The sequence below is a fragment of the Spirillospora sp. NPDC048823 genome (assembly GCF_043198445.1).
GTDB lineage: Bacteria > Actinomycetota > Actinomycetes > Streptosporangiales > Streptosporangiaceae > Spirillospora.
Window position 1 is genome coordinate 55,865 of record NZ_JBICUT010000008.1, and the last position, 55,601, is coordinate 111,465.

General features: G+C 74.4%; 54 protein-coding genes and 1 riboswitch (2 of these 55 running past the window's edge). Of the genes, 28 read left to right on the forward strand and 26 right to left on the reverse strand.

Features of this window, described 5'->3' with window-relative positions; genetic code table 11:
* Window positions 1-89: the start of a LysE family translocator gene (locus tag ACGFK0_RS19810; protein ID WP_392906611.1), read on the reverse strand. It extends 550 nt beyond the left edge of the window; the window shows 89 of its 639 coding nt (coding positions 1-89); it begins with the start codon at window positions 87-89; the stop codon falls past the left edge of the window.
* Window positions 90-188: 99 nt separating this feature from the next.
* Here ACGFK0_RS19810 and ACGFK0_RS19815 point away from each other — a divergent pair, with 99 nt between their 5' ends.
* Window positions 189-1,526, forward strand: coding sequence for a PLP-dependent aminotransferase family protein (locus tag ACGFK0_RS19815; protein WP_392906952.1), 1,338 nt, complete (start codon window positions 189-191; stop codon window positions 1,524-1,526).
* A 12-nt stretch (window positions 1,527-1,538) separates the two neighbouring features.
* Here the strand turns inward: ACGFK0_RS19815 and ACGFK0_RS19820 are convergent, their stop codons facing one another.
* The 4 genes from ACGFK0_RS19820 to tsaA form a co-directional block, all read right to left on the reverse strand.
* A complete protein-coding gene (locus tag ACGFK0_RS19820) occupies window positions 1,539-4,037 on the reverse strand; it encodes a sugar phosphate nucleotidyltransferase (protein WP_392906612.1) in 2,499 nt (832 codons plus the stop codon).
* Window positions 4,034-4,723, reverse strand: coding sequence for a CDP-alcohol phosphatidyltransferase family protein (locus ACGFK0_RS19825; RefSeq protein WP_392906614.1), 690 nt, complete (start codon window positions 4,721-4,723; stop codon window positions 4,034-4,036). The genes ACGFK0_RS19820 and ACGFK0_RS19825 overlap by 4 nt, the downstream gene beginning before the upstream one ends.
* A gap of 159 nt (window positions 4,724-4,882) precedes the next feature.
* Window positions 4,883-6,067: a sensor histidine kinase gene (locus tag ACGFK0_RS19830; RefSeq protein WP_392906615.1), complete on the reverse strand. Its 1,185-nt coding sequence runs from the start codon at window positions 6,065-6,067 to the stop codon at window positions 4,883-4,885.
* A 121-nt stretch (window positions 6,068-6,188) separates the two neighbouring features.
* A complete protein-coding gene (tsaA, locus tag ACGFK0_RS19835) occupies window positions 6,189-6,602 on the reverse strand; it encodes a tRNA (N6-threonylcarbamoyladenosine(37)-N6)-methyltransferase TrmO (protein ID WP_392906617.1) in 414 nt (137 codons plus the stop codon).
* Window positions 6,603-6,680: 78 nt separating this feature from the next.
* Window positions 6,681-6,794: riboswitch (TPP riboswitch) on the forward strand.
* On the opposite strand from tsaA, the gene thiC reads away from it, so the two are divergent.
* Complete coding sequence (gene thiC, locus ACGFK0_RS19840; RefSeq protein ID WP_392906619.1) at window positions 6,790-8,415, forward strand: phosphomethylpyrimidine synthase ThiC; 1,626 nt, start codon at window positions 6,790-6,792, stop codon at window positions 8,413-8,415. Its footprint overlaps the riboswitch before it by 5 nt.
* Before the next feature lie 194 nt (window positions 8,416-8,609).
* Window positions 8,610-9,197 (forward strand): TetR/AcrR family transcriptional regulator, encoded by a 588-nt coding sequence (locus ACGFK0_RS19845; RefSeq protein WP_392906621.1) that lies wholly within the window; start codon window positions 8,610-8,612, stop codon window positions 9,195-9,197.
* Here the strand turns inward: ACGFK0_RS19845 and ACGFK0_RS19850 are convergent.
* The 3 genes from ACGFK0_RS19850 to ACGFK0_RS19860 are packed head-to-tail and all read right to left on the reverse strand — an operon-like array spanning window position 9,194 to window position 11,284.
* Window positions 9,194-9,838: a 4'-phosphopantetheinyl transferase gene (locus ACGFK0_RS19850; RefSeq protein ID WP_392906623.1), complete on the reverse strand. Its 645-nt coding sequence runs from the start codon at window positions 9,836-9,838 to the stop codon at window positions 9,194-9,196. The two genes, ACGFK0_RS19845 and ACGFK0_RS19850, sit on opposite strands and share 4 nt — an antisense overlap.
* The gene (locus tag ACGFK0_RS19855; protein WP_392906625.1) at window positions 9,835-10,671 is read right to left on the reverse strand and encodes a metallophosphoesterase family protein; all 837 of its coding nucleotides are present in this window, start codon (window positions 10,669-10,671) and stop codon (window positions 9,835-9,837) included. Before ACGFK0_RS19855 ends, ACGFK0_RS19850 begins: the two co-directional genes overlap by 4 nt.
* Before the next feature lie 46 nt (window positions 10,672-10,717).
* Window positions 10,718-11,284, reverse strand: a complete 567-nt coding sequence (locus tag ACGFK0_RS19860; RefSeq protein ID WP_392906627.1) for a helix-turn-helix domain-containing protein — start codon at window positions 11,282-11,284, stop codon at window positions 10,718-10,720.
* Between the two features lie 79 nt (window positions 11,285-11,363).
* Here ACGFK0_RS19860 and ACGFK0_RS19865 point away from each other — a divergent pair, with 79 nt between their 5' ends.
* Window positions 11,364-12,794, forward strand: a complete 1,431-nt coding sequence (locus ACGFK0_RS19865) for an alpha/beta hydrolase family protein (RefSeq protein WP_392906629.1) — start codon at window positions 11,364-11,366, stop codon at window positions 12,792-12,794.
* Between the two features lie 71 nt (window positions 12,795-12,865).
* On the opposite strand, the gene ACGFK0_RS19870 is transcribed toward ACGFK0_RS19865, so the two are convergent.
* Together ACGFK0_RS19870 and ACGFK0_RS19875 are read right to left on the reverse strand one after the other, a co-directional pair.
* Complete coding sequence (locus ACGFK0_RS19870; protein WP_392906631.1) at window positions 12,866-13,360, reverse strand: DUF1772 domain-containing protein; 495 nt, start codon at window positions 13,358-13,360, stop codon at window positions 12,866-12,868.
* 39 nt (window positions 13,361-13,399) lie between these two features.
* A complete protein-coding gene (locus ACGFK0_RS19875) occupies window positions 13,400-14,248 on the reverse strand; it encodes an NAD(P)H-binding protein (RefSeq protein WP_392906633.1) in 849 nt (282 codons plus the stop codon).
* Between the two features lie 81 nt (window positions 14,249-14,329).
* On the opposite strand from ACGFK0_RS19875, the gene ACGFK0_RS19880 reads away from it, so the two are divergent.
* Window positions 14,330-15,283 (forward strand): cupin domain-containing protein, encoded by a 954-nt coding sequence (locus tag ACGFK0_RS19880; protein ID WP_392906635.1) that lies wholly within the window; start codon window positions 14,330-14,332, stop codon window positions 15,281-15,283.
* Window positions 15,284-15,287: 4 nt separating this feature from the next.
* Here the strand turns inward: ACGFK0_RS19880 and ACGFK0_RS19885 are convergent, their stop codons facing one another.
* Complete coding sequence (locus ACGFK0_RS19885) at window positions 15,288-16,424, reverse strand: carbohydrate kinase family protein (RefSeq protein ID WP_392906637.1); 1,137 nt, start codon at window positions 16,422-16,424, stop codon at window positions 15,288-15,290.
* Between the two features lie 66 nt (window positions 16,425-16,490).
* Window positions 16,491-17,822: a hypothetical protein gene (locus ACGFK0_RS19890; protein WP_392906638.1), complete on the reverse strand. Its 1,332-nt coding sequence runs from the start codon at window positions 17,820-17,822 to the stop codon at window positions 16,491-16,493.
* A gap of 172 nt (window positions 17,823-17,994) precedes the next feature.
* On the opposite strand from ACGFK0_RS19890, the gene ACGFK0_RS19895 reads away from it, so the two are divergent.
* The 6 genes from ACGFK0_RS19895 to ACGFK0_RS19920 all read left to right on the forward strand — a co-directional run bounded on the left by ACGFK0_RS19895 (window position 17,995) and on the right by ACGFK0_RS19920 (window position 22,167).
* Window positions 17,995-18,735 (forward strand): GntR family transcriptional regulator, encoded by a 741-nt coding sequence (locus ACGFK0_RS19895; protein ID WP_392906640.1) that lies wholly within the window; start codon window positions 17,995-17,997, stop codon window positions 18,733-18,735.
* A 101-nt stretch (window positions 18,736-18,836) separates the two neighbouring features.
* Entirely contained in the window at window positions 18,837-20,276 is a 1,440-nt protein-coding gene (locus ACGFK0_RS19900) for a PTS ascorbate transporter subunit IIC (RefSeq protein ID WP_392906642.1), read from the forward strand.
* 41 nt (window positions 20,277-20,317) lie between these two features.
* A complete protein-coding gene (locus ACGFK0_RS19905; RefSeq protein WP_392906644.1) occupies window positions 20,318-20,620 on the forward strand; it encodes a PTS sugar transporter subunit IIB in 303 nt (100 codons plus the stop codon).
* A gap of 5 nt (window positions 20,621-20,625) precedes the next feature.
* Complete coding sequence (locus ACGFK0_RS19910) at window positions 20,626-21,054, forward strand: PTS sugar transporter subunit IIA (RefSeq protein ID WP_392906646.1); 429 nt, start codon at window positions 20,626-20,628, stop codon at window positions 21,052-21,054.
* On the forward strand, window positions 21,047-21,817 hold the full coding sequence (locus tag ACGFK0_RS19915; protein ID WP_392906648.1) for a sugar isomerase domain-containing protein: 771 nt from the start codon (window positions 21,047-21,049) through the stop codon (window positions 21,815-21,817). The genes ACGFK0_RS19910 and ACGFK0_RS19915 overlap by 8 nt, the downstream gene beginning before the upstream one ends.
* Window positions 21,818-21,909: 92 nt before the next feature.
* Complete coding sequence (locus tag ACGFK0_RS19920; protein WP_392906650.1) at window positions 21,910-22,167, forward strand: EF-hand domain-containing protein; 258 nt, start codon at window positions 21,910-21,912, stop codon at window positions 22,165-22,167.
* A 66-nt stretch (window positions 22,168-22,233) separates the two neighbouring features.
* Here ACGFK0_RS19920 and pgi read toward each other — a convergent pair whose 3' ends face one another.
* On the reverse strand, window positions 22,234-23,880 hold the full coding sequence (gene pgi / locus ACGFK0_RS19925; RefSeq protein ID WP_392906652.1) for a glucose-6-phosphate isomerase: 1,647 nt from the start codon (window positions 23,878-23,880) through the stop codon (window positions 22,234-22,236).
* A 256-nt stretch (window positions 23,881-24,136) separates the two neighbouring features.
* Between pgi and ACGFK0_RS19930 the strand changes: the two genes are divergently transcribed.
* Window positions 24,137-24,940, forward strand: coding sequence for an acyl-CoA thioesterase (locus ACGFK0_RS19930; RefSeq protein WP_392906653.1), 804 nt, complete (start codon window positions 24,137-24,139; stop codon window positions 24,938-24,940).
* 7 nt (window positions 24,941-24,947) lie between these two features.
* Here ACGFK0_RS19930 and ACGFK0_RS19935 read toward each other — a convergent pair whose 3' ends face one another.
* On the reverse strand, window positions 24,948-25,406 hold the full coding sequence (locus tag ACGFK0_RS19935; protein WP_392906655.1) for a hypothetical protein: 459 nt from the start codon (window positions 25,404-25,406) through the stop codon (window positions 24,948-24,950).
* Window positions 25,407-25,501: 95 nt separating this feature from the next.
* Between ACGFK0_RS19935 and ACGFK0_RS19940 the strand changes: the two genes are divergently transcribed.
* Complete coding sequence (locus tag ACGFK0_RS19940) at window positions 25,502-26,521, forward strand: lactonase family protein (protein ID WP_392906657.1); 1,020 nt, start codon at window positions 25,502-25,504, stop codon at window positions 26,519-26,521.
* 62 nt (window positions 26,522-26,583) lie between these two features.
* Here ACGFK0_RS19940 and paaZ read toward each other — a convergent pair whose 3' ends face one another.
* Window positions 26,584-28,623 (reverse strand): phenylacetic acid degradation bifunctional protein PaaZ, encoded by a 2,040-nt coding sequence (gene paaZ / locus ACGFK0_RS19945; protein ID WP_392906659.1) that lies wholly within the window; start codon window positions 28,621-28,623, stop codon window positions 26,584-26,586.
* Between the two features lie 167 nt (window positions 28,624-28,790).
* On the opposite strand from paaZ, the gene ACGFK0_RS19950 reads away from it, so the two are divergent.
* Window positions 28,791-30,371 (forward strand): AMP-binding protein, encoded by a 1,581-nt coding sequence (locus ACGFK0_RS19950; protein ID WP_392906661.1) that lies wholly within the window; start codon window positions 28,791-28,793, stop codon window positions 30,369-30,371.
* A 144-nt stretch (window positions 30,372-30,515) separates the two neighbouring features.
* On the opposite strand, the gene ACGFK0_RS19955 is transcribed toward ACGFK0_RS19950, so the two are convergent.
* Window positions 30,516-33,833: a hypothetical protein gene (locus ACGFK0_RS19955; RefSeq protein WP_392906663.1), complete on the reverse strand. Its 3,318-nt coding sequence runs from the start codon at window positions 33,831-33,833 to the stop codon at window positions 30,516-30,518.
* 100 nt (window positions 33,834-33,933) lie between these two features.
* Here ACGFK0_RS19955 and mgrA point away from each other — a divergent pair, with 100 nt between their 5' ends.
* The 3 genes from mgrA to ACGFK0_RS19970 all read left to right on the forward strand — a co-directional run bounded on the left by mgrA (window position 33,934) and on the right by ACGFK0_RS19970 (window position 35,874).
* Window positions 33,934-34,959: an L-glyceraldehyde 3-phosphate reductase gene (gene mgrA, locus ACGFK0_RS19960; protein ID WP_392906665.1), complete on the forward strand. Its 1,026-nt coding sequence runs from the start codon at window positions 33,934-33,936 to the stop codon at window positions 34,957-34,959.
* Between the two features lie 67 nt (window positions 34,960-35,026).
* A complete protein-coding gene (locus tag ACGFK0_RS19965; protein WP_392906667.1) occupies window positions 35,027-35,479 on the forward strand; it encodes a YbhB/YbcL family Raf kinase inhibitor-like protein in 453 nt (150 codons plus the stop codon).
* Window positions 35,476-35,874, forward strand: a complete 399-nt coding sequence (locus tag ACGFK0_RS19970; RefSeq protein WP_392906669.1) for a DUF6343 family protein — start codon at window positions 35,476-35,478, stop codon at window positions 35,872-35,874. The genes ACGFK0_RS19965 and ACGFK0_RS19970 overlap by 4 nt, the downstream gene beginning before the upstream one ends.
* Here ACGFK0_RS19970 and ACGFK0_RS19975 read toward each other — a convergent pair whose 3' ends face one another.
* Window positions 35,875-36,702 carry a glycosyltransferase family 2 protein gene (locus ACGFK0_RS19975; RefSeq protein ID WP_392906671.1) on the reverse strand — a complete coding sequence of 276 codons (828 nt, stop codon included), beginning with the start codon at window positions 36,700-36,702 and terminating at the stop codon, window positions 35,875-35,877.
* 11 nt (window positions 36,703-36,713) lie between these two features.
* Window positions 36,714-37,601, reverse strand: coding sequence for a glycosyltransferase family 2 protein (locus ACGFK0_RS19980; protein ID WP_392906674.1), 888 nt, complete (start codon window positions 37,599-37,601; stop codon window positions 36,714-36,716).
* Window positions 37,602-37,823: 222 nt separating this feature from the next.
* Between ACGFK0_RS19980 and ACGFK0_RS19985 the strand changes: the two genes are divergently transcribed.
* Genes ACGFK0_RS19985 through ACGFK0_RS20030 form a run of 10 tightly spaced genes read left to right on the forward strand, consistent with a single transcriptional unit; the run spans window position 37,824 to window position 48,824 of the window.
* Window positions 37,824-39,464, forward strand: a complete 1,641-nt coding sequence (locus ACGFK0_RS19985) for a carbamoyltransferase (RefSeq protein WP_392906676.1) — start codon at window positions 37,824-37,826, stop codon at window positions 39,462-39,464.
* Complete coding sequence (locus ACGFK0_RS19990; RefSeq protein ID WP_392906677.1) at window positions 39,461-41,017, forward strand: HAD-IIIA family hydrolase; 1,557 nt, start codon at window positions 39,461-39,463, stop codon at window positions 41,015-41,017. Before ACGFK0_RS19985 ends, ACGFK0_RS19990 begins: the two co-directional genes overlap by 4 nt.
* Window positions 41,014-42,024, forward strand: a complete 1,011-nt coding sequence (locus ACGFK0_RS19995) for a glycosyltransferase family 9 protein (protein WP_392906679.1) — start codon at window positions 41,014-41,016, stop codon at window positions 42,022-42,024. Before ACGFK0_RS19990 ends, ACGFK0_RS19995 begins: the two co-directional genes overlap by 4 nt.
* The gene (locus ACGFK0_RS20000) at window positions 42,021-43,016 is read left to right on the forward strand and encodes a glycosyltransferase family 4 protein (protein ID WP_392906681.1); all 996 of its coding nucleotides are present in this window, start codon (window positions 42,021-42,023) and stop codon (window positions 43,014-43,016) included. The genes ACGFK0_RS19995 and ACGFK0_RS20000 overlap by 4 nt, the downstream gene beginning before the upstream one ends.
* Window positions 43,013-44,239, forward strand: coding sequence for a glycosyltransferase (locus tag ACGFK0_RS20005; protein ID WP_392906682.1), 1,227 nt, complete (start codon window positions 43,013-43,015; stop codon window positions 44,237-44,239). Before ACGFK0_RS20000 ends, ACGFK0_RS20005 begins: the two co-directional genes overlap by 4 nt.
* Window positions 44,236-44,847: an SIS domain-containing protein gene (locus ACGFK0_RS20010; protein WP_392906683.1), complete on the forward strand. Its 612-nt coding sequence runs from the start codon at window positions 44,236-44,238 to the stop codon at window positions 44,845-44,847. The genes ACGFK0_RS20005 and ACGFK0_RS20010 overlap by 4 nt, the downstream gene beginning before the upstream one ends.
* Window positions 44,844-46,241 carry a PfkB family carbohydrate kinase gene (locus ACGFK0_RS20015; RefSeq protein ID WP_392906685.1) on the forward strand — a complete coding sequence of 466 codons (1,398 nt, stop codon included), beginning with the start codon at window positions 44,844-44,846 and terminating at the stop codon, window positions 46,239-46,241. Before ACGFK0_RS20010 ends, ACGFK0_RS20015 begins: the two co-directional genes overlap by 4 nt.
* Window positions 46,238-46,915, forward strand: a complete 678-nt coding sequence (locus ACGFK0_RS20020; RefSeq protein ID WP_392906686.1) for an SDR family oxidoreductase — start codon at window positions 46,238-46,240, stop codon at window positions 46,913-46,915. The genes ACGFK0_RS20015 and ACGFK0_RS20020 overlap by 4 nt, the downstream gene beginning before the upstream one ends.
* Window positions 46,912-47,856 (forward strand): glycosyltransferase family 9 protein, encoded by a 945-nt coding sequence (locus ACGFK0_RS20025; RefSeq protein WP_392906687.1) that lies wholly within the window; start codon window positions 46,912-46,914, stop codon window positions 47,854-47,856. The genes ACGFK0_RS20020 and ACGFK0_RS20025 overlap by 4 nt, the downstream gene beginning before the upstream one ends.
* 11 nt (window positions 47,857-47,867) lie before the next feature.
* A complete protein-coding gene (locus ACGFK0_RS20030) occupies window positions 47,868-48,824 on the forward strand; it encodes an NAD-dependent epimerase/dehydratase family protein (protein WP_392906953.1) in 957 nt (318 codons plus the stop codon).
* A 152-nt stretch (window positions 48,825-48,976) separates the two neighbouring features.
* Here ACGFK0_RS20030 and ACGFK0_RS20035 read toward each other — a convergent pair whose 3' ends face one another.
* The 5 genes from ACGFK0_RS20035 to ACGFK0_RS20055 form a co-directional block, all read right to left on the reverse strand.
* Window positions 48,977-49,378: a DUF2267 domain-containing protein gene (locus ACGFK0_RS20035; protein WP_392906689.1), complete on the reverse strand. Its 402-nt coding sequence runs from the start codon at window positions 49,376-49,378 to the stop codon at window positions 48,977-48,979.
* A gap of 54 nt (window positions 49,379-49,432) precedes the next feature.
* Entirely contained in the window at window positions 49,433-50,350 is a 918-nt protein-coding gene (locus tag ACGFK0_RS20040; RefSeq protein WP_392906691.1) for a polysaccharide pyruvyl transferase family protein, read from the reverse strand.
* Window positions 50,351-50,581: 231 nt separating this feature from the next.
* On the reverse strand, window positions 50,582-50,944 hold the full coding sequence (locus ACGFK0_RS20045) for a fluoride efflux transporter FluC (protein WP_392906693.1): 363 nt from the start codon (window positions 50,942-50,944) through the stop codon (window positions 50,582-50,584).
* Complete coding sequence (locus tag ACGFK0_RS20050; protein ID WP_392906694.1) at window positions 50,941-51,417, reverse strand: fluoride efflux transporter FluC; 477 nt, start codon at window positions 51,415-51,417, stop codon at window positions 50,941-50,943. The genes ACGFK0_RS20045 and ACGFK0_RS20050 overlap by 4 nt, the downstream gene beginning before the upstream one ends.
* Before the next feature lie 25 nt (window positions 51,418-51,442).
* Window positions 51,443-51,904, reverse strand: coding sequence for an SRPBCC family protein (locus ACGFK0_RS20055; RefSeq protein WP_392906695.1), 462 nt, complete (start codon window positions 51,902-51,904; stop codon window positions 51,443-51,445).
* 203 nt (window positions 51,905-52,107) lie between these two features.
* Between ACGFK0_RS20055 and ACGFK0_RS20060 the strand changes: the two genes are divergently transcribed.
* Window positions 52,108-52,899: a SigB/SigF/SigG family RNA polymerase sigma factor gene (locus ACGFK0_RS20060; RefSeq protein ID WP_392906696.1), complete on the forward strand. Its 792-nt coding sequence runs from the start codon at window positions 52,108-52,110 to the stop codon at window positions 52,897-52,899.
* Between the two features lie 24 nt (window positions 52,900-52,923).
* On the opposite strand, the gene ACGFK0_RS20065 is transcribed toward ACGFK0_RS20060, so the two are convergent.
* The 3 genes from ACGFK0_RS20065 to ACGFK0_RS20075 form a co-directional block, all read right to left on the reverse strand.
* Window positions 52,924-53,790 (reverse strand): trypsin-like serine peptidase, encoded by an 867-nt coding sequence (locus tag ACGFK0_RS20065; RefSeq protein WP_392906697.1) that lies wholly within the window; start codon window positions 53,788-53,790, stop codon window positions 52,924-52,926.
* 114 nt (window positions 53,791-53,904) lie between these two features.
* Window positions 53,905-55,422 (reverse strand): glycerol kinase GlpK, encoded by a 1,518-nt coding sequence (gene glpK, locus ACGFK0_RS20070; RefSeq protein WP_392906698.1) that lies wholly within the window; start codon window positions 55,420-55,422, stop codon window positions 53,905-53,907.
* Between the two features lie 36 nt (window positions 55,423-55,458).
* A protein-coding gene (locus ACGFK0_RS20075) for an MIP/aquaporin family protein (RefSeq protein WP_392906699.1) crosses the window boundary here: on the reverse strand, window positions 55,459-55,601 show its 3' portion. It continues 703 nt past the right edge of the window; the window shows 143 of its 846 coding nt (coding positions 704-846); its start codon lies off the right edge, out of view; it ends in the stop codon at window positions 55,459-55,461.

Here is a 55,601-nt window from a genome sequence, read left to right on the forward strand (position 1 = left end):
GACACCAGGTAGATCATGTTGGGGCCCGGGGTGAGGACGAGGCCGAGGGCGATGAGGGCGATGGCCGCCATGGCGGTGAACGAGATCATTATGCTCCTGGTGCATTGAATGACCCGAGCCTAGATCTCGTAACTTTCTCAGTGCAATAATTAAATTGATCTCGGTGCAATCAAACTTGGGGGGTGGCGATGGAGGACTACCGGAAAGTCGCGGACGCGGTGGCCGCCGAGATCCGGGCGGGCCGGCTGCGGCCGGGCGACCGGCTGCCCCCGCAGCGCACGTTCGCACGGGAGCGCGGCATCGCGAACTCGACGGCGAGCCGCGTCTACCGGGAACTCGCCCGGCGCGGACTCGCGGTGGGCGAGGTGGGGCGGGGCACGTTCGTCCGCGCGGCCGGGCGCCCGTCCGGCCCGGCGCTGTCGGAGCCGGCGGACGCGCGCGTCGACCTGGAGCTCAGCTACCCCGAGGTGCCGGAGCAGAGCGGGCTGATGGCCGCCGGAATGGAGCGGCTGCTGCGCCCGGACGTCCTCGGCGCGGCGCTCGGTCCCGCCGGCGTCACCGGGACGCCCGCCGCCCGCGAGGCGGCGGCCGCGCTGCTGGCCGCGCCGGGCTGGCGGCCCGAACCGTCCGGCGTCCTGTTCGCCGGGAACGGGCGGCAGGCGATCGCGGGCGCCGTGGCCGCCCTCGTGCCGCCCGGCGGGAGGCTCGCGGTCGAGGCGGTCACCTACCCGGTGATCAAGGGCATCGCGGCGCGGCTCGGCGTCACGCTCGTCCCGGTCGAGGCCGACGAGCACGGCCTGTGCCCGGACGCCCTGGCCCGCGCCCACCGCGGCACCCCGCTCGGCGCCGTGTACGTCCAGCCGACGCTGCACAATCCGTACGGGACGACCATGCCGCAGGAGCGCCGCGCCGACCTGGCCGCCGCCCTGGAACGGCTCGGCCTGCACGCGATCGAGGATCGCATCTGGGCGTTCCTCCGGGAGGGCGGCCCGGCGCCGCTGGCGGCGGCGGCCGCGGATCGCACCGTGCTCGTCGACAGCCTGTCCAAGCGTCTCTCCCCCGGCCTGAGCATCGGGTTCGCCGTCCCGCCCGCCGCGCTGGCCGGGCGCGTCGCCGCCGCCCTGCGCTCCGGTGCGTGGGCGCCGCCGGGGTTCGCGCTGGAGGCGGCGTCCGGCTGGATCGCCGACGGCACCGTCGAGTCGGTGACCCGCGCCAAGCGCGTGGACGCCGCGTCCCGCCTGCGGCTCGCCGGCGAGCTGCTCCCGGGCGCCGCCGCCCCGTCCGGCCCGTCCTACTTCTGCTGGTGGGACCTGCCGCCGCGGTGGCGGGCGGAGACCTTCGTGGCGGCGGCGGCGCGGCGCGGGATCGCCGTGACGCCCGGCGCCGCCTTCGTCGCCGGAACCGGGTCCGCTCCCCGCGCCGTCCGCGTCGGGCTCGCCTCCCCGCCCCCGCGGGCCCTCGCCGCCGCCCTCGGCGTCCTCGCCGAGATCGCCGCCGGGTCCCCCGAGGACGTTCCCGTCGACTGACGTCCCGCCGGGTCAGGAGCCCGCGCGTTCGACGACGACGGCCCACTCCTCCAGGAGCGCCTGCGCCGCGTCGGCGTCCGGCCCCTCGGCCCAGAGGTGCGTGACGGGCTCGGCGGGGTCGGGCAGGACGAGGACCCAGCGGCCGTCGTCCTCGACCACGCGGACACCGTCGGTGGTGTCGACCGTGCGGTCGCCGGCGGCCTCCACCACATGCCGCATCACGCTGCCCTTGGCCGCCCACGGCGTCGGGACGGAGCGGCGCAGCAGGTGCGCGTCCGGGATGCGGCGGTCGATCTGCGACAGCGTCAGCCGCGTCCGGGCGACCAGGCCGACGAGTCGGACGAACGCCGCGATCCCGTCGACCGTGCCGCTGAACTCCGGCATCAGGAACCCGCCCCGCCCGTCCCCCGCGAAGACCACGCTGGGCTGCGCGGCGGCCTTGGTGAGGACGTCCTGGGACGTGGACGTCCACTCGACCTGGACGCCGTGGAACCGGCACACCTGCTCGGCGACCCGCGTCGTCGTCACCGGCAGCGCGACCTTGCCGCCGCGCCGCTCCGCCGCGACGAGGTCCAGCATGACGAGGAGGGCCCGGTCGTCGCCGACCAGCTCGCCGTTCTCGTCCACCAGGGAGATCCGCTCCCCCACCGGGTCGAACCGGACGCCGAACGCGGCCCGCGACGACGACACCAGCTCACCGAGCCGCTCCAGGTCGCGCATGCGCTCGGCGAGCGTCTCGGTCGGGTTGGCCTCGTCCAGGCCGGCATTGCGGGTGAGGACCTCCACCCCGACCTTGCCGAGCAGGTTCGGCAGGACGAGCGAGGCGACGCCGCCCGCGCAGTCCAGGACGATCTTGAGCTCGGCCTCGCGGACCCCGCGGATGTCGACGCGCCGCAGCAGGTCGCGGGTGTAGGTCTCCACGACGCGCGGCGGGTAGGCGAGTTCGGCGATCTCGCCGGGGAACGCGCGGCGGTACTCCTGCCGGCCGAAGACGCGTTCCAGCTTGCGCTGCGCGGCCTGGGACAGGTCGGCCCCGTCGGGGTCGAGGAAGATGATGTCGACGCCCTGCGGGTCGCCGAGCGTGGTGCGGATGTAGATGCCGCCGACGCTGTCCTCGCGCCCGGTCTCGAACCGGGCGACGGTCAGCGGCGTCGCCTCCAGGTCGTGGACGTTGATCGCGCTGGCGGTCAGGGCGCTGTTCACCGCGCGTTTCAGCGTGCGGGCCGCGCGGGAGACGTCGCGTCCGGTGACGACCGTGGTGCCCTTCTTCAGCGTCGTCGCGTACGCGCTGGCGAGCCGCACCGCCAGCTCCGGCGTGATCTCCACGTTGACCAGGCCGGACACGCCGCGCGGCCCGAACAGGTTGCGCTGACCGCGCGACTCCCAGATCACGCTGGTGTTGACGACCGCGCCGGCCTCGATGGTCTTGAACGGGTAGACCTTCACGCCGCTGGAGACGTACGCCTCCGCCTCGATGACGCACTCGTCCCCGATGACCGCGCCCTCCTCGACGCGGGCGCCGGCCATGATGTCGGTGTTCTTGCCGACCACGCAGCCGCGCAGGTTCGTCGACGGCGCGACGAACACGTTGTCGTGGACGATGGCGCGGTGCAGGAACGCGCCCTCCTTCACCACCACGTTGCTGCCGAGGACTGTGTACTCCCGCAGTTCGACGCCCGCCTCGACCTTGGCGTAGTCGCCGATGTAGAGCGGGCCCTTCAGGACGGCCTCGGAGTCGACCTCGGCGCCTTCGGCGACCCAGACGCCGGGTGACACCTCGAACCCGTCCAGGTCGATGCCGACCGCCCCCGACAGCATGTCGGCCTGCGCCTTGAGGTAGCTCTCGTGGGTGCCGACGTCCTCCCAGTAGCAGTCGGCGATGTACCCGAACAGCGGTGCGCCTTCGGCCAGCAGCTTGGGGAACACGTCCCCGGACCAGTCGACCGGCTCCCCCGGCGCGACGTGCTCCAGGACCTCCGGCTCCATCACGTAGATGCCGGTGTTGACGGTGTCGGAGAACACCTGGCCCCACGTGGGCTTCTCCAGGAACCGCTGCACGCGGCCCTCGTCGTCCACGATGATGATGCCGAACTCCAGCGGGTTCGGGACGCGTTTGAGCCCGATCGTGACGAGGGCGCCGTTCTCCTCGTGGAACCGCACCATGTCGGTCAGATCGATGTCGGTGAGCGCGTCACCGGAGATCACCAGGAACCGGTCGTCGCGCAGCGCCTCCTCGGCATTCTTGACGCTGCCGGCGGTGCCGAGCGGGATCTCCTCCGTCGCGTAGCTCAGCGACATGCCGAGTTCCTCGCCGTCGCCGAAGTAGTTGCGGATCAGCGCGGCCAGGAACTGGACGGTGACGACGGTCTCGCTGAACCCGTGCTTCTTCAGCAGCCGCAGCACATGCTCCATGATCGGCCGGTTGACGAGCGGAAGCAGGGGCTTGGGCTGGTTGGCGGTCATCGGACGCAGCCGCGTCCCCTCGCCTCCCGCCATCACGACGGCCTTCATCGGGGGGTCTCAGCTCCCTTCTGGTCGCCGGCCGACGGATCCGCGCCCGGTCCCCCCGGCTCATCCGGTTCCGGCGCGGGGCCCGGCCCGGAGGCCGGGGACGAGCTGCGGCCGGCCAGCACAAGTTGCCGCGTCTGCGTCCAGTAGAGGACGGCCGCCCACCAGTACAGGCCCGTTCCCCAGATGGCGAACGACCATCCGGTGACCTTCGCCGCGGTCGCAGCGCCGCCGTCGTGGTCGCCCAGCAGCAGCAGCGGGAACGCGTACAGCAGGCACATCGTCCCGGCCTTGCCGATGAAGTGCACCGGAAGCGTCCCGCTGTACCCGAGCCGCCGGACGATCGGCGCGATCGGCAGGATCGCGAACTCGCGGGCCACCAGCACCAGCACCAGCCACAGCGGGATGATGTCGCGGATCGTGAGCCCGATGAGCGTCGCCAGGATGTAGAGGCGGTCGGCCGCCGGGTCGAGGACCGTCCCGAGCCTGCTCATCTGGTTCAGTGCGCGCGCCAGCTTGCCGTCCAGCCAGTCGGACAGTCCCGCGAAGACGAGCACGCCGAGGGCCCACCAGTCCGCCTCGACGAGCACGAGCCACAGGAACAGCGGGACGCCCACGAGCCGGGCCAGGCTCAGGCTGTTCGGCACCGTGAAGATCCGGTCCTGCGGGGCTCCCTGCTGTGTGCTCACCGACGCGTTCGCCTCCCCTGGTCCCTTGATCCTGACCCTACCGGTAAGGGTTGTGAAAGCCCCCGATGACGTCGCCCGCAGCGGCCGCCGGCGCCCGGGGCGGCCTGGACCGGATCCTCTCCCCGGCCCGCACGCCCTGAGCGCCGCGGGACCGGCAGGTCACCGCGGGCTGACGGCGTCCGCGAGCGGGAGGACGGCCGTGACGACGAAACCGCCGCCGTCTCCCGGGCCGGCGTCGAGCGTCCCGCCGACGCTGCGCGCCCGCTCGATCATCCCGAGGATCCCGAAACCCTCGGGAGCCGCGCCGGACGGTCCCGTCCCGTCGTCGGCGACCCGGACGACGAGGCCTCCCGCGTCGCGGGTCAGGCGCACCTCCACGCGCCGCGCCGCCGCGTGCTTGACGACGTTGGTCAGGGCCTCCTGCACGATCCGGTACGCCGCGACGCCGATCTCCGGCGGCAGCGGCCCGGCACCGGCGCCGCCGGGCCCCTCCCGCAGGGAATCGGCGTCGAACCCGACCTCGATCCCGGTGGCGCGCGCCGCCCGCACCAGGTCGGCGATCCCGTCCGGGCCGGGCAGCGTCGCGGAGGTCTCGACGTCGGTGCCGCGCAGGACCTGCAGGGTGCCGCGCAGTTCCGTGCGGGCGTCGCGGCACGTCTGCGCGATCGCCCCGAACACGTCCGCCAGCTCCGCCCGGTCGAGCGGCCGGTCGGCGTGCAGCAGGTGGGAGGCGGCCCCGGCCTGGACGCCGATGACCGTGATGCTGTGGGCGAGGAGGTCGTGCAGGTCCCGGGCGATCCGCAGCCGCTCCTCGGCGACCCGGCGCCGGGCCTCCTCCTCCCGCGTCCGCTCGGCCCGCTCGGCCCGCTCGGTGATCGTCGCCAACCGGGCCCGGTGCACCCGCCATACCTGGACGGCGATCACGACGGCCACGACGGCCTCGATGACCGCGATCTGCTCCCGCAGCGAACCGCCGCCGGCCCGCATCGCCATCCCGAACACGCACACGGCCAGCAGGAACGCCACCACGGTGACGACGGCCCGCACCCGGCGCCCGAGCACCGCGTAGGCGAACAGCGCGATCACCTCGGCGGGCACCAGCGCGTGGTGCTGGAACTGCGCCAGGTGATAGGGCAGCACCAGGATCACCAGGGCGACCAGACCCGGGGCGGGCCACCTCCTGATCAGCGCGAGCGGGACGTGCGCGGCGATCAGCAGCAGAGCGCCGGGCACGTCCAGCGCCCGCACACCGGGCCACATGACCGCCACCACGGCCGCGACGGCCGCCAGCAGCGTCGTGAGCAGGGCGTCTCTCGCCGTCACACCGATCCGGGGCACCACCACGCGCCCATCTTCCCCGACGCCCGCGCCCCGCGCGAACCGCCTCGGCCCTGGTTCTGCGGACCCGTCACGAAGGGCCGGCGGTCTCCGCCCCCCGCCGCGCCCGAGATCCGCGAGGTGGCGGTCAGGTGTCCGGGGTGCAGGTGAGGACGGGTTTCACGTCCAGGATCGGGGTGCCGTCCAGGGCCTCCAGGTCCCGGACGCGCAGGCGGTTCCCCGCGGCCTCGAGGATCTCGACCGGGTGCAGGCCGATCGGGTTCGGGCGGTCCGGTGAGCGGGTCGCGAAGACGCCGCGCATCGGGGCGGCGAGGTCGTCGCGCGGATGGACCCGCAGGACGTCGCGCGGTGACAGGTGCAGCCAGGTCAGGACGAAGACCCGGTCGCCCGGCCGCAGGCCGTCGAGGGCGTCGAGGACGGACGGCTCGAAGACCAGCCACGCCTCGGGTGAGCCCTCCGGCCCCTGTTTGGGCGCGGCGGCGCGGTCGGTCAGCGTGGACTCGACGTGGCCGACCGCGGTCACGGTGAAATCGTCGGGCATGCGTCCGATTCTCTCAGGCCGCCTCTATCCCATGGACGCCGGTTGCGGCAACCGGGGTACGCCGGGTTAGCGTCGGGGGCGACAGATCGCGGGGGTCCGGCGAACCGGGCTGAGATAGCGGCTGGGACGGCCGCTGACCGCATGAACCTGACCGGGTAATGCCGGCGTAGGGAGAGATCGAGTCGTCATGACCGAACCTGTGGTTCCAGCCGCCCGAAAGATCTACCTCCAGGGCTCGCGCCCGGAGATCCGCGTCCCGATGCGGGAGGTGCCGCTCACCGGCGGCGACGCCGTCGTCCTGTACGACACGTCCGGGCCGTACACCGATCCCGGACACGAGACCGACCTCCGCAAGGGGCTGCCGCCCCTGCGGGAACCATGGATCGCCGAGCGCCGCACGGCCGGCGGCGCGGTGACGCAGCGGGCCTGCGCGCGGCGCGGGGAGATCACGCCGGAGATGGAGTTCGCGGCGCTGCGGGAGGGCGTGGCGCCGGAGTTCGTCCGGGACGAGCTCGCGGCCGGACGCGCCGTCCTGCCCGCCAACGTCAACCATCCCGAGATCGAGCCGATGGTCATCGGCCGGAACTTCCTCGTCAAGGTGAACGCGAACATCGGCAACTCGGCGGTCGTGTCGTCGATCGAGGACGAGGTCGAGAAGATGACGTGGGCGACCCGCTGGGGCGCCGACACGATCATGGACCTGTCGACGGGCCGCGACATCCACACGACGCGCGAGTGGATCCTGCGCAACTCGCCGGTGCCGGTCGGGACGGTCCCGCTGTACCAGGCCGTGGAGAAGGTGGGCGGCGACCCGGCCGAGCTGACCTACGAGATCTTCCGCGACACGGTGATCGAGCAGGCCGAGCAGGGCGTCGACTACATGACCGTCCACGCGGGGGTGCTGCTCCGGTACGTGCCGCTGACGGCGCGCCGCAAGACCGGCATCGTGTCGCGCGGCGGGTCGATCATGGCGGCGTGGTGCCTGGCGCATCACGAGGAGAACTTCCTCTACACCCGCTTCCGGGAGCTCTGCGAGATCTTCGCGGCCTACGACGTCACCTGGTCGCTCGGGGACGGGCTGCGTCCCGGCTCGATCGCCGATGCCAACGACGAGGCGCAGTTCGCCGAGCTGCGCACCCAGGGCGAGCTGACGCGGATCGCGGCGGAGTACGGCAACCAGGTGATGAACGAGGGGCCCGGGCACGTCCCGATGCACAAGATCAAAGAGAACGTCGACCTGCAGCAGGAGTGGTGCGACGGCGCGCCGTTCTACACGCTCGGGCCGCTGACCACCGACATCGCACCCGGCTACGACCACATCACCTCGGCGATCGGCGCCGCGATGATCGGCTGGCACGGCACCGCGATGCTCTGCTATGTCACGCCGAAGGAGCATCTCGGCCTGCCGGACCGCGACGACGTCAAGGCCGGCGTCATCGCCTACAAGATCGCCGCGCACGCCGCGGACCTGGCGAAGGGGCATCCGGGCGCGCAGGCGTGGGACGACGCGCTGTCGGAGGCGCGGTTCGACTTCCGGTGGGAGGACCAGTTCAACCTGTCCCTCGACCCGGACACCGCCCGCGCGTTCCATGACGCGACGCTCCCGGCCGCCCCGGCGAAGACCGCGCACTTCTGCTCGATGTGCGGGCCGCACTTCTGCTCGATGAAGATCACCCGGGACGTCCGGCGGTACGCCGGCGAGCGCGGCCTGGCCGAGGACGAGGCCCTCGGCGCGGGGATGCGGGAGAAGGCCGAGGAGTTCAACGCCGCGGGCGGGCGCGTCTACCTGCCGCTCTCCCCCGGCGGTTCCTGACCCGGCGGCGCGGGCCCGGCACGGGCCGGAGCGGGAACGGCAGGCCCGCCGCGGAACCGTCCGCGGCGGGCCTCCGCATCCCCCGGAAGGGTCATCGGTCCGCCGCGGCTAGTATCAAGGGACCGTTCCAAAGCCGCGGATCCCCCCGAACCGCCGCCGGCCCGTTGACCCGCCGGGAAGGACCCACGACCGAGGTGACCAGCGACGACACGCCGAAGGCCCCCGCCCGGGCGGTGCGCGCCGACGTGCGCCGCAACCGCGCGCGGCTGCTCGCCGCGGCCGGGGAGATGTTCCAGCGCGACGGGGCGGGCGCGTCCCTGGAGGGCGTCGCGCGGCTGGCGGGCGTCGGCATCGGGACGCTCTACCGCCACTTCCCGACGAGGCAGGACCTCCTGGAGGCCCTGCTCGCCGACGCCTACGCCCGGCTGGCGGCGCACGCGCGGGAACTGATGGCCTCCCCCGCGCCCGGGGACGCCCTGGCGGACTGGCTGCACGCGTTCATCACGCAGGTGACCGCGTTCCGCGGGATGGCGGCCGCGGCCGTGACATCGCTGCGGGACGAGCGGCCGGCGGCGTCCCGCGCGATGCGCGAGGCCGGCGAGGCGCTGTTCGCCCGCGCCCAGGAGGCCGGCGACGTCCCCCCGGACGCCGTGTTCATCGACGCGCTGCGGCTCGCGGGCGCGATCGCGACGGTCACCGAGCACGATCCGGGCGCGGCCGGAAGGCTGCTGTCGCTCGCCGCCGCCGGGGTGATCCCGGGCAAGGCGGGCCGGCCCGGCTAGGCCCGCGGGGACACGGCGATCGCGGTGGCGATCAGCCCGTTTCCCGCCGTCCAGCGGCCCTTGAAGCCGGCGAACGGGGAGTCCGGGACGAGCAGCCGGGCCGTGAACGTCCCGCCGGGATCGAGGGCGAGGGCGGCGTCCTCGAAGCCGAGCCACCGGCCCGTGACCGGGAACCACGCCTTGTAGACGGCCTCCTTGGCGCAGAACAGCAGGCGGTCCCAGTGGACGTCCGGGGACGTGCGGCGCAGCTCGTCCAGGAGCGGCAGCTCCTCCTCCCGGGCGATCGTGCGCAGGACGCCGCCGGGCAGCGGCCCATGGGGTTCGGCGTCGATGCCGAGCGCCGTCATCTCACCGGCCCTCGCGACGGCGGCCGCCCGGTAGCCGTCGCAGTGCGTCATGCTGCCAACGACGCCGTCCGGCCAGCGCGGCGCGCCCCGCTCCCCCCGCGTGATCGGTCCGTGCGGCACGCCGAGCTCCGCCAGCGCGCGGCGGGCGCACCATCGGACGGTCGTGAACTCCAGCCGCCGCTTCTCGACGGCCCGCTCCACCGCGGCCTCCTCCTCGGGGAGCAGAACGGCCTCGGGCGGGTCGTCGTAGGCGGCGGCGGTGGCGACGCCGGGCGGCAGGATGCGCTCGATCATTCCGTCTCCGGGACGGGGAGGATGCGGCGGGGACCGCGCGGCGCCTCGCCCCGTTTGCGCCATTCGCGGGGGTAGCCGACCGACACCTCGATGTGCGGGACGCCGCCGGTCCAGATCGTGCGGGGGATGTGGAGGTGCCCGTACACGACGGACACCGCGCCGAACCTGCTGTGCCAGTCGGCGGTGCGCTCGGTGCCGCACCACTGGGCGAACTCCGGGTACCACAGGACGCGGGTGGGTTCGCGGACGAGCGGCCAGTGGTTGACGAGGACGGTCCGCGTTCCCGGCTCCAGGGCGGCGAGGCGCTCCTCGGTGTAGGAGATCCGGGCGTCGCACCAGGCGTCCCGGGTGGGGTGCGGGTCGGGGTGGAGGTACACCTCGTCGGTGCACACGACGCCGGACTCGTGCGCGATCGCGAGGGCCTCCTCCTTGGTGGACGCCCCGTCCGGCCGGAACGTGTAGTCGTAGAGGAGGAACAGCGGCGCGATCGTCACCGGGCCGCCGTCGCCGTCCCACACGGGGTACGGGTCCTCGGGCGTGAGCACGTCGAGGGCCCGGCACATGTCGACGAGCCTCCGGTAGCGCGCCTCCCCCCGCAGCCGCACCGGGTCGTCCTTGATCGTCCACAGCTCGTGGTTGCCGGGCGTCCAGATCACGGTGGCGAAGCGTCCGCGCAGCGTGCGCAGGGTCCATTCGACGTCGGCGAGGCGCTCGGCGACGTCGCCCGCCACGATGAGCCAGTCGTCCCCGGACGCGGGCCTCAGCTCCTCGACGAACGCGCGGTTCTCGGGGAACCCGACGTGCAGGTCGCTGATCGCGTGAACACCGCTCATCCGGCGATCGTAGGCCCCGCCCGATCGCGGATCCCTCGAAGGGGGCTCAGTCGCCGTCGGCGGGAAGGGTGAAGAGCCGGATGTGGACCGGACGCGCGCCGGGGGGCGCGTCCTCCCGGCGGTGGGCGTGCTCGTTGAGGAGCCGGATGTAGGCCTCGAAGAACTCGGCCAGCCCCTCGTCGGTCATGTGCGCGAAACCCCGCGAGAGCAGCGCCCAGGCCCGGTCCCGCCGGTACTCCTCGGGAAGCCTGCGGAACAGTTCCATGTCCTCGGCGTGCCCGACGCGTATCAGCTCGTCGAGGACGGCCCGGTCCTCGGGGGCGACGGTCTCGGGGTGGGGCAGCCGCATGTCGCGCGGGGTGTCGGCGGGGCGCCACCAGCGTTCCCGGCCGGCGGACCGCTCGGGGATCTCCTCGATGAACCCGTACCTCTCCAGCTGGCGCAGGTGGTAGCTGGTCGTCCCGGTGTTGGCGCCGAGCACCTCGCCGATCGTCGTGGACGTCGCGGGGCCGTGCGCGCGGAGCCGGTGCAGGATCCGGCGGCGCAGCGGGTGGCTCAGGGCCTTGATCCTCCCCGGGTCGTCCAGGATGACGGGCTCCGCATCGTCCTTCATGCGGAGCAGTCTAGTACTACGGAAGTATCTTTGCAGAGAACTCTTTGCAGAGCTTTCTCTGCAGTTTACGGTCTCCACCATGAAGACATCGATGACCGTCGCGCTGACGCTCCTCGCCGGCGCGCTGCTGAGCGTCCTGTGCCTGCCGCCCGCGAGGGCCTCGGCGTCCCCCTCGATCCCGGCGCCCGCCGGGCTGACCGCCACCGACGTGAGCTTCAAGGGATTCGGCGGGCTCACCCTGCACGGCACGGTCCTGGCGCCGCAGAAGGCCCGCGGTCCCCTGCCGGGCGTCGTGCTCGTGACGGGATCGGGCTCCGGCGTGCCGCGCGAGGCCAAGCTCACCGAGGCCACGGAGTTCGCGCGGCGGGGCATCGCCGTCCTGATCTACGACAAGAGGTCGGCCGGCTACACGGACTTCCGCCGCTCCTACTCCGAACTCGCGGACGACGCCCTCGGGGCCGTCGGGGCGCTGCGCTCCCGGCCCGGTGTCGATCCGGCGAAGGTGGGGCTGTGGGGGCTCAGCGAGGGCGGCTGGGTCGTGCCGCTCGCCGCGTCCCGGTCGGCGGACGTGGCGTTCGTGATCGTGGTCGGCGCAAACGCCATGCCCCCGATCCGCCAGCAGGTCTGGAACGAGACCTCCGGGCTGCGCCGGGCGGGCGTGTCGGGTTCGCTGCTCGACCACGGCAAGCGCAACTTCGCCCGGATGGGAGCGGACGCGGGCCTGTTCGCCGAGGCGTTCTTCGACGCCCGGGGCGTCCTGGAGAAGGTCCGGCAGCCGCTCCTCGGCGTCTGGGGAGGACGCGATCTGCAGACCCCGCCCGCGGACAATCCGCCGCTGTTCGCGCAGGCCCTCCGGCGGGGCGGCAACGACCATTACACGTTCCGCTTCTTCCCCGAGGCCGACCACGGCGCGCACGTGACCCCCGACGGCGGCCTCACCCGCGGGGACGCGCTGGCACCCGGATACGCCGACCTGGTCGGCACGTGGGTCCATGACGTGACGAGCGGGCGCCTGCCCGAGGCCGACACCGCGCCGCTCCCGGAGCAGGACCACCCGAGCATCGCGATCTCGCCATCGCCGTGGTGGGCGTCGGCCTGGATGCAGCTTGCGGCGTTCGCGCTGTTCGTCGTCGCGTTCACCGGCTACCCGCTCGCCGCGCTGGTGCGGCGGCTGCGCGGCCGGACGGCGCGTCCGGTGAGCCGCTGGGCCCGGCTGCTCGCCGGGGCGGGTCTCGCCGCCACCGCCGGGCTGTTCTTCTACATCTTCTACCTGATGGCCGCCGGGAGGTATCCGGACCCGGGTCCCGTCCTGGCGGGCAGGCCGCTGCCGTGGCTCGCGCTGCAGGCGCTCGCCGTCGCCGCCGTCGGCGCCGGAGTCGCGACCGCGGTGGCGTGGCGGCGGGCCGCCGGCACCGTCCCGGCGGGCGAGCGCGTCCGGCTCGGGCTGCTGCTCACCGCGGGCGCCGTGTTCGTTCCCTGGGCCTTCTACTGGGGGCTGCTCCTGCCCTGACGGCGGACGACGCGGCCCGGCTCCCGATGGAGCGCGGGCCGCGTCGTCCCGATGCGGTGTTCCCCGCCGTGTCAGTCGCTCTTGCCCCAGTAGTAGACGCCGAGGCTCATCGCGAGGAGGCTCGCCCAGCTGAACAGGGCCCGCACGGTGTTCCAGGCCGTCCAGCGCCCGGAGTGGTCCGACCAGACCTTCGCCGCCTCCGCCGCGTCCGCGGGGATCGCCACGGCGTCCAGGGCGTTGTTCATCGGGATGCTCACCGCGAAGCTCGGGACGAGCGCCCCGACGAAGTACACGCCGGCCGCGACGAAGAACAGGAGGGCCGCGGACTTCTCGTCCAAGGTCAGCAGCAGCACCCCCGCCGCGGCCGCCAGGACCGGCACGAGCAGGAAGCAGGCGATGAAGACCGGGTTCTGGATCTTCTGGTTGATGCCCTGCATGGCGTCGATCGCCGACGCCGGTCTCACCGCGTTCAGGCCCGGCATCACACCGGTGGAGAAGCCGAAGAACGTCCCGGCCATGCCGGCCGCCATGATGATCGAAAGGGTCACCGAAGTACCCGCGAGCATGGTTCTCATCGAAATTCCGATCTTCCGGGGGTGGTCGCGTCAGGTGTTCCAGATGCCGCTGGCCGCGGTGCGCCGCGCGTACCCGGCGAAGTCTCCCGGCTCGCGGCCGAGCGCGCGGCGCACGCCGTCGGCGGGCCGGGTGTTGCGGCCGTCCAGGATGGTGCCGAACAGGTACGTCAGGAACTCGATGAGCTCGCCGGGGAGCCCGTGCTCCCGGAGGACGGCCGCGTACTCGTCCACGCCGCAGGAGACGAACGCGATGTCGCGTCCCGCCGCGCGGCCGATCTCGGCGACGGCCTCGGCGAAGGTGAGCGCGCGGGGCCCGGTCACCTCGTAGACCTCGCCGGCGTGCCCGTCGCGGGTGAGGGCCGCGACCGCCACGTCCGCGATGTCGTCGGCGTCCACGAACGGCTCGGGCACGTCGCCGGCCGGCAGGACGACCTCGCCCGCCAGGACGGGGTCGAGGAGGTAGTCCTCGCTGAAGTTCTGCGCGAACCAGCTCGACCGCACGACCGTCCAGGCCGGGCCCGAGTTCCGGACGATCCGCTCGCACTCCAGTGCCTCGTCCTCGCCGCGCCCGGACAGCAGCACCACGTGCCGCACCCCGGCGTCCGCCGCCTTCGCCGTGAAGCCGGCGACGGCCTCGGCCGAGCCGGGGGCGGCCAGGTCCGGGTAGTACGACAGGTAGACCTTCTCGACGCCGCGCAGGACGGGCGCCCAGGTCGTCTCGTCCTCCCAGTCGAAGGCCGGGGACGCCGACCGCGACCCCATCCGGACCGGGACGTCCAGGGCCTCCAGCCGCTCGACGACGCGGCGGCCGGTCTTGCCGGTCCCGCCGAGGACGAGGGTGAGGCCGTTCTCGATGATCTCCTGTGCCGTGTTCGTCATGCCCTTGAGTCAACCGGCGGACGATCCCGGCCACCATCGTTGAGAAACTCGCCCGCATACGCGAGCGTCTACCCTTACCCCATGGACGCCCTCACCGACCTCCTCGACGGGCCCCGGGCACGGGGGGCGTTCCTGCTGCGCGCGTCGCTCACCCCGCCCTGGTCGATGCGGATCCAGGACGAGGCGCCGCTGACGCTGCTGTCGATGGTCAGCGACGAGGCGTGGCTGACCCCGGACGCCGGCGAGCCGCGGCGCGTCTCCCCCGGCGACATGGTGATCTTCCGGGGACCCGACCCGTACACGGTCGGCGACGACCCGGCGACCGAGCCCCAGATCGTCATCCACCCGGGGCAGCGCTGCACCACCCCGGACGGGACGAGCCTGTCGGGGGTGCTGGACCTCGGCGTCCGCGCCTGGGGCGACGACCCGGACGGGCCGGCGGTCATGCTGGTCGGCACCTACCAGATGCGCGGCGCCGTCACCCAGCGGCTGCTCGCCGCGCTGCCCCCGATCGCGATCGTGCGCGGCGACACCTGGCGTTCACCGCTGGTGGACGTGCTCGGCGAGGAGATCGGCAGGGACGACCCCGGCCAGGAGATCGTCCTCGACCGGCTGCTCGACCTGCTGCTCATCGGGACGCTCCGCGCCTGGTTCTCCCGGCCGGAGGCCGAGGCCCCCGGCTGGTACCGCGCCCACGGCGACGCGATCGTCGGCCCGGCGCTGCGGCTCTTGCACGACGACCTGTCGCACCCCTGGACGGTCGCCGGCCTCGCGTCCAGGGTCGGCGTCTCCCGCGCGGCGCTCGCACAGCGGTTCGCGAAGCTGATCGGCGAGCCGCCCATGGCGTACCTGACCGGCATCCGCCTCGCCCAGGCCGCCGACCTGCTGCGGGAGAGCGACGCGACGCTGGAGGCGGTGGCGCGCCAGGTCGGCTACGGCAACGCGTTCGCCCTCAGCACGGCGTTCAAGCGCGAGCACGGCCTCAGCCCGCAGGAGTACCGCACCGGCCCGGGCACGGGCCGCGCCGCCGGCTGACGCGCTACCGCTCCTTGCGCAGGGTGGGCTCGGCGCGGACGACCGGGTCGCCCGCTCCGTCCGGGATGAACGGGACCACGAACGCGTACTCCGCGAGGACCGGCTCGGGGATCTCGCCCGACTCGCCGAAGGCGGCGATCTCGCCCCAGCACGGCGAGCCGAGGGAGCCGCTGCGGTGCCGCACCGACAGCCCGGCGCACAGGTTGGCGAACCGGAGCCGCTCGGCCAGGGAGAGGCCGGCGAGGGTGGCGAACACGAACCCGGCGGCGAACACGTCGCCCGCGCCGGTCGGGTCGAGCGCGGCGACCGGCAGCGCGCCGACCTCGGCCCGCTCCCCCGTCGCCGAGTCGATCGCGATGGCGCCGTCGCCGCCGCACTTCACCACGACCACCGGCACGCCGCGCCCGGCCAGCGCGTCCGCGGCCTCCCACGGGGTGCTCGTGCGCGTGTACGCCATCGCCTCGGCGGCGTTCGGCAGGAACACGTCCACGTGCCGGAGCCGGTCGAGGACCTCGGCCGCCCAGGCGCCGGTCTGGTCCCAGCCGAGGTCGGCGAACACCAGCGCGCCGCGGCCGCGCATCGCCGCGGCCCACGCCGGCACCGGCCGGTCGACGTCGACGAAGCACGCCCGCGCGGACGGCGGGGGCGCGTCCGCCAGGTCGTCCGCCGGCTCCTCCTCCGAGACCGGGACGGGACGCGCGTAGGTCACCATGCTGCGGTCGGAGTCGTAGGCCATGGACACCGTCACCGGCGTGGACCAGCCGCGCACCCGACGGGACAGCCCGAGGTCGACGCCCTCCTGCTCGGCGAGGGTCCGCCACAGGTAGGCGCCGAACATGTCGTCGCCGAACGGCGCCGCCAGCCCGACCCGCAGGCCGAGCCGGCTCATCGCAACGGCGATGTTGGCGGCGCCGCCGGGCGCCGAGCCCAGCCCGTCGGTGACGATCTCGGTGCCCGGCGGCGGCAGCCCCGGCAGCCCGGTGAAGATCATGTCCATGAAGACCCGGCCGGACAGGAACACGTCCAGCGCGGGCGCCGGGCCCGCCCCGCCGCGCAGCCGGCCGCCCGCCGGCTCCCGCTCCGCGCAGGGGTCGGCGAGGGACGGCTCGGGCGGCCGGCCCGGCGCGGTCTGCTGAGTCACGAGGCCCCCCAGTGCGAGGCTTGGGCACGTTCTCCGGACCCTAGCCCCCGCCGCCGACATCGACGCCTACCTCGGAACGTACAGCCGGATGTCGTCGACCTGCGCACTCCCCTCGTAGAAATTCATGTGCGGGTCACCGATCATGAACCGGTCCGGGTAGGCGGATCCGGCGGGCCAGGTGTCGCGGTCGGTGAGCGTGCCGCCCGGTCCCTGCCAGGTCCAGTCGGCGTTGAAGCGGCCGTCGTACTCGTCCGGCCGCCGGTTGTAGTGCCAGATCGGCTCGCCGTCCTGAACGAAGGAGCGCGTGTAGCGGAAGGTCGCCTGCCCGGTGTGCGCGAAGACGCCGGACATCTCCATCGTGTAGGCGCCGCCGCGCCGCTCGATCGCGAACGTGTAGGGCTCGTCCGGCAGCAGTTGCGGTTTCATGTCGACGGCCGAGACGATCGCGCCGCCCTTCTTGAACCCGCACTCGCTCTCCATCAGGTACTCGGTGCCGGGCATGGTCGCGTACCGGCGGTCGTCGGTCATGAAGAGCGCGTTGACGCCGTTGCCCGTTCCGGCGGAGTACGGCTCGTACTCCCCGGTCACCGGGTTGCAGTACAGCAGGCCGGAGCCGGTGTACTTGTAGCGGTTGTAGCCGTCCATCGCGACCTTGCGGTGGGCGTGGATGAAGATGTTGTTGTGCGGCGCGACCCGCCGGTAGTCCATGATCGACATGTAGTAGAAGCCGTTGGAGTCGGTGCGGACGTCCGCCCATTCGCACTCCGGCCTGGTGAAGTCCCCGCCCGAGGCCCACGGGAAGTTGGTCTTGCAGCCCTCCGGGGAGTAGCCGTTGATCCGGCCGTCCGGGTAGTCCCACGACCCGTCGCGCCGCCCGCCGAACTCGAGGCCGCGCAGCGTCATCTCCACCCGGTACTCGGCGGGCAGATCGCGGGTCGAGCGGATGACGACGCCCGCCTGGTGGCCCGGCTCCTCCAGGTGCGCGACGCCCTTGCCGGACGTGAGCGACGGCGGCTCGTCCGGCCTGCCGTCGCCGTCGGCGTCGCGGGCGGCCAGCTCGGCGGTGAGCCAGCGGCGCTCACCGAACTCGAAGGACTTGCGGTAGGTCTTCATCTCGGCGAGCCGCTCGCGGAACGCCGGGCCGCCCACGGTGTCGAAGTAGGCGCCGTCGTTGTCGTACATGTCGACGTCGTAGGGGCTGGACGGGCCGTCGCCGTCCCGCTTCCAGGGCGCCTCCGCGCTGTCCAGGTGGCGGTCGAACGGCTCGGCGGCGACCAGCCGCCACCCCTCGCGGGCGCCGGGCGGACCCGCGCCCGCATGGGCCGGGCCCGCGCACAGGGCCGCCGGGAGGATCAGCGGGAGCGTCAGCGCCAGGGCGCCGCGTACGGATTCGCGCATGTCGCAGCCTTTCTCGCCGCGCGCCCGGCGCGGCTCGGCACGGTCAGGACGATCGTCGGTGACGCTAGGCGGCCGCCGCGGCCGGGGCCACGGCAAACATCGCCAAAGTGGTATTGACCAGTCGCCACAATGGGACATACCGTGTGCTGCGATAGGAACAGCGTCAAGGGAGGTGAGCGGCGTGCCATCCGGCGGTGAGGCCCGGTCCGGGAACACGAAACGGCAGGCGGTGCGCCGCAAGCTGCTGGCGATGCTGGACGGGCTGGACGTCGGGGACGCCCTGCCGTCCGAGCGCCGGCTGGCCGACGAACTCGGCGTCTCCCGGCCGACGCTGCGCCAGGCCATCGACGGTCTCGTCGCCGAGGGCCTGCTGGACCGGCGGCACGGGAGCGGCACCTACGTGGCCGAACCCCGGATCGCCGTCTCGCTGACCATGACCTCGTTCACCGAGGACATGATCAGGCGCGGGATGAAGCCGGGGGGCCGGGTCCTGTCGTTCCGCACCGAGGCCGCGGGGGCGCGGATCGGCAGGCGGCTGGCCCTGTCGCCCAGCGAAGAGGTATTTACCATTCGGCGGCTCCGGCTCGCCGACGGGACCGCCATGGCCATCGAGACCCTCTCCCTGCCGCGGTCGCTGATGCCGGGCCTGCGGCGGCACGACCTGGAGGGGCGGTCGTTCTACGACCTGCTGAGAGCCGGCGGCATCGCGATCGCCTCGGGCACCGAGACGATCGAGCCGACCGTCACCACCGCCGAGGAGGCGGCCGAACTGGACGTGCCGGTGCACACGCCGGCGTTCCTGTTCGAGCGGATCACCAAGGACGAGAACGGACGACCCCTCGAATACGTCAGGTCGGTCTACCGGGGCGACCGGTACCGCCTGGAACTCGACCTGCGACCACCGATCCACTGACCCGCCCCCGGGCACGCCGCCCGGGGAGCACGACCGTCCGTCCGCGCTGACGGGGGCGACAGCGCATGACCCACCCCCCGGAGAAGTGAGGCGACTTCACCATGGACGTCATCAAGGACATCCTCACCTTCCTGGCCGACAACGTGTTCGGCCAGGTGCCCATCCTCATCGGCCTCATCACCCTCATCGGGCTGATCCTGCAGCGCAAGCGGTTCGAGGACGTCTTCGCCGGCGCGCTGCGCGCCACGATCGGCGTCGTCATCCTGTTCATCGGCGTGGAGGTGTTCACCGGCGGGCTGACCAGCTTCCAGACCGTCCTCGCCAGCGCGATGGGGACGACCCCGCCGAAGTCCGAGAACACCCTCGCCGGCTTCCTCACCGACCAGGGCGGGACGATCGCCCTGGTCATCACGGTGGCGTTCCTCGTCCACGTGCTGGTCGTGCGGCTGTTCCCGGCGGCCCGGTACCTGTACCTCACCGGGCACCTGATGTTCTGGATCAGCACGGTGACGGTCGCGTCGCTGGTGACGATCGCGCCGGGCGCCGACCAGCTCACGCTGGTGCTGTGCGGGGCCGGGTTCGTCGCCGCGTACTGGACGCTCCAGCCGCTGTGGATGCGGCCGCTGATGCGCCGCGTCATGCCGGACGACCGGTTCGGGTACGCGCACACCAGCTCGCTCGCCTGTCTGATCACCGGCTACGCCGCCCGCCCCCTGGGCAGCCGCGAGAAGCACGACACCGAGAGGCTGAAGCTGCCGCGCCAGCTGTCGTTCTTCAAGGACGTCAACGTCAGCACCGCGCTGATCATCAGCGTGATCATGCTGGTGGCGGTCGCGTTCGCCGACGACGGCGTGGTGGGCGAGGCCGCGGCGGAGATGGACGCCAAGCTGTCCCCGTGGGTGTGGGCGCTGCTGGTCGCCCTCCGGTTCGCGGGGGGCATCGCGATCCTGCTGTTCGGGGTGCGGATGTTCCTCGCCGAGATCGTCCCCGCGTTCAAGGGGTTCAGCGACCGGGTCATCCCCGGCACCCGCCCCGCGCTGGACGCGCCGACCGTCTTCCCCGTCGCGCCGACCGCCGTCATGGTCGGGTTCGTCGCGTCCACCGCGGTGTTCCTGGTCTGCCTCGGCGTGTTCGCCGGCGCGGGCTGGTTCACCCTCGCCCCGCCCATGATCATGCTGTTCTTCGTGGGCGGCGCGGCCGGGCTGTTCGGCAACGTGGTCTCGGGCTGGCGCGGCGCCGTCCTCGGCGGCGTGATCACCGGCCTGATCCTCGCGGTCGGGCAGGCCGTCACCTGGGGCCTGTACGAGACGACCGCGCCCGAGCTGGCCACCCTCGCCGATCCCGACTGGTACGCGATCGCCTGGCTGCTGGAGGCGGCCGACCCGGTCATCGGCGACAGGTCGATCTGGCTCGTGCCCGCCGTCGCGATCGCCGCGACCGTCGTGACGCTGCTGCTCCTCGGCCGCGCCGAGAAGCGCCGGGAGGCGGACGGCGGCGACACCGCTCCGGAGGGCGGCGGCAAGGCGCCCGCGAAGGCCTGACCGCGGTCATCCGACCGCGGCGACGAGAGAGAGGGACCGAGATGGCACTGGACCGGCGGCTGGAGATCCTCGCGGTCTGCGGCGTCGGCATGGGCACCAGCCTCATGCTCAAGATGACCGCCGAGGACGCGCTGCGCTCGCTCGGCGTGGACGCCCGTGTCGAGAACACCGACCTTTCGTCCGCGCGCGGGATGTCCCCCGACGTGGTGATCGGCCAGGGCATGCACACCGGCGAGATCGCCGACCTCGCGCCGGTCGTCATCACCATCAGCGACTTCATGGACAAGGACGGCCTGGAGGCACGGCTGAGGGAGCGCCTGACCGAGCAGGGCTGGCTTCCGTGAGCGTGGTGACCGCGACCGACGCGGTGCCGGCGGGCGGCTGGCGGGAGGCCGTCCGCGCGGCGGCCTCCGCGCTGGTCGGCGCCGGCGCCGCCGGGGAGGGCTACCCGGACGCGTGTGTCCGGGTGGTCGAGGAGAACGGGCCGTACATCGTGCTGACGAAGGGCCTGGCGCTCGTCCACGCCCGCCCGGAGGAGGGCGGGCTGGCCGTCGGCGTCGGCGTGACCCGGCTCGCCGCGCCCGTCGAGTTCGGCCACCCCGACAATGATCCGGTGGACCTGCTCCTCGCGTTCTGCACACCCGGCCCGGACGAGCACGTCGGCACGCTGTCCGGTCTGGCACGCGCCCTGTCGGGCGGCCTGGCGGACCGGCTCCGCGCGGCGTCCGGCGAGGACGGCCTGGCCCGCACCCTGAAGGAGGCCCTGCCCGATGCCTGACGCGGTGTCCCCCGGGGGGCGGCCACCAGACCCCCGCGGAGGGCGGTTCCCCGACCGGGTGCGGGCACTGCTGGACGGCCTCGACGCGGCCTCGGGCGAGGCGATCGGCGACACCGCCGCCCTGCTGCTGGAGTCGATCGGGTCCGATGGGATCGTGCACGTCGCCGGGGCGGGGCATTCCCTGGCGATGGTGTGCGAGACGTTCTACCGGGCCGGCGGCCTGGCCGCCGTCCGCCCGATCTGGGACCCGGGGGTGTTCCCGCTGGACGACGCCGTGCGCAGCACCCGCGTCGAGCGGCGCGGCGGGGTGGGGCGCGCCGTGGCCGCCCGGGCCGCGCCCGCCCCGCCGGACGTGGCGGTGGTGTTCTCCACCAGCGGCCGCAACCCGTATCCGGTCGAGGTCGCCGAGGAGTGCGCGGCGCGCGGCGTGCCGGTCGTCGCGGTGACCTCGGCGCGGGCGGCGGAGGGCGCCGCGGCGCGGGCCGACACGACGCTGGCCGACCACGCCGCGATCGTCCTGGACACCCGCGTCCCGCCCGGCGACGTGCTGCATCCGGCGGAGGGGCCGCGGACGGCGGCGGTCTCCACGATCCTCGCCGCGTACGCGTGGTCGCGGGTGCTGGCCGCCCTGGACGACCTCGCGGCGGCACGCGGCGTGGAACTCCCCCGCTGGACGAGCGCGAACGTCCCCGGCGGCGACGAGGTGAACCTCGCTCTGCTGGAGCGCTACCGGCACCGCGTCCCCGAGCTCACGGGCGAGTAGGAACCGGCTCTCTTCCTGCGGCGTTTCTCATATGGACCGGCCCGCCCCCTATGACATGATGCGGGCCACATCGGACCGGAACGAGGAGCGAGATGACGGCGAAACCGACCGAGGACGACCTTCTTGCCGTGTTCGGGCGCGCGGACCTCGGCGGCGACGACAGGCTCGACCTGATGGAGTTCACGCTCGTCCTGGAGGAGCTCGGGCTCTCGTGGACCCGCGCCGAGACGCAGGACAGGTTCGAGAAGGCGGACAGCAACCTCGACGGGTTCATCTCCTACGGGGAGTTCCGCGCCGTCCTGGAGTCCCAGGGCTGGGCCGAGGGCCCGCTGCCCGGCGCGCGCGCCTGACGGGCGGCGTGCGCGAGGGCCCGCCGGCCGTGCCGGCCGGGCCCCTGCGGTGTGCGGTGGCCGGGCTCAGACCTCGCGGCCGCGCAGTTCGCGGTATCTGCGGACGAGGGCGGCGGTGGACGCGTCGGGCGCCTGCGCCGGCGGCCCGCCGGAGGTGAGCGCGGGCACGAGGTCCATGGCCATGACCTTGCCGAGTTCGACGCCCCACTGGTCGAAGGAGTCGATTCCCCAGATCGTTCCCTCCACGAACACGATGTGCTCGTAGAGGGCGACCAGCGAGCCGAGGGTCTTCGGCGTCAGCTTCGGGACGAGGATCGTGCTGGTCGGGCGGTTGCCCGGCATGACCTTGTGGGGGACGACCGCCGCGGGCGTCCCGTCGGCGGCGATCTCCTCGGCGGTCTTGCCGAACGCGAGCGCCGAGGTCTGCGCGAGCAGGTTCGCGGTCAGCAGGTCGTGCATGCCCGCCGGTCCCTCGACCGCGGGATCCTCGAACGGCTCGGCGAAACCGATGAAGTCGGCCGGGACGAGCCGGGTGCCCTGGTGCAGGAGCTGGTAGAAGGCGTGCTGGCCGTTCGTGCCGGGCTCGCCCCAGAAGATCGCGCCGGTCTGCGCGACGACGGGCGCGCCGTCGGCCCGTACCGACTTGCCGTTGGACTCCATCGTGAGCTGCTGGAGGTAGGCGGGGAAGCGGGCCAGGCGCTGGCTGTAGGGCAGGACGGCCCGCGTCTGCGCGCCGAAGAAGTCGGTGTACCAGACGCCGAGCAGCCCCATCACGACGGGCATGTTCGCCTCGAACGGCGCGGCCCGGAAGTGCTCGTCGATCTCCCGGAACCCGGCGAGCATCTCGCGGAACGCCTCGCCGCCGATCGCGATCATCAGGGAGAGGCCGATGGCGCCGTCGAAGGAGTAGCGGCCGCCGACCCAGTCCCAGAAGCCGAACATGTTCGCGGTGTCGATGCCGAAGCCGGCGACGCGCTCGGCGTTGGTCGACACCGCGACGAAGTGCCGGGAGACGGCCTTGTCGTCGCCGAGCCGCTCGACGAGCCACTGCCGCGCGACCTTGGCGTTGGTGAGGGTCTCCAGCGTCCCGAACGTCTTGGAGCTGATGACGAACAGCGTCCGCTCGGGGTCGAGGCCGGCGAGCTTCCCCACGATGTCGGCCGGGTCGATGTTCGACACGAACCGGCAGGAGATGCCCGCGTCGGCGTAGTCGTGGAGGGCCTCGTAGGCCATGGCGGGGCCGAGGTCGGAGCCGCCGATGCCGATGTTGACGACGGTCGTGATGCGCTTGCCGGTGAAACCCGTCCACTCCCCCGAGCGGACGCGTCCGGCGAAACCGGCCATCTTGTCCAGGACGGCGTGCACGTCGCCCGCGACGTCCTGCCCGTCCACGGTCAGGGCCTCGCCGGGCGGAAGCCGCAGCGCGGTGTGCAGGACGGCCCGGTCCTCGCTGGCGTTGATGTGCTCCCCGGTGAACATCGCCTCGATGCGGCCGCGCAGCCCGGCCCGCTCGGCGAGCGCCACCAGGAGCCTCATCGTCTCGCCGGTGACGCGGTGCTTGGAGTAGTCCAGGTGGAGGTCCCCCGCGGTGACGGTCATGCGGCCGGCGCGCCCCGGATCGTCCGCGAAGAGCTCGCGCAGATGCCGCCCCGCGATCTCCGCCTGGTGCCCGGTCAGCGCGGACCACTCGGGCGACTCGGTGATATCAGCCATTGCCTCTCTCATCTCCTCGCGGGGCGGGTCATCTCCTCGCGGGGCGGGACGGGCACCGGTGTCCCCCGGGCGCCGCGCCGTCCCCCACGGCGATCATAGGTCGACCGCGCGTGACCGTATCAGGCTCTCCCCGGCCACGCGGCCGGACCGCACTTCCGGGGCGCGGGGGCCGCCCGCCGCCGGGAGGCGGGCCCGCCGGTAGGGTCGCGGCCACGGCGCCGGGTGCAGGAGGCGCCCTGATGAGCGAGGTTCCCGGATGAGCGAGGCCCCCTTGGAACTCACGCGGATGTTCGACCTGACGCCGCTCGGCGAGGACGCGTTCCTCGCCACCTCCCCGTCGGTGGGACGGCCGCGGCTGTTCGGCGGGCAGGTCGCCGGGCAGAGCCTGCGCGCCGCGTGCCTGACGGCCGGCGGGCGCCCGCCGCACTCGCTGCACGCCTACTTCATCCGCCCGGGGACACCGGACGAGCCGCTGACCTTCGACGTGTCCCGCACCCGGGACGGGCGGTCGTTCTCCACCCGGCACGTCACCGCGAGCCAGGGCGGGAAGCCGATCCTGGAGCTGATCGCCTCCTTCCACGACCGGGAGGACGGGTTCGACTGGCAGGCCGCCCCGCCGTCCGGCACGCCGGGGCCCGAAGGGCTGCCGGGGCTCGCGCTTCCGTCGTTCTTCAAGCACCCCATGGGGTTCGACATCCGCGTGGTGGACCCGCCCGGCGAGGGCGAGTGGCCGATCGCGCACCCGTTCTGGATCCGGGCGTCCGCGCCGGTCGGCGACGATCCGGCGCTGCACGCGTGCCTGGCCGCCTACCTGTCGGACATGGGGGTGGTCAGCAGCGCCCGCGCGCCGGGCTCGCCGAGAAGGCTGGTCACGGCGGTCACGCTGGACCACGCGATGTGGTTCCACCGGCCGCCGCGCGTCGACCAGTGGCTGCTCTACTCGGTGGACCCGGTGACGAACCACGGCGCCCGCGGCCTGGCGCGCGGAACGCTCCACACGGCGGACGGGACGCTGCTGGCCTCGGTCGCGCAGGAGGCGCTGCTGCGTCCCGCGTCCTGACCGCGGCTCAGGCGTCGGCGGCGGCCAGGGCGGGGACGGGCTGCGGTGCGGTGGCCCGGGACGGGGCCGCCACGGCTGTGCGCGCCCTGCGGACCCGGGCCGGCCCGTACGCGGCGGCGACGGCGGCGGTGAGGCAGGCGGCGATCGGCAGCATCGCGGCGCCGAACAGCAGCAGGCTCGGCGCGGTGCCGCTGAGCGTCTGCCCGGTCGCGCAGACCGCCGCGGTGATCAGCAGCAGCCGGAGCGGGAGCCGGGCGCGGGACGCCGCGTAGACGCCGCCGAGGACGGTCCCGACGGCGAACGCCACCGACAGCGCGCCGTAGCCGGCGGCGCCGGCGTCCAGGGGGCCCTGGCTCATCGCCGCCATGGTGACCTGGTAGTCGCGGCCGAGGCTGCCGAGCATGAACGCCAGCCCGAACATGATCAGGAGCCGGGGGGAGGCGAGCACGTACCGGAAGCCGGCCACGATCCCGCGCTCCCCTGCGCGGACGGGCCTAGGCTCGCCTTCGGCCCCCCCGGTCCCGGGCGGGCGAGGTACTCGTACATGGGAATGGAGTCCGGGTGGGCGAGCGGGCGTTCTGGGTGGGCACCTACACCGGCGGGGCCGGCGGCGGCGCGGGCGTGTACAGGACGGAGCGGCGCGCCGACGGCACCCTCGCGGAGCCGGTGCTCGCGGCCGAGGCCGTGTCCCCGTCCTACCTGGCCGCGCACCCCACCGGGAGCGTCCTCTACGCGGTGCGGGAGGACGACGAGGGCGGAGTCCTCGCCTACGCGGTGACCGGCGGGCGGCTGCGGGAGATCGGAAGGCGCGCGGCGGGGGCGCTGCCCTGCCACCTGTCGGTGGCGCCGGGGGGCGGGCACCTGGTCGTCGCCGACTACGGGTCCGGGACGGTCAGGGCCGTCCCGCTGGCCCCGGACGGCGGGTTCGCCGGAGACCCGGACGTCGCCGGGGGGCACGGGAGCGGGCCGCGGGCCGACCGCCAGGAGGGTCCGCACGCCCACGCGAGCGCCCACGCCCCGGACGGGACCGTCCTGACGGCCGACCTGGGCGCCGACCTCATCCGCGCGTTCCGCATCGAACGGGGGGCGCTGCGGCTCGCCGGGGAGACGCCCCTCCCGGCCGGGTGCGGGCCGCGGCACCTGGTCGTCCACCCGGGCGGGCACGTGCACGTGGTGACCGAGCTGGCCGCGACCGTGATCGTCCTGCGGCCGCTGGACGGCTACGCCGGCCTGGAGATCGTGGCGGAGTCGCCCGCGACGGCGGATCCGGCGGGCGGCCCGGCGCAGTGCGCGGCGATCAAGCTCGGTCCCGGCGCCCGGTACGTGTACACCTCCACGCGCGGCGCCGACGTGGTGACGGCCCACCGGGTGCTGGACGGCGGCGCGGCGCTCAGGCCGGTCGCCGACGTCCCGTCCGGCGGGAACTGGCCCCGTGACCTGCACGTGGACGGCGAATGGATGCACGTCGCCAACGAGCGCAGTGACACGATCGCGACGTTCCGGATCGGGCCGGACGGCGTTCCCGTCCCGGCGGGAGCACCGCTGCGCGTGCCGTCACCGGTGTGCGTGATCCCCGCCTGACGGGCGCCACCGGGGAGCATCCCGGCATGAAGCGCTCCGGTCACGGGCGCGAGCCGGCCGTGTCAGTCGTGCTTGGGCCGCTTGGACACCAGCGTCAGGACGTCGTACTTGGCCACCGAGGCCCCTTCCTGGTTGGTGACGTCGGTGTCCCAGCGGACCTCGCCGTAGCCGGCGCCCTCCCGCGGTGAGATCTGCTTGGCGGTGAGCGTGACGGTCAGCTCGTCGCCGGGCTTGACCGGGGTCAGGAACCGCAGGTTCTCCAGCCCGTAGTTCGCCAGGACGGGCCCCGGGTCGGGCTCGACGAACAGGCCCGCCGCGAACGACACGACGAGGTAGCCGTGCGCGACCCTGCCGCCGAAGAACGGGTTGGCCTTCGCGGCCTCCTCGTCCATGTGGGCGTAGAAGGTGTCGCCGGTGAACTCGGCGAAGTGCTCCACGTCGGCGAGGGTGACGACGCGGGGGCCGCCGACGGCGGTGTCGCCGACGCGCAGGTCCTCCAGGTGCTTGCGGAACGGGTGCTCGCCGGTGACCGTCCGGCCGGTGCCGGGGACCCACCGCCCGGTGATCGACGTGAGCATCGCCGGTCCGGCCTGCACGGCGGTACGGCGCATATGGTGGACGACCCCGCGGATCCCGCCCATCTCCTCGCCGCCGCCGGCGCGCCCGGGGCCGCCGTGGACGAGCGCGGGCAGCGGCGAGCCGTGCCCGGTCGACTCCCCGGCGTCCTCCGAGTTCAGCACCAGCAGGCGGCCGTGCCACGGCGCGGTGCCGAGCACGACGTCCCGGGCGAAGCCGGCGTCGCCGGTCACGATCGACCCGGCGAGGCTGCCGCGGCCGCGCACGGCCAGCTCGACCGCCTGCCCGGCGCCGTCGTAGGGCAGCAGCGTGCTGACCGGCCCGAACGCCTCGACCTCGTGCGGCTCGGCGCGGGCGGTGTCGTCGGCGCGCAGCAGGATCGGCGACATGAACGCGCCGCGTTCGGCGTCGGCGCCGCGCACGTCCACCCGTCCGGGGTCGCCGAAGACGAGGTGCCCGGCGTCCAGCAGCGGCTTCAGCGAGCGCCGCACCTCCTCGCGCTGGTCGAGCCCCGCCAGCGCGCCCATCCGCACGTCCGGGTCGGCGGGGTTCCCGACCGTGACCTTGGACAGCCGGTCGCGGACGGCCTCGGCGACGTCGTCGATGAGGGCGGCGGGGACCAGCGCGCGGCGGATCGCGGTGCACTTCTGTCCCGCCTTGACGGTCATCTCCGCGGCGAGCTGCTTGACGTACAGGTCGAACTCCGCCGTCCCGGGGGCGGCGTCCGGCCCGAGGATCGAGCAGTTCAGCGAGTCGGCCTCGGCGTTGAACCGGACCGCGTTCCGCACGATCGCGGGGTGGGTGCGCAGCAGCCGGGCCGTGGACGCCGAACCGGTGAACCCGACGATGTCCTGCTCGGTGAGGTGGTCGAGCAGGTCACCGGGGTCGCCGCAGATCATCTGCACGGTGCCCTCCGGGAGGATGCCGGACTCGACGATCAGCTCGACGAGCCGGGCCGTCAGGTAGGCGGTCTGGCTCGCGGGCTTGATCAGGCTCGGCACCCCGGCGAGGAACGCGGGCGCGAGCTTCTCCAGCGGCCCCCACACCGGGAAGTTGAACGCGTTGATCTGCACCGCGACGCCGTGCGACGGGGTGCACAGGTGCTGCCCGACGAACGTGCCGCCCTTCCCGAGGGGCTCGACGTCCCCCTCGATCAGCACCGTGTCGTTCGGCAGCTCGCGCTTGCCCTTGCTCGCATAGCCGAACAGGACCCCGATGCCGCCGTCGATGTCGAACTTCGAATCGCCCAGCGTCGCGCCCGTGCGCGCCGACAGCGCGTACAGCTCCTCGCGATGCTCCCGCAGGTGGGAGCCGAGCGCCTTCAGCAGGGCGGCGCGCTGGTGGAACGTCAGCTCCCTCAGCACCGGGCCGCCGGCCGTCCTCCCGTACCGCAGGGCGGCGCCCTTGTCGATCCCCGCCGAGGAGATCCGGGCGACCTCCTCCCCCGTGACGGCGTCGCGCAGCGGCGCCCCCACGTCCTCCGGAGCACGCCAAGAACCCGACACATAACTGCGCAGCACGACCACCGGGACCTCCTTGTCCGTTATCTCTGAGTCTTCCTGCCACCCATGAGCCCGGTTCACGCATCGCAGAGATGACAGCCGGGACGCGGTCCGTTCGTGTACTCGTTCCAGCGCGGGATCAGAGGGACAGATCTTGTGGATTTGTTCCTCTGGTGCATACGCTGCCGGTCATGGTCACGCGCACCAGGATGATCTCCGCCGAGCTGAACGGGCTGCGGGCCGCCGTCCGCGCCGGGATGATCGGCCCGATGCCCCCGAGGGCCCTCGCCGCGGCGGCGCGGGCCCTGCGGTGGTACGGGCCGCTCGGCGCCGCGACGGCGCTGCCCGCGCACCGGTTCCCCGGCCGCACCGGGCTCGCCGACGATCGCGGGACCCTCACGTTCGGCGAGCTGGACCGCCGCTGCAACGCCCTCGCGAACGCCCTGCGGTCGCGCGGCGTCGGCGTCGGCGACACCGTGGGAATCCTGTGCCGCAACCACCGCGGCCTGCTGGAGGCGATGTCGGGGGCGGCGAAGACGGGCGCGTCCGTCCTGTTCCTCAACACCGACTTCGCCGCGCCCCAGCTCCGCGGCGCCGTGGACCGCGAGGGCGTCACCGTCCTGGTGCACGACGACGAGTTCGCCGCCGCCGCGGACGGCCTCGACCTGCCGCGCCTCACCGAGTCCGATCTCGACGACCTCATCGCCGGCGCGGACGGCGCGCCGCCGCCCGCCCCGTCCGGGCACGGGTCCATGGTGATCCTCACCAGCGGCACGTCCGGGCGGCCGAAGGGCGCGCCGAGGCCGCAGTCCCGGTCGCTGGCGCTGCCGGGCGGCATCCTGTCGAAGGTGCCGTTCCGGGGCGGGGAGGCCATGTTCGTCGGCCCGCCGCTGTTCCACGGACTCGGCCTCACCTCCGCCGTTCTCGCGCTGGGGCTCGGGTCGACGCTCGTCCTGCGCCGCCGTTTCGACGCGGAACGGGTCCTCGACGACCTGGAGGCGCATCGCTGCACGTCGCTCGTCGCCGTCCCGGTGATGCTGAGCCGCATCCTCGCCGTCCCCGGGGTGCGGACGCGCGACCTGTCCCGCCTCAGGGTGGTCATGACGGGCGGGGCACGGCTGGACGCCGGGCTCGGGGGCCGCGCGCTGGCGGCGTTCGGGCCGTCCCTCTACAACTTCTACGGCTCGACCGAAGCGTCCTGCATCACGATCGCCACGCCGGACGAGCTGGCCGCCGCGCCCGGCTGCGTCGGCCGCCCGCCCGCCGGCACCACCGTCGCGATCCTCGGCGACGACGACCGGCCCGTGCCGCCGGGCACCATCGGGCGGATCTTCGTCGACACCCCGGCCCGGTTCGGCGGCTACACCGGCGGGGGCGGCAAGGACGAGGTCGGCGGCCTGATGGCGGTCGGCGACCTCGGCCACCTGGACGGCGGCGGCCGGCTGCACGTCGACGGCCGCGCCGACGACATGATCGTGTCCGGTGGCGAGAACGTCCACCCCGGCGAGGTCGAGGACCTTCTCGCCGCCCATCCCGGCATCGGGGAGGCCGCCGTCGTCGGCGTCCCGGACGAGGAGTTCGGGCAGCGGCTGCGCGCCTACGTGGTCGCCGCCGGCCTCACCCGGGACGACGTCAGGGGCCACGTCGCCGCGAACCTCGCCCGCCACAAGGTCCCCCGGGACGTGGTCTTCCTGGACGCGCTGCCCCGCAACCCGGCCGGCAAGGTCCTCAAGCACGCCCTGCCGGACGCCGCCGGGCCACCTCCGGGGTGATCGCCCGCACGACGCCGCGTCCGTAGCGTCATGGTCGTCGACGATGAGGGGAATCCCGATGACCACGACCCGTTCCCTCACCCCGGACGGCCTGTTCACCGACGCCCGCCGCCTGCTGGCCTCGCGCTCCGCCGCTGATCCCGGTCACGGCGGGGGGATGACGTCCCAGGCGTTCTGGCGGACCTCCACGTGCCCGGACCGGCGCAGCTCGTCCAGGAGGTCCCGCCAGCCGGCGGGCCACCCGGCGGCCGGGCCCGCCTGCCGGACCAGCGCGGCGGCGAGCAGGTGCGAGACGATGTCGCCGCGGCCGGCGAGCAGCCGGGCGGCGGGCAGCAGCCGGGCGGGCCCGCCCGGCTCGCGCGCGCCATGGCCGCCGACCGCGTGGAACAGGCGGTTTCCGGTGAACGCCGCGGTGAGGACGGGGCGGTCGCGGAGCAGGTCCGCCAGGGCGGCCAGCTCCCCGGCGATCTGCTCGGCGGTGACGCCGTCCTCGGTCAGGCGTGCCGCGCGGAGTGCGACCTCGGCCGCCTGGGCGGCATAGAGGGGATGCCCGGCCAGGATCCGGACGGCGCGGCGGGCCAGCGGCGCGTTGGCGTGGCCGGCGGGCAGGCCGCCGATCGTCTGCGCGATGGCCTTCGCCCGCGACCTGGACCGCTCGCCGAGCTCCGCGTCCACCAGGGCGGAGAGCACGCCGAGCGCCTCGTCCGCGACCGTCCCCGCCCTCACCAGGGCGTGCAGGACCTGAAGATCGTCGTCCCCGGCCGGGTCGCCGGGATCGGCGACGGCGGCGAGGATGTCGCCGTACCCCTCCGCGTACCAGGGCGCCCATGCGCCGAACGCCTTGGACGCCCGGAACCGGACGCCCGGGCCGTCGGCGGCGGAGACCAGTCGCCGGACGAGCGCGGCGTAGGCGGGACGGTGCGCCGGCGCGTACTCCGAAGGTTTCGCCTGGAAGAGCGTGCGCAGCATCAGCTCCGATGCGTACGGGCCTGCGGCGTCGCCGAGCGCGGCGATCACCCGGGGGTCCTCGGGCATGCGGCGCAGCGCGTCCGCGACGGCGACCCGGACGTCCCGGTGCAGGCCGGGGTCGTTCCAGGCGTGCAGGAGGACGTCCGCCGCGCCCGGGACCCGCAGCCGCTGGAGGAGCCGGGCGGCCTGCTTGCGGGCGGTCACCTTCCCGTCCGGGCCGGTCAGCGTCTCCGCCAGGACGGGCCCCAGCCCGGACGGCGGCACCGACGCGCCGCACCGTCCCACGGCCGCGACCGCGACCGCCGACCTCGGCCCACGCGCATGGAGGAGGAGCATCGCGAGGGCCTCGGCGGGACGGTCGGTGGCGGCCATCGCCTCCAGCGCCGCCTCGGCGAGGACGGTGTCCTCCTCCTGTTCCGCCCACGGCACGAGGTCCCCGAGCCCGCCGGGAAGCAGGCCGAGCCCCGCCACGGCGGTGAGCCTGGCGTCCACCGGTCTCCGCTCGTCCCGGGCGGCCGAGGCCAGTACCGCCCGCACGGCCCCGGCCTGCGGCGGCGTCCAGCGCCCCGGGTCCTGCGGCCGGACCTCCGGAACCCGTCCGGCGGTCTCGAACCGGCCCGCCCGGGCGCCGTCCAGGGCGGCCGGGAGGAGGTCCGTGCGGCGTCCGGCGACGACGCGCCACACCTCGGGCAGGACGATCGCGGAGGCGTCGGCGGCCAGCAGGTCCACCGCGCGCCCCTCGCGGCGCGCCGGGTCGGCGAGCCACAGGTCCGCCGCCTCCCGGGCGAGGTGCCCGGGAGCGTCCAGGATCACCGAGCGCAGATCGTCCTGGAGGTCCTCCAGCGCGAACGCCCTCCGCCCGAGGGAGCGGGCCAAGGCGACGACGGTCTCGTGGTCGCGCAGGTGCGGGCGCAGGACGTCCAGGAGGACGCGTTCCCCGCCGCGCGGCAGAACCCGGTCGAGCCGGTGCTCGTCGAGCGCCTCGGGTCCGTGCCTCGCCACGAGCGTGGCGTAGACGCGGTACGCCCAGCGGGTGAGCGCGGGCGGCGCCCCGTCCTGCGAGCCGGCCGCGCCGAGCATCCGGTCCGCCAGGCCGCGCAGCCTCCGGCGGGTCGCCGGGGAGGAGTCGCGTGCCGTCACGGCCGGGTCGGCGATGGCGGCGAAGGGCGGGGCGAACGAGTCGTCCAGCAGGCGGAGGGGGACGGCCGTCAGGGCGGCGATGAGCGTCCCCCTGAGCGGGTCCCGCTCGTTCCGCGTGCGGTCCGCGAGCTCGGTGACCAGGCTCAGCAGGAGCGCGGGGTCCGCGGTGCGGGCGGTGAGCTCGATGAGCAGCGTGCGGGCGAGGCCGCGCCGGCGCGGGTCGCCGCCGAACGCCGCCTCCCGGACGGGCCCGGCCGCCTCCTCGTAGGGGAGGTGGGCCGTGAGCTTCAGCGGGATCTCCGGATCGTCCAGCCTGGACCGCGCGGAATGCCACACCGAGCCGTGCCACTCCAGCATCCGGCGGGCCTCGGCCGCCGCCCGGCCGGGCGGCAGGACGCCGAGCAGCGGGAAGTTCCGCATCCCCGGGGCCTGCCCGTGGCGTTGCTGCGCGAGGTCGAGGATCTCCGCGCGCCGCGCCGGCGGGACGTGCGTGAGGAACTCCCTCAGCCAGTGGGGGTCGTCCGGTACGAACTCGCGGAGGTCCGCGGCCGGGAGGCCGCTCAGGTACCTGGAGTACGACCACGAGAGGCGGCCCCTGCGGCGTCCCATCCGCCGCACCACCCGTGCGGCGCGGACCGCGTCCACCCTGAACAGCGCCGGAACGAGCGTGGGCGGGAAGTACATGGCGGGCCTGCGTGAGCCGTCCCGCTCCATCAGGTCCAGCAGTCCCGCAGGGTCACGCCGCGCCAGCGCCGGGAGACCGGATCGGCACCGCCGCCACCACGACCATTCGGCCAGGTGGTCTCGGGCATGGGCGAGGAACGGGCCGGGGTGGCGCCCGGCCATGGCGCGCCAGGCGGTGACGCCGTGGGCGAGTTCCGGGAGGACCCGCGCGACGGTGCCGCCCGTGCAGGCGGGCAGCAGCGCGGCGGCCTCCCGGTCGCCCCGGCGGGCCCGGACGTCCGGCAGGAGCCGGTCGGCGAGGGCGGCGCGGCGGGAGTGGCGGAGCGTCCTGTAGAACGCGCGGCGCAGGTCGGCGGGCGCGTCGTCCAGCACGGCCGCCGCGGCGTCGTCGGAGACCGGCAGGGTCCGGACGGCCCGGAGCGCCGCGCGGCGCAACGCCATGTCGGGTCCGGCGAGCACCCGTTCGATGTACGGGAGGTCGCGGGCCGCCATGGCCATGTGCAGGGCGAGCCGGCGCTCGTACCGCCCGCCCGCGGACAGGCCGGCGAGGAGGTCGCGGAGTTCGTCGGTCCCGGCGAGATCGCGGGCGCGCAGCGCCAGTTCCCGCATGCGCGACGGGTACGGCAGGGATTCGAGGGCCGGTTCCAGGACCGGCTCGATGGGGCTCAACGGCCCGGGCGGAGACCGCCCTTCCTGGAGATCATGGGGTCGATGATGGCGGATCACCGCCGCGTCCGGCAAGCGGGACGGCCCTGGGATACTCGTGACCATGACATATGTGGCCGACGATGATCGGTACGAGCGGATTCCCTACCGGCGGTGCGGGCGCAGCGGGCTACGGCTCCCGGCGATCTCGCTGGGCCTGTGGCACAATTTCGGCGACGACCGGCCCCTGGACGCGCAGCGGGCCATCCTGCGCCGCGCGTTCGACCTCGGCGTCACGCACTTCGACCTGGCGAACAACTACGGGCCGCCGTACGGCTCCGCGGAGACCAACTTCGGGCGGATCATGCGGGAGGACCTCCGGCCGTACCGGGACGAGATGATCATCTCGACCAAGGCGGGGTACGACATGTGGCCCGGCCCGTACGGTGAGTGGGGGTCGCGCAAGTACCTGCTCGCCAGCCTCGACCAGTCGCTGAGCCGGATGGGCCTGGACTACGTCGACATCTTCTACAGCCACCGTTTCGACCCCGAGACGCCGCTGGAGGAGACGATGGGCGCGCTGGACCGTGCCGTCCGGTCCGGGAAGGCGCTGTACGCGGGGATCTCGTCCTACTCCCCCGAGCGCACGGCGGAGGCGGCGGCGATCCTGCGTGAGATGGGGACGCCGCTGCTGATCCACCAGCCATCCTACTCGATGCTCAACCGCTGGATCGAGGGCGGGCTCCTCGACACGCTCGGCCGCGAGGGCGTGGGCTGCATCGCCTTCTCGCCGCTGGCGCAGGGGATGCTGACCGACAAGTACCTCGGCGGCATCCCCGAAGGGTCGCGGGCCAGCAAGGGCACGTCGTTCTCCACGAGCCTGCTCACCGAGGAGAACCTGCGGCACGTCCGGACGCTGAACGAGATCGCCGAGGGGCGCGGGCAGTCGCTCGCGCAGCTGGCCCTGGCGTGGTCGCTGCGGGACGGCCGGGTCACCTCCGCGCTGGTCGGCGCGAGCAGCGTCGCCCAGCTGGAGGAGAACCTCGCGGCCCTGAACCGGCTGGACTTCACCGCCGACGAGCTCGCCGCGATCGACCGGGACGCCGTCGAGGCGGGGATCAACATCTGGGCGGCCTCCAGCGCGGGCTGACCGCCGGGCGGGCGGGCCGGCCACCGGGCATACGCATTGACCTGGCAGGACGGGGCACGAGCAGCACATGGAAGAGATGATGCTGCGCAGCGCCGCGTTCAACGATCACACGCTCATGCCGTCGGAGTACTCGCACGACAGCGGGGACGTCTCGCCGCCGCTGGAGTGGTCGCAGGCCCCCGAGGAGGTGGTGGAGCTCGCGCTGGCCTGCGAGGACCCGGACGCGCCGGCCGGCACGTTCGCGCACTGGCTGGTCGCCGGCATCGATCCCGTGACGACCGGGCTGGACGCCGGGGAGCGGCCGACCGGGGCGATCACCGGGCGCAACGACTTCGGCGCGGACGGGTACGGCGGGCCGAAGCCCCCGGCGGGCGACGACCCGCACCGGTACTTCTTCCGGCTCTACGGGCTGTCCGAGCCGTCCGGGCTCCGTCCCGGGTTCACGGCCGAGGACCTGCGCGTCGCCGTCCAGGAGAAGATCGTGGCGTCCGGCACGCTCGTCGGGACGTTCGTGAGGTGACCGTGGGCGCCCCCGACCAGAACGACCCCCGCCGGAGCCGCCCCGGCCGGGACGACCCGGGCCGGGACGACCCGGGCCGGACCGGCCGGGACGACGCCGATGGGACCGCGCCCGAGTGGCGGGATCCCGAGTGGCGCGGCCCCGGCTCACACGGCCGCTACCGCCACCGGCAGCCGAGCGGGCGTGAGCCGCTGACCGCCCGCAGCCCGCTGCTGCTGCGGGCGATCCTGTCCGGCGCGGCCCTGGTCGGCGCGGCGGCGGCCGCGGTGCTCTTCGCCGTCCGGGCGCAGAGCGGCGCCGGGGACGGCGCCTGGACGGCGGCCGCCATCTGCGCGGTCGTCGCCGTCATCGCCGCCGTCGACCTGATCGTCATCGCCCGGCGCACCCGGACGTGATCAGTAGCGGGTCAGGCGGGCGCGGGCGGCCTCCACCGCGGGCGGGACCGGATGCCGGGCGCGGGCGAGCGCGGGCAGCGCGCGGGCCGCGTCCGCGAGACCGGCCCGGCCGTCGCGGCTGCCCAGCGCGGACGCGGCGGCGCGGGCGACCGCCGGGAGCGGACGGCGCAGCCACGCGGTCAGCAGCCGGTTGCGGGCCTCGCGGCGGCGGCGCGCGGCCGGGTCGCGGCCCGTCGTGGACGGGTGGTGGTGGACGACGAGTTCGGGCACGTAGGCCAGGCCCCACCCGGCGGCGGCCAGGTCGAGGGCGAGCAGTTCCTCCTCGCCGCCGAAGTGCAGGACGTCGGAGAAGCCGCCCGCGCGGAGGAACGCCTCGCGCCGCACGATGACGGAGCAGGCGAGGAACCCGAGGATGGCCGGCCCGGGCAGGCCGTCCGGCCGGCCGAGAGGCGAGCGGGCCATCTGCCCGGACACCGGCTCCAGCCGCCCCTCGTCGCCGACGAGCACGCGGGCGGCGAGCAGCGCCGTCCGCGGATGGGCGTCGAGGATCCCGGCGGCGCGGTCCAGCGCGCCGGGCGCCCACCAGGAGTCGTCGTCGGCGAACGCCACATAGCGGGTCGAGGCGTGCTCGGCCGCGACGGTGCGGGCGGCGGCGCCGAGGTTGCGCGGCAGCCGCAGCACCGTCGCGCCGGCGTCCTCGGCGACGGCCGCGGTGGCGTCGGCGGAGGCGTTGTCGGCCACGATCACCGGGGCGTCGTGGTGCGCGAGGCTGCGGCGCAGTTCCGGGGCACGGTCACGGGTCGCGACGAGAATGGTCACATCGGGCATCGGCCGCTCTCCTAGCTCACGTACCGGCGCGCGGTGGACTTCCGCTGGGACGCCTCCAGGCGCCGGAGCCGCTCCTCGACGTCCGCCGGCAGCGTCCGGCGTTCGCGCGCGACCCAGGCCAGCCCGGCGGCGGCCTCGGCGAGCGCGCCCGCCGTGACGCGGTCGCGCGGCAGCGTGCGCAGCAGCCCGGCGGTGCGCCGCACCGCGGCGGGCAGCGGGCGGCGCAGCCAGGTGAACCACAGCGTGTTGCGGATGCCGTGGCGGCGCCGCACGTGCGGGTCGCGCAGCGGGGACGGCTCGTGGTGCACGACGACGTCGTCGGCGAAGCACAGCTGCCAGCCGAGCGCCATCAGGTCGGCGCCGAGCAGTTCCTCCTCGCCGCCGAGCCACAGCCGCGGGGAGAATCCGCCGGCCTCGCGGAACGCGTCCGTCCTGACCATGGACGCCCCGGCAAGGAACGAGCCGAGCGCGGGGCCCGGCAGCCACGGCGGGCCGGGCACGGGCGAGTGCCGCAGCTCGGGCACGATCGGGTCCTCGCGGCCGCCGGGCTCCACCAGGATCCGCCCGGTGACGACCGCGAGCCGCGGATGGGCGTCGAGCAGGCCCGCGGCGCGGGACGGCGCGTCCGGTTCCCACCAGGTGTCGTCGTCGCAGAACGCGATGTACGGAGTGCGGACGTGGTCGGCCGCGACGTTGCGGGCGACCGCGCCGAGGTTGCGCGGGGAACGGATCAGCCGGAATTCCGGGAATTGTTCCTCGACGGCGCCGGCGGTGCCGTCCCGTGAGGCGTTGTCCACCACGATGACCGGGGGCCGGTCCGCGATTTCCCGCGTGCGCGCGAGCGTCGCGAGCAGCGAGTGCCGCCGGTCCCTGGTGATGACGACGACGGTGTAACGCATGAACCGCCCGTACCCGCAGCCTTCGCCTCTATGTGCACGTCATTGCGCCTACGTCACACTTCGCCCACCAGCGACTTTTGTGACTTCAGCGTTTAGAGCCACAGTTATCGGCAATACCGAATCACCTATAGGGGATTTGCTCCCGGCGGGACCGCCAAGTGCCGATGGCTACGACGACGTCATCGGCACATCACCGAACGCTGCGCCGAAACGGGGCTCTACATGCGCGTGCTCGGAATCAATGCGATCTTTCACGACCCGGCCGCCGCGCTGGTGTCGGACGGCGCCGTCGTCGCGGCGGCGGAGGAGGAACGCTTCAGCCGCCGCAAGCACGGCAAGCGGCCGGTGCCGTTCTCCGGCTGGGAACCGCCGGAGAAGGCGGCCCGGTGGTGCCTGGACGAGGCCGGGCTGGAGCCCGGCGACCTCGACGCCGTCGCCTACTCCTACGATCCGGGCCTCGTCGAGCCCGGCCTCGACGGGCACGACGTCCAGTGGGAGCGGCTGCGCACCCTCTACGCGCAGCGGGCCCCGAACTTCCTGTCGACCGCGCTGCCGGGGCTCGACCCCGGGATCGTCCGGTACGTCCCGCACCATGTGGCGCACGCCGCGTCCGCCGCGCTCGCCGCACCCGCACCCGGCGACGGCGACGTCCTGGTCCTGGACGGCCGCGGCGAGTCGCACTCGCACCTGGCCGGGACGTACGAGGGCGGCGTCCTGACCACGCTGCACGCCCAGCGCCTCCCGCACTCGCTCGGGCTGATGTACGAGGACCTCACCGAGCACCTCGGCTTCCTGCGCTCCAGCGACGAGTACAAGGTCATGGCGCTGGCGTCCTATGGCGAGGCCCGCTTCCTCGGCGAACTGCGCGAGCACGTCCACGCGACCGGGGACGGCGGCTTCGCCGCCGCGGGCGTCGACTGGGGCGCGCTGGCCAAGGCCCGCCCGCCCGGCGGCGAGTGGACCCGCGACCACGCCGACCTCGCCGCGAGCGTCCAGGCCCGGCTGGAGGAGGTGCTGCTGGACCTGGCGGCCTGGCTGCACGGCCGCACCGGCTCCCGCCGGCTGATGCTCGCCGGCGGCGTCGCCCTCAACTGCGTCGCCAACTCCCGGCTCGCCGAGGCCGGGCCGTACGACGACATCTGGATCCAGCCCGCCGCGGGCGACGCCGGGACGGCCCTCGGCGCCGCGCTGCACCTGGCGCAGGCCGGGGGCGACCCGCTGACGCCCATGCCCGGCGCGGACCTCGGACGGCGGTGGGACGACCGCGAGATCGCCGAGCGTCTCGACACCGCCGGGATCCCGTACGAGCGGCCCGACGACCTGGCCGCCACGGTGGCAGGCGCCCTCGCCCGCAACGAGATCGTGGCGTGGTTCCAGGGCCGCTCCGAGTTCGGCCCGCGCGCGCTCGGGCACCGCTCCCTACTCGCCCATCCGGGTCATGAGGGCAATGTGGAGCGGCTCAACGACGTCAAGGGCCGCGAGCAGTTCCGCCCGATCGCGCCGATGGTCGCGCTCGACCACGCGCCGGAGATCTTCGACGGGCCGCTGCCGAGCCCGTACATGCTGTTCGTCCACCGGGTGCGCCCCGGCTGGCGGGACCGGATCCCCGCGGTCGTCCATGTGGACGGCACCGCCCGGATCCAGACCGTCGCCGCGGAGGACGAGCCGCTCGTGGCCCGCCTCCTGGAGGAGTTCCGCCGCCGGACCGGCCTGCCCGTCGTCATCAACACCAGCCTGAACACCGCCGGGCGCCCCATGGTCGACGACCCGCGCGACGCGCTGGAGTGCTTCGGCTCCGCCCCGGTGGACCTGCTGGCCATCGGGCCGTACGTGGTCCGCCGCCGGGAGGTGCACGCCCGATGAGCCACCCCCTGGTCGGCCATACCGTGACCGGCCATACCGTCGTCATCCCGACGATCGGCCGGGAGAGCCTGCGCGTGACGCTGGACGCGCTCCTCGCGGGCCTCGGCTCCGGGCGCGGGCACGCGCCGCACGAGATCATCGTCGTGGACGACCGCCCCGCGCCGGGCGCGCCGCTCCCCCTCCCGCCGGGCGCGCCGCCGGCCGCCGGACCGGACATCCGGGTGATCCGCTCCGGGGGACGCGGGCCCGCCGCCGCCCGGAACGCGGGCTGGCGCGCCGCCGCGACCGAGTGGGTCGCCTTCCTGGACGACGACGTCGTGCCCGATCCCGGATGGGCCGCCGGGCTGGCCGCCGACCTCGCGGACCTGACACCGGAGGCCGGCGGCTCACAGGGCCGGGTCACGGTCCCGCCGCCGGACGGCCGCCGCCCCACCGACTGGGAGCGCAACACCGCGGCGCTCGCGGACGCCGAATGGATCACCGCCGACATGGCCTACCGCCGCGCCGTCCTCGCCGAGCTCGGCGGCTTCGACGAGCGGTTCCGCCGCGCCTACCGTGAGGACGCCGACCTGGCGCTGCGGGCCATGGACGCCGGGCACGGCCTCGTCCTCGGCAGGCGGCAGGTGACGCACCCCGTCCGTCCCGCCGGCTTCTGGGCGTCGGTGCGGGCACAGGCGGGCAACGCCGACGACGTCCTCATGTGGCGGGTGCACGGCGGCTCGTGGCGGACCCGCGCCGGCGAGGGCCGCGGGCTGCTCCGCCGCCACGCGCTCACCACCGCGGCCGGCGTCCTGGCGGCGGGCCTGCCCGCGGCCGTCCCCGGGCGGCGCGGCACGGCCGCCGGCCTGATCGCCGGAGGCGCCTGGGGCGCGCTGACCGCCTGGTTCGCCTACGAGCGGATCCGGCCGGGGCCGCCCGCACCGGCCGAAATAGCGAAGATGATCGCCACGAGCGCCGTCATCCCGCCCGCCGCGGTGTGGCACCGGGTGCGGGGACTGGTCGTCCACCGGGACGCGCGGCCGTGGGCCGGCCCCTGGGTCGTGCTGTTCGACCGCGACGACACCCTCATCCGGGACGTCCCCTACAACGGCGACCCGGCGCGGGTGAAGCCGATGCCGGGCGCCCGGCGCGCCCTGGACCGGCTGCGGCGGCACGGCGTCCGGATCGGGGTCGTGTCCAACCAGTCGGGCGTGGCGAAGGGCCGCATCACCGCCGGCGACGTCCGGCGCGTCAACGCGCGCGTCGAGCGGCTCCTCGGACGCGTCGACGTGTGGGAGTTCTGCCCGCACGACGGCGGCGACGGCTGCGCATGCCGCAAACCCCGCCCCGGGATGATCGAGCGCGCGGCGCGGCGGCTCGGGGCGCCGCCGTCCGACTGCGCCGTCATCGGCGACATCGGCGGCGACGTCGAGGCCGCCGCCGCGGCCGGCGCGCGGGGGATCCTCGTCCCGACCGGGCGCACCCGGGCCGACGAGATCACGCGGGCGGCGGAGACGGCGCCGACGCTGCGGGCGGCCGTCGAACTGGTCCTCGGCGGAAGGCGGCGCCGATGAGGGTCCTCGTCTCCCGCCAGGACAACATCGGCGACGTGCTGCTCGCCGGGCCCGCCGTGCGGGCGGTCGCCGAGCACGCCGACGAGGTGGTGCTGCTGTGCGGCCCGCGCGGGCGCGCCGCCGCCGACATGCTGCCCGGCGTCGACCGCGTCATCGAATGGCGCGCCCCCTGGATCGACCCGGACCACGTGCCCGTCGAGCGGTCCGGGATCGACGCGCTCACGCGCCGGCTCAAGGGCTTCGACCGGGCCCTGATCCTGACGTCGTTCCACCAGTCGCCGCTGCCGCTCGCGCTGCTGCTGCGCCTGGCCGGGACGCCCTGGATCGGCGGCATCAGCGAGGACTACCCCGGTTCGCTGCTCGACCTGCGGCACCGGCCCGGCGAGGACATGCCCGAGCCGCTGCGGATGCTCGCCCTCGCGGAGGACGCGGGGTTCCCGGCGCCGGCCGACACCCGGCTCCGGGTCCGCGGGCCGCTGCCCGCCACCGACCACCTCACCGGAGGCCCCGGGTACGTCGTGGTGCATCCGGGGACGTCGGTCCCCGCACGCGCTTGGCCCCCCGGGCACTGCGCCGAGGCCGTCCGGCTGCTGGACGCGGCGGGCCACCGCGTCGTCGTCACCGGGCACGGGGACGAGAAGGAGCTGACCGCGTCCGTCGCCGGGGAGGACGGCCTCGACCTCGGCGGCCGCACGACGCTGCCGGAACTGGCGTCCGTGCTGGAAGGGGCATGCGCCGTCGTCGCCGGAAACACCGGCCCCGCGCACCTGGCGGCGGCCGTCGGCACACCGGTCGTGTCGCTGTTCGCGCCGACCGTGCCGGCGGCCCGGTGGGCGCCGTTCGGCGTCCCGATGGCGCTGCTGGGCGACCAGGGGGCGCCGTGCAAGGACAGCCGCGCCCGCGAATGCCCCGTCGGCGGGCACCCCTGCCTGGCGTCGGTCAGCGCCGACGAGGTCGCCGCGGCAGTGGAGATCGTGAGGTCCGAGGAGGAGGTGCCCGCCCGGTGAGAGTCCTGATGTGGCACGTGCACGGATCGTGGGCGACGTCGTTCGTCCACGGCCCGCAGACCACCCTCGTCCCCGTCCTTCCCGGCCGGGGACCGGACGGGAAGGGGCGGCCCGACACGTTCCACTGGCCGGACCGCGCGGCCGAGGTCGCGCCGGAGCGGCTGCGCGACGAGGACGTGGACGTCGTCGTCCTGCAGCGCCCCCACGAGCTGCGGCTCGCCGAGGAATGGCTCGGGCGCCGCCCCGGCCGCGACGTCCCCGCCGTCTACGTCGAGCACGACACGCCCCGCCGCACGCCGTCCGACGCCGGCCTCCCCGAAGAGGTCGTCCCCGACAGCCGCCACTTCCTGCACGACCGCTCCGACATCCCGGTCGTGCACGTCACCCACTTCAACCGGCTGTTCTGGAACTGCGGCCGCGCCCCCGCCACCGTCATCGAGCACGGCGTCGTCGACCCCGGCTACCGGTACTCCGCCGACATGCCGCGCGCCGGCGTGGTCATCAACGACCCGCTGCGCCGCGGGCGCGTCGCCGGCACCGACCTGCTCCCCGAACTGGCGGCGGCCGTCCCCCTCGACCTGTTCGGCATGAACGTCACCGGCGTCCCCGGCCGGCTCGGCATCGCCCCCGAATCCCTCTGGACCTTCGAGGACCTGCCGCAGGCGAGGATGCACGGGGAACTCGCCCGCCGCCGCGTCTACGTCCACCCCTACCGGTGGACCTCGCTGGGCCTCGCACTGATCGAGGCCATGATGCTCGGCCTGCCGGTGGTGGCGCTCGCCACCACCGAGGCGGTCGAGGCGGTGCCGCCGGAGGCCGGGGTGCTGTCCACCCGCGTGGCCGCGCTGGCCGGCGCCGCGCGGTCCCTGGCCGCGGACCCGCCGCGTGCGCGCCAGATGGGCAAGGAGGCGCGGGCCTACGCCGTCGAACGCTACGGCCTGCCGCGGTTCCTGCGCGACTGGCGGCGAACTCTCCAGGAGGTAACGCGATGAAGATAGCCATGATCTCCGAGCACGCCAGCCCCCTGGCCGCCAGGTGCGGCCCCGCGGAGAAGGGACTGGGCGGGGCCGACGGCGGCGGGCAGAACGTGTTCGTCGCGGAACTGGCCGCCGAACTCGGCCGGCAGGGCCACTACGTCACCGTCTACACGCGGCGGGACGCCCCCGCCCTGCCCGACCGGGTGCGGTTCGCGCCCGGCGTGACCGTCGAGCACGTCCCGGCGGGACCGGCCGAGCGGATCGCCAAGGACGATCTGCTGCCCTGGATGCACGACTTCGGGCGCCACCTCGAGCGGCGCTGGGCCGCCGACCCGCCCGACGTCGCGCACGCCCACTTCTGGATGAGCGGCCTCGCGGCGATCCAGGCCGCGCAGCCGCGCGGGTCGCGGCGCGTGCCGGTGGTGCAGACCTTCCACGCGCTCGGCACCGTGAAACGCCGCCACCAGGGCGACAAGGACACCAGCCCGGCCTCCCGGGTGCGGCTGGAACGCGCCATCGGGCGCGCCGCCGACACCGTGATCGCCACCTGCTCCGACGAGACCGCCGAGCTGACCGCGATGGGCGTCCCCGGCGACCGCGTCCGGGTCGTCCCGTGCGGGGTCGACCTGAGCCTGTTCGCCCCCGGCGGCGGCCCGCCCGCCGGCCCTCACCGGCTCGTGGTGCTGTCCCGGCTCGTCGAACGCAAGGGCGTCGACACCGCCATCAGGGCGCTCGCGCACCTGCCCGGCGCCGAGCTGGCCGTCGCCGGCGGGCCGCCGCGCGGCGACCTCGGCGGCGACGCCGAGGTGCGCAGGCTGCGGAGGGCGGCACGGGACGCGGGCGTCGCCGGCCGCGTCGAGTTCCTCGGCCGGCTCGGCCGCGACGAGGTGCCCCCGCTGCTGCGGTCGGCGAGCCTCGTGCTCACCCTGCCCTGGTACGAGCCGTTCGGCATGGTGCCGCTGGAGGCGATGGCGTGCGGCGTGCCCGTGGTGGCGAGCGCCGTCGGCGGGCACCTCGACACGGTCGTGGACGGCGTCACCGGGACGCTCGTCCGGCCGCGCGACCCGGAGGCCGCCGCCGCGGCGGTCCGGGCGCTGCTGGACGACCCCGCGAAGCGCGCCGCGATGGGGATCGCGGGCAGCGGCCGGGCACGCGACCGCTACTCGTGGGCCCGCGTCGCCGCCGACACCGCCGGCGTCTACCAGCGCGCGGCCGCCCTGAGCGAGGTGGCGGCATGACGGCCGGCACCACCGGGGCCGCCTCCCGGACCAGGACGGCGACGGCGCAGGACCGGCGGCTGGAGGCGCTCGCCGAGGCCGCGCTGCGGTTCCGCGAGCACGTCCCCACGATCGGGACGTGGGGCCGCCGCCTGGCCGGCGTGCTGCGCGGCGGCGGGCGGCTGCTGGCGTGCGGCAACGGGGGAAGCGCCGCCGAGGCGCAGCACCTGACCGCCGAGCTCGTCGGCCGGTTCGAGGACGAGCGGCGCCCGCTGTCGGCGATCCCGCTGCACTGCGACACCTCGTCGGTGACCGCGATCGGCAACGACTACGGGCCGGTCAACATGTTCGCGCGGCAGGTGCAGGCGCACGGCCGGCCCGGCGACGTGCTGATGTGCCTGTCGACCAGCGGCCGCAGCCCCAACGTGGTCGCGGCGGCGCACCGGGCCCGGCATCTCGGCATCACCGCGTGGGCGATCACCGGCCCCGGGCCGAACGCCCTCGCCGGCGCGTGCGACGACGCGATCACCGTCGAGGCCGCCGCCACCTCGACCGTCCAGGAGATCCACCTCGCCGCGATCCACCTGCTGTGCGGGGTGATCGACGATGTCCTGGGGGTGAGACCATGACCGCCCCGCTGGTGGTCGTCGGCGACGTCCTGCTCGACATCGACATCGTCGGCAGCAGCAGCCGGCTCTGCCCGGACGCGCCCGTCCCCGTCGTCGAGCAGGCCGAGGAGCTGCCCCGGCCCGGCGGCGCGGGCCTGGCGGCGCTGCTGGCGGCCGCCGCCGGACGCGACGTGGTGCTGGTCACCGCGCTCGCCGACGACGAACCCGGCAGGCGGCTGCGCGCGATGCTGGAGAAGCACGTGGAGGTCGCCGCGTTCCATCTGCACGGCGGCACCCCCTGCAAGCTGCGCATCCGGTCCGGCGGGCAGTCGGTGGCGCGGCTCGACGCCGGGGAGGGGCAGGCCCTCGACGGGCCCGTCGGCCCGCGCGTCGCCGACGCGATCGCCGGGGCGGGCGCCGTGCTGGTCGCCGACTACGGGCGCGGCGTCACCCGGCACCGCGCCGTCCGGTCCCTGCTCGGCGGGCTGCCCGCGGGCGTCCCCGTCGTGTGGGACCCGCATCCGCGCGGCGAGCCGCCCGTCCCCGGCGTCCGGCTGCTCACCCCGAACGCACAGGAGGCCGCCCGGCTCGCCGCCGCCGACGGCGCCGAGATCACCGGGTCCGGGCTGTCGGCCGCCGGGCGGTGCGGCCGCCACCTCGGCCGCGCCTGGGGCATCGAGGGCGTCGCGGTCACCCTCGGCGCGGAGGGCGCGCTGCTCTGCGACGGGTCGGAGGCGCCGTTCCTCGCGCCGGCGCGGCCCGCCCGGGGCGACTCGTGCGGCGCGGGCGACAGCTTCGCCGCCGGCGCCGCGGGCGTCCTCGCCGACGGCGGGACCCTCACCGGCGCCGTCACCGAAGGCGTCCGCCACGCGTCGGAGTTCGTCCGCGCGGGCGCCGCCGCGGCCCTCGCGACGCAGCTCGCCGAGACCGGCACGGCCCGGCTCGTCCCCGAGCGCGGCGAGGACGCCTGGGACGTCGTCGAGCGGACGCGGCGGGCGGGCGGGACGGTCGTGGCGACCGGCGGCTGCTTCGACCTCCTCCACGCGGGCCACGTCAGCATGCTGCAGCAGGCGCGGCGGCTCGGCGACTGCCTGATCGTCTGCGTCAACTCCGACGCGTCCGTGCGGCGCCGCAAGGGGCCGACGCGTCCCGTCACGCCCGCCGCCGACCGCGTCCGGGTGCTGGAGGCGCTCAGCGACGTCGACGCCGCGGTGGTGTTCGACGACGACACCCCGGCCCCGCTGCTGGAACGGCTCCGCCCGGACGTCTGGGTGAAGGGCGCCGACTACGCCGGGACCACGCTGCCCGAGGCCGAGACGGTCCGGGCCCACGACGGCGAGGTGGTCCTGCTGCCCCTCCTTGAGGGGCGCTCCACCACCCGCCTGCTGTCGACCACGAAGGGAAACGCATCATGAACGTCCTCATCACCGGAGGCGCCTCGGGACTCGGCGCGGCCGTCGCGCGGAAGGTCGCCGACGACGGGGGACGCCCCCTCGTCCTCGACCGGCATCCGCCGAAGGACGATTTCCAGCACATGCAGGCCGATCTCGCCGACCGCAGATGCGCCGAGCGCGCCGTGCACGGCCTGGCCCGCGCCGCCGGCGGGCTGAACGCCGTCGTCACCGCCGCCGGCATCGACGCCTGCGGGACGCTGTGCGAGGTTCCCGCCGAGGACTGGGAGCGGGTCGTCCAGGTGAACCTGCTGGGCACCGCCGCCGTCGTCCGCGCCGCACTCCCCTACCTGGAGAACGAGCCCCATGGACGCGTCGTGACCGTCGCGTCCACGCTCGGGTTCCGGGCGGTGAGCGACGCCACCGCGTACTGCGCGTCGAAGTTCGGCGTCGTCGGTTTCACCCGGGCGCTCGCCGCCGAGATGGCCGGGCGGGTCGCCGTCACCATGGTCGTGCCCGGCGGCATGGACACCGCGTTCTTCGACGACCGCTCCGAGCAGTACAGGCCGGGCCCGGACGCCAAGCTGAACCGGCCCGAGGACGTGGCGGCGACCGTCGCGTTCGCGCTCTCCCAGCCCGCCGGGTGCGAGGTGCGGGAACTCGTCGTCTGCCCCTCGCAGGAACCGTCGTGGCCGTGACGGTGCGACCGGCGGCCCAGCGGATCCTGGTGCTGCGCGCCCTCGGCCTCGGGGACCTGCTGACCGGCGTCCCGGCGCTGCGGGCCCTGCGGCGCGGGGCGCCCGGCGCGCGGATCGCGCTCGCCGCCCCGGCGCCGCTCGGCTTCCTCGCCCGCGCCACGGGCGCGGTCGACGACGTCCTTCCCTCGGAGGGCCTTGCCCCGCTGCCGCCCGCGGGCCCGGTGGACGTGGCGGTCAACCTGCACGGCCGCGGCCCGCAGAGCCACCGGCTCCTCACCGGAACGCGTCCGGGCCGCCTCCTCGCGTTCGCCTGCGCCGGGGCGGGCCACGCCGCCGGTCCGGACTGGGACCCGGGCGAGCACGAGGTGGCGCGCTGGTGCCGGTTCGTGTCGGCGTACGGGTTCGACGCCGACCCCGCCGACCTGGACCTGGACCCGCCCGCGGTCCCGTCGCCGGCGCCGGGCGCCGCCGTCGTCCATCCGGGCGCGGCGTTCCCGGCGCGCCGCTGGCCCGCCGACCGGTTCGCGGCCGTCGCGGCGGCGCTGCGGGACGGCGGCGAACGCGTCGTCGTCACCGGCGGCCCCGCGGAGACGGCGATCGCGCGCCGCGTCGCCGAACTCGCCGGGCTGGACGAGCGGGCCGACCTGTCCGGCCGCACCCGCCTCCCGGAACTGGCCGCGCTCATCGCGGGCGCGCGGCTGGTGGTGTGCGGGGACACCGGCGTCGCGCATCTCGCGACGGCGTTCCGGACCCCGTCGGTCCTGCTGTTCGGCCCGACGCCGCCCGGCCGGTGGGGGCCGCCCGACCGCGCCGAGCACCGGGTCCTGTGGGCCGGGCGGCACGGCGACCCGCACGGCCGCGAACCGCATCCCGGCCTGCTGGAGATCTCCGCCGGGCAGGCGGTCGAGGCCGCCGGCCGGGTGCTCACCCGCAACCGCTGAAGGGGGACATGATGAGACATCCACGCGCCGTCGTCACCGGAGGATCCGGATTCCTCGGCTCGCACCTGTGCGAGGCGCTGCTGGCCCGGGGGATCTCGGTGGTGTGCCTGGACAACCTGCTGACCGGCACGTCCCGCAACATCGCGCACCTGACCGGGCGGCGCGACTTCCGGTTCCTGAGACGCGACCTCACCGAGCCGGTCAGCGTCCCCGGCGACGTCGGCTACGTCTTCCACCTGGCCTCGGCGGCGTCCCCGGCCGACTATCTGCGGCTGCCGATCCAGACCCTGGAGGTCGGCAGCCAGGGCACCCGCAACGCGCTCGAGCTCGCCGAGGCCAAGGACGCGCGCTTCGTGCTCGCCTCCACGTCCGAGGTGTACGGCGACCCGCTCGTGCATCCGCAGCCCGAGTCGTACTGGGGCAACGTGAACCCGGTCGGGCCGCGCAGCGTGTACGACGAGGCCAAGCGGTTCGGCGAGGCGCTGACGTCGGCGTTCCGGCACTCCCGCGGCCTCGGCACCGCGATCGTGCGGATCTTCAACACCTACGGGCCGCGGATGCGGCCCGACGACGGCCGGGCCATCCCGACGTTCCTGCGGCAGGCGCTCACCGGCGAGGACCTCACGGTGACGGGGGACGGCTCCCAGACCCGCTCGATCTGCCACGTGGACGACACCGTTCGGGGCATCATCGCCCTCGCCCTCTCCGGCCATCCGGGGCCGGTCAACATCGGCAGCCCGTACGAGGTGTCCATGGCCGGCCTCGCGGAGCTGATCATCGACCTGACCGGGTCCCCGTCCCGGATCCGCTTCGTCGACCGGCCGGTCGACGACCCGCACGTCCGGCGGCCCGACACCGCGCTCGCCGAGGAGGCGCTCGGCTGGCGTCCCCGGATCTCCGTCGAGGACGGCCTGCGCACCACGATCGAGTGGTTCGCCCGGGAGCTCATGGTCGCCCGCCCCGCCTGACCGGACCCGGCCGGGTCTGCGCGGCCGGGACGAGGGCACCTCGCGGCCGCGCACGCCCCGGCGGCGCACGCGTCCACGCCGCCCAGGCCGCGCACGCCCCGGCCCAGGCCGCGCCACACCCCGGGGACCGGGGCGCCCGTTCAGCCGTTCGTTCAGCCGTTGTGGCCTGCCGCCACCAGGTTTCTGAGGTCGGCGGGGAGGCTGTGGCGCACCTTGTCCGTGACCGCGCCCTGGGTGGCCTCGTCGGTCACCTCCAGCACGACCCGCGCCAGGTACGCGGACCGTGGCTCGTCGGCCCCGGACCTGACCGCGATCCGCTCGATGAAGTCGTGCCGGTCGAACCGCTCGCCGCTGCCCGCGCCGCCGTAGATCTCCGTCCGGCGCAGATGCTCGCCGATCTCGTGCGGCAGCTGCGCCGCGAGGTTGTCGGCGAGCCCCTCCGGGATCCGTTCGCCGAGCGTCTCCAGGACGGCGCGTGTCGCCCGTTCCGCCTCACCGTGACCGGAGAGGCGGGCGCGGGCCTGGACCTGTCCGATGAACTCCTCGTGCCGCATGACGGACGCTCCTTCCTACGTCTGAAATGCAGAAATGCCCGAAATGGACGGTCCTTAACGTGCGCCGAGCACGTCCATCAGCTCGCCGATCACGGCTCCGCCGGCGGGCAGGGCGCAGGCGCGCCCGGTCCCTTCGGGCGACAGGCACCACTCCCACCACCCGTCCAGCTCCCGCGGGTCCAGCAGCGGCCCATCCCGCTCCGGATCCTCCCGCCCCCGCCCCGCCCGCTCCGGGACGGTGACGACGGCCGGCCACGACCACGCCCGTGCCTGCGCGGTCACCTTCGCGCCGCCGCCCACCGGGTCCACGGCCAGCGCGGGAACCCCGTTCTTCAGGGCCAGGACGAGGCCGTGCAGCCGGGTCGTGACGACCAGGTCGAGCCTGCGCAGTGCCGACTCCAGCTCCGCCGCCGTCGTGCACAGGCGCCAGTCGCGCGGATCGAGGCGCGTGTCGAGGGGCAGCCGGGCGCATTCGCGGGCGGCGAGCCACTCCGTGAGCTCCCGCTCGATCCGGTCGTGCCGCCGCCGCGTCCCGTACTCGGCCTGCCCCGGCGCCAGCACGACCCCGGCGACGGGCACCGGCGGGGTCGCCGGCAGCGCCGCCAGGTCGCGCCGCGGCGCCGCCGAGGGCGTGTCGCGCGCGAGGACGGCGTCGAACCCGGTGACCGCCGGGTCGTCCGGATCGATGACCGACACCCCGACGGCGACGCGGGTACAGCTTTCGTACCGGCGGTGCAGTTCCTCGATCTGCCTGCCGTGCAGCGGCCCGCAGGCGAACACGAGGTGGGTGTAGCGGCCCGGGTCGGCCCGGCCGAGGTCCAGCCCGCCCGGCCGGAAGACCGGGCTCCACGCGAGGTCGCACGGGACCCCGCGGCCGGCCAGCGCCCCCCGCACCGCCTCCATCGCCAGCACATCGCCCGCCGTGGCCTCGCCGTGCAGGAAACTCGGCCATCCGGTCACCAGGACACGCATCCGCCGGCCGCCTTCCGCGATCTCGATCCTCGCCCGGCGCCTTTCCGGGACGGGAAGGCACTGCCCGTGCCGTGACACTTGAGACACTTACCGGTTTACCGAAACGACCGGATGGGCAGAGTCAGTTCGCGGCCCACTCGCGAGCTCGGAGCCAGGTGCTCGGATCTGCGAGCCTGGGCCGCACCAGCGTTCAGGCGGCCTTCCCCCGCCCGCTACCCCCCTGCGGCGCCGTCAACCGCCGGCGAACCGGGCGGCCGCCATGCCGCAGTAGGCCGCGCCGAGCCCCGCGGCGACACTGCCGGCGGCGTTGAGCAGCGCCTGGAGGCGCGCTCCGCCCTCGGCCAGCCGGACGGTCTCGTAGCCGAACGTGGAATACGTGCTCAGGGCGCCGCAGAAGCCCGTCCCCGCGAAGGCCGTCACACCGCCGCCGACGGGGACGGCCGCCAGGAAGCCCAGGAGGAACGACCCCGCGACGTTGACGGTCAGCGTCCCCCAGGGGAACACCGAATCGTGCCGGGCCTGCACGGCGCGGTCGGCCAGGTAGCGCAGCGGCGCGCCGAGCGCGGCGCCCAGCGCGACCAGCAGAACGGTCACGCGCCGCCCTCCCCGGCACGGCGCCTGGTCAGCGACCGGGCGGCCAGCACCCCGGTGAGGACGGCGGCGAGCGCGGCGGCCGGCGTCGCCGCGAGGTACACGAGCGCCACCCGCGGTTCCCCGCCGTCAACGGTCCGCTGGAAATCGACGGCGAAGGTCGAGAACGTGGTGAAGCCTCCGAGCACCCCGGCCCCGAGGAACGGCCGCACCAGCGGGTTCACCCGCCACGTCTCGGTGATGAGCACCATCAGCACCCCGATCACCAGGCAGCCGGAGACGTTGATCCAGAAGACGACCCAGGGGAACTCCCCCGGCCCGTACGGGAACGCGCCACTCAGCCCGTACCGCGCCAGCGCCCCGGTGACGCCGCCCGCCGAGACGGCACCGAGCGTCGCCCACGGCGCACGCCGCAGCTCGTCGCGCTGCTCCGCCACATGAAGATCGACATCGGGATCGACGGCACCATCGCGCACCCGCGAGAGTCTACCGGCGCCCCCGTCAGGGTTCGGGGCGGGCGACCCGGCCGCGCCAGCCACCGGTCTGGACGCCCCGGGCCTCGATGAAGGTCTTGAAACGCTGCAGGTCGCCCTTGACCCGGCGGCCGAGGGCGCCGAGCCTGTCACCGGCCCTCTCGGCGAGGCCCTCCGGGTCGATCTCCATCTGGGCGGTGACGCGCGTGGTGGTCTCGTCCAGCCGGTGGAAGGTCACCACCCCGGCGTGCGTCGGCCCCTCCAGGGACTTCCAGGCCACGCGCTCGTCGGGCAGCTGCTCGGTGATCCTCGCGTCGAACTCGCGGGTGACGCCGGCGATTCGCGTCCTCCAGCGGACGGTGGTGTCGTCGAGCTGGCGGATCTCCTCGACACCGTCCATGAACTGCGGGAACGTCTCGAACTGCGTCCACTGGTCATAGGCGGTGCGGATCGGGACGGTGACGTTGACCGACTCGGTGATCGTGCTCACGGCTCCCCCTCAGTGCGTCACCGGGGCGGTACCCGGGGGAGCGTCCTTTATCCGGGGGACGGGTCGGCGGCGCGGCGCCCGGCAGGCCCGATCCCCCACGCGGGCGGGCATTTCAGTGTGATCAGCCGATTGCCGGGTACTGGGCGGGGACCGAGCGATCGCCCCCTGCCTTTGCCGGCCTCTTCGGAAGGGAGACGACCCGCATGACGTCGGCGCAGTCCACCACCACCCGGTTCAACGACGGACAAGCCGAGACCCTGCTGGCGGAGATGAACCGGCTCCCGGAGGACGATCCCCGGCGAGAACGGCTCCGGGCGCGCATCGTCGACATGCACGCCGCCCTCGTCCGCGGCGTGGCCCGCCGGTACGCCAACCGCGGGGAACCCATCGACGACCTCCAGCAGGTCGCCTACCTGGGGCTGGTCAAGGCCATCAACCGGTTCGACCCCGGCATCGGCGACCGGTTCGTCACCTACGCCTACCCGGTGGTGACCGGGGAGGTGAAGCGGCACTTCCGCGACAAGACGTGGGGAATCCGGGTGTCGCGCCGCATCCAGGAGCTGCGTCCGGTCCTGCAGCGCACCATGCAGGAGTACACCCGCGAGCACGGCCGCTCCCCCACCACGGCGGAGGTCTCCGCGCTCATGGGCATCACCGAGGAGGAGACCGTCGAGGTCATCATCGCCTGCGACGCCTACCGCCCGCTGTCCCTGGAGGCGCCCGCCGACGGCTCGCCGAGCGGCGACAGCGGCACGGTCGGCGAGTACCTCGGGGCGGACGACCCGGCGCTCGACAGCTTCATCGACGGCCACGCGCTCGGCCCGCTGATCGACGAACTGCCCGAACGCGAGCGGACGATCCTGCTGCTGCGGTTCTTCGGCAACAAGACGCAGACGCAGATCGCCGAGCAGATCGGCCTGTCCCAGATGCACGTCTCGCGGCTGCTCCGCGCCACCCTGGACCGGCTCCGCGCCGGGCTGCTGGCGGAACGGTGACGGGACGGCTCCCGACGGTCCCGGTCAGGGCCTGGGAAGGGCGCACGCACCGTCCAGTACGACGTCGTTGCCCTTGCCGAGGCAGCGGGCGAGCAGGTACGTCTGCTGCCCGTAGTTGATGCCGTGGCGGACGGTGATCTCGCCGTCCGGGCCGACCTCGCACGGGTTGTTGAGCGTGCAGCGCTCCCCGTCCTCGTTGCCGGTGTTGTTGACCCCGACGACGCGGCGCGTCCCCACGTCGATGATCGGGGAGCCGGACGTGCCGCCGATGGTGTCGCACTCGGGCGTGTACCGGATGGAGTTCTTCCAGGTCCAGCCCGCCTCGCGCAGCCGGTGGACGGTGTCGTCGATCTTGCAGCCGTAGATCTTCTTCCAGTAGCCCGACACGACCCGGATCTCGGTGCCGTCGTGCGGCCTGGCCGGCGACAGGCGCAGCGCCGGGATGCCGTACCGCCGCTGGATGTCGGCGTAGGTGGCGCCGAGCCGGTAGACCGTCACGTCGGTGTCGGTCATCGTGGCGTACTCGACCTTGGTGGCCCGCAGGGAACCCAGTTCCTTCTTCCCCGTCCGGTCGAGGAGCGTGAACGTCCGCGACGACGCCTGGTCCACGATGACCTCGCCGGCCTCGGGCATGCCCGTCTCCAGGCAGTGGCCGTTCGTCAGGACCAGCGCCGCGTCGGTGTCGCGGGACCGCGGCCCGCGCACGAGGGACCCCGAGCAGTTGCTGAGCGCGACGATGCCGGTGAAGTCGACCTCCGCCCTGGGCTTGTGCGGGGCGGGCGCCGCCGGGCCGGCGGGCGCGGCCTGCGCCGCACCGGCGCCGGCGAGGGCGAGGGTCGCGGCGCCGGTGACGGCGGCGAGGGCTGCTGCGGCGAGGCGTCGTCCTGTCATGGGGATCCTCTCGGGCGGGGCCGGTGGCGGGGCACCGGCCGGTGACGGCGCTGTCCGGCCGGATGCTAGATCATCTCCGCCCGCGAAAGAAGGGGGCCCGCCGCCTGGTTTCCCTCAGTCCACGTCCACCCAGCCGTAGGTGCGTTCGACGGCCTTCTTCCAGCCGGCGTAGCCGGTTCGGCGTTGTTCGTCGGTCCAGGTGGGGTTCCAGCGGCGGTCTTCGTTCCAGTTCTGGCGGAGTTCGTCGGTGGTGTTCCAGAAGCCGGTGGCCAGGCCGGCGGCGTAGGCGGCGCCCAGTGCGGTGGTTTCGGCGACGACGGGGCGGGAGACGGGGACGCCGAGGATGTCGGCCTGCATCTGCATGCACAGTTCGTTGGCGGTGACGCCGCCGTCGACTTTGAGGACGTCCAGGGTGACGCCGGAGTCCTCGCGCATGGCTTCGACGACGTCGCGGGATTGGTAGCAGATGGATTCGAGGGTGGCGCGGGCGAGGTGGGCGTTGGTGTTGAAGCGTGAGAGTCCGACGATGGCGCCGCGGGCGTCCGAGCGCCAGTAGGGGGCGAACAGGCCGGAGAAGGCGGGGACGAAGTAGACGCCGCCGTTGTCGTCGACCTGGCGGGCCAGGGCTTCGCTCTGGGCGGCGCCGGAGATGATGCCGAGCTGGTCGCGCAGCCATTGCACCGCCGACCCCGTCACCGCGATCGACCCCTCCAGCGCGTACACGGGAGCATGGTCACCGAACTTGTAGCAGACGGTGGTGAGCATCCCCGCCTTCGACCTGACCAGCTCCTCACCGGTGTTGAGCAGGAGGAAGTTGCCGGTGCCGTAGGTGTTCTTGGCCTCGCCGGGCGCGAAGCACACCTGCCCGACCGTCGCGGCCTGCTGGTCGCCGAGGATCCCCGTGAGCGGGACCTCGCCGCCGAGCGGGCCGTCCGCGCGGGTCGTCCCGTACGGCTCGGGCGCGGAGGACGGCTTGATCTGCGGCAGCATCCGGCGCGGGATGCCGAAGAACGACAGCAGCTGGTCGTCCCAGTCGAGGGTCTCCAGGTCCATGAGCATGGTGCGGCTGGCGTTGGTCGGGTCGGTGACGTGCACGCCGCCGTCCGTCCCGCCCGTGAGGTTCCACAGCACCCACGTGTCGATGTTGCCGAAGATCGCGTCGCCGTTCTCGGCGGCCTCGCGGACGCCCTCGACGTTCTCCAGGATCCACTGGACCTTGCCGCCCGAGAAGTACGTCGCGGGCGGCAGGCCGGCGCGGTGCCGGATCGTCTCGCCCCTGCCGTCCCGTTCGAGCGCGGAGGCGATGCGGTCGGTGCGGGTGTCCTGCCAGACGATCGCGTTGTAGTACGGGCGGCCGGTCCGCCTGTTCCACACCACCGTCGTCTCGCGCTGGTTGGTGATGCCCAACGCGGCCAGATCGGTGTGGTCCAGGTTCGCCCGGTGCATCGCGGACTGGATGACGGCGCGGGTCCGTTCCCAGATCTCGGTGGGGTTGTGCTCCACCCAGCCCGCCTGCGGCAGGATCTGCTCGTGTTCGAGCTGATGGCGGGCGACCTCGTTGCCGCCGTGATCGAAGATCATGAAGCGGGTGCTCGTGGTGCCCTGGTCGAGCGCTCCGACGAAGTCGGCCATGCGTGGGTTCTCCCTTCAACCGGCGGGGCGGCCCCGTCAGGAAACGTCGTACTCCGGCTTGGGCTCGGTGACCTCGGTGCCCTCCTCCTCGTCGGGGATGTTGCGCCCGACGAGCAGGATGTAGAGACCGGCGCCGATCACGGCGCCGATGACCGGTGCGACGATCGGCACCCAGAAGT

Bases quoted from the DNA above. Each gene is read 5' to 3' on its own strand.
- ACGFK0_RS19815 (WP_392906952.1), top strand. From the start codon at position 189: ATGGAGGACTACCGGAAAGTCGCGGACGCGGTGGCCGCCGAGATCCGG.
- ACGFK0_RS19820 (WP_392906612.1), bottom strand. From the start codon at position 4,037: ATGAAGGCCGTCGTGATGGCGGGAGGCGAGGGGACGCGGCTGCGTCCG.
- tsaA (WP_392906617.1), bottom strand. From the start codon at position 6,602: ATGCCCGACGATTTCACCGTGACCGCGGTCGGCCACGTCGAGTCCACG.
- thiC (WP_392906619.1), top strand. From the start codon at position 6,790: ATGACCGAACCTGTGGTTCCAGCCGCCCGAAAGATCTACCTCCAGGGC.
- ACGFK0_RS19850 (WP_392906623.1), bottom strand. From the start codon at position 9,838: ATGATCGAGCGCATCCTGCCGCCCGGCGTCGCCACCGCCGCCGCCTAC.
- ACGFK0_RS19855 (WP_392906625.1), bottom strand. From the start codon at position 10,671: ATGAGCGGTGTTCACGCGATCAGCGACCTGCACGTCGGGTTCCCCGAG.
- ACGFK0_RS19860 (WP_392906627.1), bottom strand. From the start codon at position 11,284: ATGAAGGACGATGCGGAGCCCGTCATCCTGGACGACCCGGGGAGGATC.
- ACGFK0_RS19865 (WP_392906629.1), top strand. From the start codon at position 11,364: ATGAAGACATCGATGACCGTCGCGCTGACGCTCCTCGCCGGCGCGCTG.
- ACGFK0_RS19870 (WP_392906631.1), bottom strand. From the start codon at position 13,360: ATGCTCGCGGGTACTTCGGTGACCCTTTCGATCATCATGGCGGCCGGC.
- ACGFK0_RS19875 (WP_392906633.1), bottom strand. From the start codon at position 14,248: ATGACGAACACGGCACAGGAGATCATCGAGAACGGCCTCACCCTCGTC.
- ACGFK0_RS19880 (WP_392906635.1), top strand. From the start codon at position 14,330: ATGGACGCCCTCACCGACCTCCTCGACGGGCCCCGGGCACGGGGGGCG.
- ACGFK0_RS19890 (WP_392906638.1), bottom strand. From the start codon at position 17,822: ATGCGCGAATCCGTACGCGGCGCCCTGGCGCTGACGCTCCCGCTGATC.
- ACGFK0_RS19900 (WP_392906642.1), top strand. From the start codon at position 18,837: ATGGACGTCATCAAGGACATCCTCACCTTCCTGGCCGACAACGTGTTC.
- ACGFK0_RS19905 (WP_392906644.1), top strand. From the start codon at position 20,318: ATGGCACTGGACCGGCGGCTGGAGATCCTCGCGGTCTGCGGCGTCGGC.
- ACGFK0_RS19915 (WP_392906648.1), top strand. From the start codon at position 21,047: ATGCCTGACGCGGTGTCCCCCGGGGGGCGGCCACCAGACCCCCGCGGA.
- ACGFK0_RS19920 (WP_392906650.1), top strand. From the start codon at position 21,910: ATGACGGCGAAACCGACCGAGGACGACCTTCTTGCCGTGTTCGGGCGC.
- pgi (WP_392906652.1), bottom strand. From the start codon at position 23,880: ATGGCTGATATCACCGAGTCGCCCGAGTGGTCCGCGCTGACCGGGCAC.
- ACGFK0_RS19930 (WP_392906653.1), top strand. From the start codon at position 24,137: ATGAGCGAGGCCCCCTTGGAACTCACGCGGATGTTCGACCTGACGCCG.
- ACGFK0_RS19950 (WP_392906661.1), top strand. From the start codon at position 28,791: ATGGTCACGCGCACCAGGATGATCTCCGCCGAGCTGAACGGGCTGCGG.
- mgrA (WP_392906665.1), top strand. From the start codon at position 33,934: ATGACATATGTGGCCGACGATGATCGGTACGAGCGGATTCCCTACCGG.
- ACGFK0_RS19965 (WP_392906667.1), top strand. From the start codon at position 35,027: ATGGAAGAGATGATGCTGCGCAGCGCCGCGTTCAACGATCACACGCTC.
- ACGFK0_RS19975 (WP_392906671.1), bottom strand. From the start codon at position 36,702: ATGCCCGATGTGACCATTCTCGTCGCGACCCGTGACCGTGCCCCGGAA.
- ACGFK0_RS19980 (WP_392906674.1), bottom strand. From the start codon at position 37,601: ATGCGTTACACCGTCGTCGTCATCACCAGGGACCGGCGGCACTCGCTG.
- ACGFK0_RS19985 (WP_392906676.1), top strand. From the start codon at position 37,824: ATGCGCGTGCTCGGAATCAATGCGATCTTTCACGACCCGGCCGCCGCG.
- ACGFK0_RS19990 (WP_392906677.1), top strand. From the start codon at position 39,461: ATGAGCCACCCCCTGGTCGGCCATACCGTGACCGGCCATACCGTCGTC.
- ACGFK0_RS19995 (WP_392906679.1), top strand. From the start codon at position 41,014: ATGAGGGTCCTCGTCTCCCGCCAGGACAACATCGGCGACGTGCTGCTC.
- ACGFK0_RS20005 (WP_392906682.1), top strand. From the start codon at position 43,013: ATGAAGATAGCCATGATCTCCGAGCACGCCAGCCCCCTGGCCGCCAGG.
- ACGFK0_RS20010 (WP_392906683.1), top strand. From the start codon at position 44,236: ATGACGGCCGGCACCACCGGGGCCGCCTCCCGGACCAGGACGGCGACG.
- ACGFK0_RS20015 (WP_392906685.1), top strand. From the start codon at position 44,844: ATGACCGCCCCGCTGGTGGTCGTCGGCGACGTCCTGCTCGACATCGAC.
- ACGFK0_RS20020 (WP_392906686.1), top strand. From the start codon at position 46,238: ATGAACGTCCTCATCACCGGAGGCGCCTCGGGACTCGGCGCGGCCGTC.
- ACGFK0_RS20030 (WP_392906953.1), top strand. From the start codon at position 47,868: ATGAGACATCCACGCGCCGTCGTCACCGGAGGATCCGGATTCCTCGGC.
- ACGFK0_RS20035 (WP_392906689.1), bottom strand. From the start codon at position 49,378: ATGCGGCACGAGGAGTTCATCGGACAGGTCCAGGCCCGCGCCCGCCTC.
- ACGFK0_RS20040 (WP_392906691.1), bottom strand. From the start codon at position 50,350: ATGCGTGTCCTGGTGACCGGATGGCCGAGTTTCCTGCACGGCGAGGCC.
- ACGFK0_RS20060 (WP_392906696.1), top strand. From the start codon at position 52,108: ATGACGTCGGCGCAGTCCACCACCACCCGGTTCAACGACGGACAAGCC.
- ACGFK0_RS20065 (WP_392906697.1), bottom strand. From the start codon at position 53,790: ATGACAGGACGACGCCTCGCCGCAGCAGCCCTCGCCGCCGTCACCGGC.
- glpK (WP_392906698.1), bottom strand. From the start codon at position 55,422: ATGGCCGACTTCGTCGGAGCGCTCGACCAGGGCACCACGAGCACCCGC.